Below are 57,671 nucleotides of genomic sequence, written 5' to 3'. Positions count from 1 at the left end.
AAAAGCTGATGCTGAAATAAATTCAGCATGACGAACTGCCCATACCGTCGCACCCTGACCACGAAGTAGCTGCTAAGCAAATTTATTTTAGGGTCAGTTAGCCAAGATTAAGACCCATAACTCACGTTTAATTATAGTAAATTTTACCTATTGGCATTAACGCCAATACTTTACTAAACAACATTGGAATAAATGATTTCAATTATTCTTCCTCAACCGTATTCTTCAGCTTCATGAGTAAAGAATAAGCGCCCTTAACTACTACCTTTTTTCCTTTTAAATCTGTAGCAATTTCGGTTTTGCCTTCCGAAACTTCGCCAGCTTGCACTTCGGTCATGTTGAACTTTCTAGGCGCAATTTCTACGAAAACATAATCCTTGTTTTCGAAACTTACTACGGCCTCTTCTGGCAAGAACTGAACTTTCCTGTTTTTGAATTGCAGTTCGGCATTCATGTACATGCCCGGCACCAAGCTTTTATCGTATTGCTCAAAATGGCAATGCACCTCACTCCTGCCACCATCTACATTGTGACTAACCAAAATTACCTCCGTTTCGTATTTTTTATCTGGTTTTACGTTGGTGTAAGCCATCACTCGCTGACCAACGCCAAGCTTATGCAAATCTTTCTCGAATACATTTAAGTTCAAGTGGATATCTGTTGGATTTACCAACTCAAAAATCACATCAGATGGCGTTACATATTTACCAATATTCACATTTACTTTGCTCACATAACCGTTAATAGGCGAATACACGTTTACCGACTTCGATATCTTCCCTTCGCTAAGCTGATTGGCGTTTATGTTAATCAACTTCAGTTTTTCTGCCAATGCCATTTGCTCAATTTTCAGGCTTTTGTATTCCATTTCTACCTGTTGCAAAGTTTTATCGCTATTGGCTTTACTGGCATTCAGTTCTTGCTGACGGGCAAGTTCTTTGGTAGCAAAGTTTAATCTATTGTGGATATTCAGGTAATCCTGTTGCAATTGAATGTACTGCGGATCTTCCATTACGGCGATAATTTGTCCCTTGCTTACTTGCGTGCCTGGCAACATTTTAGTAGATTTTAAGTAACCACCCAAAGGGATACTTACCGACACCAAGTTTTGTGGTGGCACATCAATTTTGCCCTGCAATTTTAGCGTTTCGTTGATCTCGCCAAAGCCAACTTCGCCTGTTTTTAAATCTATATTTTTAGCTTGTTCGGCTGTTAAACTTACTTCGCTTTCGTTATTGGGTGCTTTGGTTTCTTCTTTTGGCTCACTGCTGTTGCAGGCAAAAGTCATAGTAACTGCCAAAGCTCCGATATATAAATAGTGCTTCATTGTGTTATTGCGTTAAAAGGTAATTCAATTCTGTAATGCTTCTGTTGAGTTGCTTAATGGCTTCGAAATAGCTCGCCTTCATTTCAATGGCTTGGTTGTTAAGCATAGTCCATTCTAGGTAATTGATGGCGCCATTTTGCAACTGTTTGTCTAAGGTCGAGGTAATTTCTTTGGCAGTTTTCAAGCCATCCTTTTCCAAACTTTCTACCAAACTCAATTGCGCTTGGTATTGGGCATAGGCCGATTTTAAACTGCTACTGATTTGCTTGCTGGCATTGGCCGTTTCCGATTTTCGGTAGGCTTCATCGAACTTGGCCGATTTAACCCTGTTGCGTTGCGAACCACCAAACAAAGGAATGCTTAAACCCAACTGAAACGATTGAAAACGATCGCTCTGCTTAAACCTGATATCATCTCTCAGCGTGGTGCTGTTGTACCCCACGTTAAACTCTGGAAGCAATTTTGCCTGTTCCATTTTGGTAGTCGCCTCGGCTGTTTTTTCTTCCTGCTGTTGCAGTTTAATTAAGGGATGATTTGCCCAAGCAAGCGTATCTGCAAATGTTGGTTTAGCTTTTAAACTTTCTGCCTGTGGTTTTAAAACCGCATTGGTATTGAGCAAAAATGCTAACTGCTGTTGCAACACCAAAGCTTCAACCTCTAGGTTGCTCAATTTGGTATTTAGTTGTAGAATTTGGTTATTGGCACTGGCCTTTTCCAACAGACTACTTTCGCCAGTTTTTAACCTCAACTCTGCCAATTGTTTCAGTTTTTGATAAGCACTATCGGCATCTAAATACAATTTCTGTAACTGCTCAACTGCCAACAAATCATAAAAAACCTGCGTGGTCAATTTCGTCAAATCAGCTTTGCTTAATTCTCTTTGCAAAAGCGATGTTTTCCATTCGGCCAAGAATTTATCTTTCTGCCTTGCGTACACATTCGGCAAGCTGAAACTTTGGTTAACGCTCAGTTTGTTATCCATCAAATTGCTATTGTACTTGCCATATTCGCCATTGATATTTAGCGGGGCAATGGTAGTTGCCGTTTTACTCAATTGCTGGCTGTAATCTGCTTTAAGCTGAGCGCTCTTTAAACTGATGTTGTTTTTGTACAAGCTATCTAAGGTTGCACTTAACGTAATTGGTTGTTGGGCATTGGCAGATGAAATACCAAAACCTAACAGCAACAAAATCATCGTCACGATTTTTGGCGTTTTCTTTCTGCGCAACAAGCCTTTCTCAAAACTCACATATAAAATAGGCAGTACAAAAAGCGTTAACAAAGTGGCAATCATTAAACCTCCAATTACCACCGTAGCCAGCGGACGTTGCACCGAAGCTCCTGCACCATTGCTAATCGCCATTGGCAAGAAACCCAAAGATGCTACAAAAGCAGTCATCAATACCGGTCGTAAACGTGTTTTTGTACCTTTCAACACCACTTTTTTCATGTCCTGTTCTCCTGTTTTTTTAATGTTATTAAACTCGGCTACCAATACAATTCCGTTGAGCACGGCAATACCAAATAGGGCAATAAAACCTACACCGGCACTTATACTGAAAGGCAATCCGCGAAGCGCCAATAAGAAAATACCGCCAATAGCTGATAGAGGAATAGCCGTATAAATAAGCAAACCGTACTTAATAGAGCCAAAGGCGAAGTACAACAACAAGAAAATAAGAACTAAGGATACTGGAACGGCCACCATCAACCTCGATTTTGCTTCGTTTAGGTTTTCAAAAGAACCGCCATAAGTGATGGTATAACCCGTTGGCAACTTAATTTCGGCCTTTACTTTTTCCTGCAATTCGGTTACAATGCTTTCTACATCTCTACCGCTTACGTTAAAACCTACTAAAATTCTGCGTTTGGTATCTTCCCTTTGGATCTGGCTTGGACTGTTTACCAAAGCCACATCTGCCACTTGCGAAAGTGGAATTTGGTTACCATCTGACGTAGGGATGAGTAGGTTTTGTACATCTTTAATGTCTTGTCGTTTATCGTTCTGCAAACGAACCACCAAGTCAAAACGTTTCTCGCCTTCAAATACCAAACCTGTACTTTGGCCGGCAAAAGCGGTGTTCACATTTCTATTGATATCGGCAATGTTCAGTCCATATTGCGCAATGGTTGCCCGATTATATTGAATTACAATCTGTGGTGTTCCCGTAATTTGTTCTACGTACATTTCTGTCGCCCCGTTTACCGTACGCACTAAATTGCCCAGTTTTTTAGCGTATAGCGCCAACGTATCAAAATCCTCTCCAAAAATCTTACACACTACATCTTGGCGGGCGCCAGTCATCAACTCGTTAAAGCGCATTTGCACCGGAAATTGGAAACTAGTAGTTACGCCAGGAATTTCGCTCGATGCTTCGCCCATTTTTTCGGCTAGCTCATCAAAACTTTTAGCAGAAGTCCACTCGCTTTTAGGTTTAAGGTTGATGATCATATCGCCCATATCCATTGGTAGCGGTTCTGTTGGCACTTCACTACTTCCAATTTTAGTAACGATATTCTTGACCTCCGGAAATCTTTCTTTAAGGATGCCCGCTACTTTCTGTACGTTTTCTATGGTAGTATTCAGGTTACTGCCCGAAAGTACCCGAGTTTCTACCGCAAAATCGCCCTCTTCTATGGATGGGATAAACTCGCCACCCAAGTTGGCCAAAATTACCACGGCAGTAACAAACAAACCCAACACAATGGCAAGCACAGTTTTTGGGAAACCCAATACTTTTTGCAACAAGCGCTCGTAACGGTTTTCTACTCTGGCCATCGCTTTGTCGGAAATATTAGGCTCCGTTTTAATCTTCTTGCTCAAAAACAAGCTAGACATCATTGGGATGTAGGTAAGCGAAAGAATAAATGCACCCAGCAAAGCGAAAGCAACGGTTTGTGCCATTGGCTTAAACATTTTGCCTTCAATACCCTGTAAACTGAAAATTGGCAAGTAAACAATTAGGATAATGATTTGCCCGAAAACGGCACTGTTCATCATTTTAGAGGAAGCGCTTTTCACTTCCAAATCCATTTGGTCTTGTTTAAGGAAGGAAATACCAGCGAACCTTTTACTGTGCCCGAGTTGGTGCATTACCGCTTCTACAATAATTACGGCACCATCTACAATCAGCCCAAAATCTAAGGCACCTAAGCTCATCAGGTTGCCACTCACGCCGAAAATGTTCATCATGATAATGGCAAACAACATAGAAAGCGGAATAACCGATGCCACAATGAAACCGGCTCTGAGGTTACCCAAGAAAATTACCAACACGAAAACCACAATCAGCGCACCCTCTAGCAAATTGGTTTCTACCGTTTTAATGGCATTGTTTACCATGCTGGTACGGTCTAAGAAAGGCACAATCTCCACGCCTTCTGGCAAGGTTTCAGCAATCTGCGCAATTTTAGCTTTGATGTTATCGATCACCACATTGCTATTGGCACCTTTTAGCATCATCACAATAGCGCCAGAAACTTCGCCTTCGTTGTTAAAAGTTAAAGCACCGTATCTAGTGGCAGCGCCGATTTCTACATTGGCCACATCTCTTATCAATAGTGGTGTTGAGTTTTCGCTGGTTCGTACCACCACATTTTCGATATCTTCTTTGGTACCAATTAAGCCTTCACTTCTAATGTAAAGCACCGAAGCCTGTTTTTCGATATAAGCACCGCCAGTGTTTTGGTTGTTGTTTTCTAAAGCATCAAAAATTTCGGCGATGGTAACTTTGTTCGCCACCAATTTATTTGGGTCGATGGTTACTTGATATTGTTTCAGCTTACCGCCAAAACTGCTCACTTCGGCCACGCCTTTAACACCCAACAACTGTCGCCTTACCACCCAATCTTGTATGGTGCGCAGTTCGGTAATGTCGTAGCGCTTTTCATAACCTTTTTTAGGTTTTACGGCGTATTGGTAAATCTCCCCCAAACCTGTAGAAATTGGACCCATTTCTGGTTTTCCTATTCCTTTCGGGATTTGCTCTTGTACCACCAGCAAGCGCTCTGCAACTTGTTGGCGAGCCCAATATACATCAACATCATCGTTAAAAACCAAGGTAACTAGAGAAAGTCCAAAGCGACTGTAGCTTCTAATTTCTTTGATGCCTGCAATGTTGCTATTGGCCTGTTCTACCGGAAAAGTGACCAACCGTTCAATGTCGGTAGCACCGTAAGAAGGCGCCGTGGTAATAATTTGTACCTGATTGTTCGTAATGTCTGGTACGGCATCAATTGGTAATTTGGTAAGCTCAAAGCTACCATATATAATGAGGGCAATGGTAAATAGCCCTACAATGAGTTTGTTTTTGATGGCAAACTCAATTATTTTATTCAGCATGAAAAATATGGATTTCGTTTCTAAATAGCTCTTACAGGTCGTGTCGTTCCTAAGAATACGGAACAATCAACACTACCAATTAAAGCAGACAAATAGTTTAACTATGTGTAATTAAGAAACGGTTTTTGGCGGTTGCCAAATTTTTCCGGCAAAGGCCGAATTCGGGATATGATCGTTGTTGATCAGGATTTTTTGTTTCTGTAGAATTTGACAAACCTTTTTTGGAATAACCTCAAAAGAAGGTGGCAACGCCGGACTAATTACAGTGCTAGCAAAAAGCTCATGTGTTTTAAAAGGTAACTGATCATCCCTCTCCTTGTCGTTATCCGTATGAGGTACATCGTTGTAATGATGCTCTAGGTAAGCCAAGAAGGTGATGTCTTTATCTAGACTTTTATGTTCAAAATAATGCTGAAAAAGCACAGGAAGCTTTGTGAGTTCGTGTAATTCGGTACACGAAAGCAAGTAAAAACTTAAAAGTAATATGTGTAGTGCTTTTTTCAACACTCCAAAATTAACTAAATCAACTAAAAAATCAATTAATTTAATAGAATGTAACATTAAGCTTGCATAAATACTACATATTTTCATCTATAGCTTTAATATCTTTTTAAACCAATCTAAACTTTCGGCAAACATTTTCTGTAGTGACAGGGTTAATTTAATACAACATTAAAGTATGCAGAAAAAATTACCTCTTCTAATAGCCGCCCGTTTTGATACGCTAAAAAACAATGCTACAGCAAAACTAAAAATACAAAAACATAAAACATTAGGTATTGTATGGTATTTATTAGCGAATTTACTTACCAAAACCAGCATTATTTTTGCTTTTTTGGTAGTCATATTCCTTGTTATCATTACACTATCTTTTTCGCTATCATTATTTTTTGGCAGCCATGTTAAAGGGTTTATGGCAGCTACCTTTTGCCTAACATTACTTTTCTTGATGCTGCTTTGGAAACCAAATGTTTTAAGAAGATATTTTGTAGAAATTGGAATTGCCAGGTATTTTGAAAAACGAAATTATAGGGCTACAAAAAAATAGACCAATCTATCAATTTTGATAAATTGGCCTAAACTACCTAATTACAAATAATTTGAAGTCAAATAGATGTGTGTCAAATTAGCTATTAATGAATAGCTAAATCATCACACACCACGCTTATTTTTATAACAAACCATAAAGTCCATCTTTAGGGTATAAGAAAAATGGTTTTGGCAATTCTGTTGATGATTTACCATTTGTTGAAACAGTAACAGATTGCACTGATGAGTTAGAAAGTTGAGGCAATGCACTTACTGGGGCATCTTGCTGTAATTTAGACACATTTGTATCTGTAGAGTTATTAGGCATAATAAAAAATTAAGTGATTGAGTGGAAACATCAGCGGACTTTCCGGTTTCCCATCTTCCGTCAGTCCGCCTGTTCCGAAACAAAGAACAGTTGTAGGCCATCTTTGTTTTACATTAATTACATTATTTTAATTAAAAACATTTGCGCCACATTTATTGTTATTTCCGGCAATTGGTGGTACAAATAAAAAACACCAAACTTATCCGTTTAAAACAACCCTAATGGAAAACTTTACCATGCTACAGTACTTTGAATGGTACTACCCTGCCGATGGCAGTTTGTGGAATAAATTAGCTGCTGACGCAAAGGATTTGAAGGCCAAAGGATTTGATAGCTTGTGGTTGCCTCCCATGCACAAAGGAATGGCTGGTAAAAACTCTATAGGTTACGATTCTTATGATCTTTACGACCTTGGCGAATTTGACCAAAAAGGAAGCATAAGAACTAAATATGGCACAAAAGATGAGCTTATTACCGCCATTAAAAATGCACAAGAAGCAGGTCTGCAAGTTTATGTAGATATTGTACTTAATCATTTAGGGGGCGGCGACCAAACCGAAGCAGTTACAGTAAGAAAAGTTAACCCTCAAAACAGAAACGAATTTATATCAGAGCCTTTTGAAATTGATACTTTTACTCGTTTTACCTACCCAGGTAGAAACGGTAAGTATCCAAATTTCAGTGGGATTTTCAATGTTTTAGTGGTGTAGATTACGATCATAAAACTGGAGAAACAGCGCTATATAGCATACAAAACCAATATGGCGAAGGTTGGGAAGAAGTTTTAGATCAAGAAAACGGCAATTACGATTATTTGATGCTTTCTGATATCGATTTTAGAAACCCAGCAGTTAGAGAAGAGCTTAAAGCTTGGGGAATATGGCTGCATCAAACCTTAGGTTTTGACGGGTGTAGACTAGATGCCATTAAGCACATACCGGCCAACTTTTACAACGAGTGGTTAGATCATTTAAGAGGAACCCTACAGAAAGAACTATTTACCGTGGGCGAATATTGGGCGCCTAACGACCTGCAATCTTTGTTAACCTATGCAGACCTTACCGAAGCGAGAATGTCGTTGTTTGACACCTGTCTGCAAGCCAATTTCTCTCAGGCTTCTAAAATAGGAAATGATTATAATTTAATGCAAATTTTTGATGGTACACTTGTAGCTACAAGACCAGAGCTAGCTGTGACTTTTGTAGAAAACCACGACACCCAGCCGCTGCAATCTTTAGAACAAATTGTAGAACCTTGGTTTAGAGCACATGCCTACGCCTTAATTTTACTTAGAGAAGCCGGATATCCTTGCGTGTTTTACACCGATCTATACGGATCTACTTACACGGATAAAGGCACTGATGGGCAAGACCACCAAGTTACTATTGGACATTTGCCACAACTAGAAACTTTGTTACAGCTTAGAAAACAAAAGGCTTACGGTTTGCAACGCGATTATCTTGATCACGCCAATTGCATTGGATGGACTAGAGATGGTGGCGAAGAAAAAGAAAATGCCGGACTAGCGGTAGTACTTTCTAATGGCGACGAGGGTTATAAACGCATGGAAATGGGCCAGCAGTACGCTGGGAGAAAAATGGTAGACGCATTAGGCCACGCATCTGAAGAAATTACGGTAGGGCAAGATGGATGGGCAGAATTTACCTGCCAAGCGGGTTCAGTATCGGTTTGGATTTGCACCTAAGACCGCTATTTAAACAAAAGCCTATCAATTTCAAAAAAACACTTTTACTCTCGGCAATTCTCCAGTGCTTACGCTCTCCGCTTTCTGCTCTCTACGCTCTTGTATTTTAGCTCGTTGCGTTGTTACAAGGCAGCGCGTTCGCGTTAGGGATAGTATCGATATCCTTTTTTGTTGTAAAAACATTCATTTGTTTACTACAGCAACACAAAAAAGATTTAGCGTATAGCCCGCCCCTTGGGGAACGCCCAAATGAAATATCTACATAAGGTAATCCAAAAAAAAGCCCGCTAAATGAGGCAGCGGGCACGAGATTAACGTTAACGTACAAATATCTTTAAGGTTTAAACCATTTTTATTACTTCAAAAGGTAGTGTAGGGAGTATTTATTGCCGTTTAAAATATATAATTCTTTACTTTGTAAACTGTTGTTTTAAAATGAGTTTGAACAAATATACACAAAGTCACTAAATAGTGATATTATTAAAAATATTTTTATGCTATTGAAGTAGCATTTTACACCTTATGGAAAAAAATACAGCTGCCAGCACAGCAAGAAGCAAAGAAAAAAGTAAGCAAAGGTTTTTAGATGCAGTAGGAAAAATTTTAAAAACCAAAGGCTATGCGGCACTAAAAGTAAATGATATTGCCGCAACTGCGGGATTAGATAAAAAATTAATTTACAAGTATTTTGGCGGAACAGACCAATTATTGGATCAGTATATTAGCTCTCAAGATTTTTGGAGCAATGTAAAAGGCGAAAAAGTACCACAAACAATTACAGACGGTGGTAAAGATTTTTTAACGGATATGTTTTTAGAACAGTTCGATTATGTTTATACAAACAAAGAATTTCAGAAAGTGCTTTTGTGGCGCTTATCTCAGCAACGCAATTCGTTAAAAAAACTAGCCGAAGACCAAGAGGCAAACGGCGAGCTTATTCTTCAAAATATTACAGACCCTTATTTTAAGGATAAAGCTGAAGACTACAGGGCTATAGCCGCAATTTTGGTTGCTGGAATTTACTATCTTAATTTAAGTACAACTTATAACGGCAATATTTTCTGCGGATTAGATCTTAAAAGCGACCATGGTAGAGAAAAAATTAAGACTGCAATATCTTTTCTAGTTGACCAAACTTACCAAAACCTATAAAGCTTACAGGTTTTAATTGTGCTTAAAGAGCACTTTACAGTTGATGAAGAGAATTAAATAAAAACTGTTATCTTCAAGTATATAATTTTTATCGCATGACCTTAATCGCCATTTTTTTTCCTTTTATTTCGTTTCTACTTCGCGGCAAAATACTTACGGGAATTATTTGCCTGATATTACAAATTACTTTAATTGGATGGATACCAGCGGCCGTTTGGGCCGTTATTTCGTTACAAAATGCTAGAGCCGACAAACGAACTTATAAAATGATTAAGGCAATGAGATCAAAATAATTGATAGTGAGTAAATGGCAAAGCTTTGATGAACTTCCATTTTTTCTAACATCACTATCAATTAATTTCTTACTTAACAAAACATTTGCTACCAAAGCTTAAACGAAAGCAGCTAACTTCAAAACAATTTTACAAGAATTATTGCTTCATATTTGGCAATGAAATAAAGTGTTTACAATACAAACTTGTAATTGGCACCTACCGAAAACCATCTTTTTGGCAAGGGTACCGCAGCAACTTCTATGTATTCTTTATTAAACAAATTGGTTACATCGGCATATAAATTCCATTGTTGTTTTCCGTAAAGCAAACGTATATCTGTAATTAAATAAGGGTTTTTCAATTCTCGTTCTATCCACCTTGTGCCCAAAGTAAGTTGCCAATTGGTGTATTTGTAAATCAATCTACCTAAAGCTTGATGTTTCAAGTTTTCTAACACATATTTAGAGGTTACATTATTCGTGTAACTTATTTGGCCAACATGCAAATAATTATAGCTTAACTGGTAGTTTAACGAACTTTTATTACTTAAACTTAGCGATTGGCCTATACTTACATTAAAGCCTTGTATTTTGTTGTTCCCAAAGTTTTGAGGTTGATAAGGCACCGCAGCCGAATTTCTTACCCAATCAATAAAATCTGATATGTTGCGGTAAAAATATCCACCCTGTATTTGAAAATTATCTAATTTGTATTGTAATGATAGCTCATATTGCCAAGCATTTTCGGAAGTTAGATTTGGGTTGCCAATATTGCCCGGACGTTGGTTCAAATACAAATCGGTAAAAGACGGAATACGCTGACTAGAGCCAACATTGAAAGCCAATTTCCATTTTGGGGCGAATAAATAAGCAGCATCTAAGCCAGGAAATGCCTGCCAACCATACTGCGTATTGTAATTAACATAAGTACCAATGTTTAACAGTAAATTGTTTAGCGCTTCTGTTTTGTACTCGGCATATACGCCGTGGTTGTATCTTTCCCTATCGCCAATATTAGTGCTTTCGATAGCCTCAGAACGGCTTTCTAAACCAAAACCAAAATCTCCAATGCCCGTATGCAAAGTACTGTTCACTTCGGCCGACCAAACTTTGGTTTGATGAAGCGATCTAGCCCTGGTTAAATCGTTACGGAAATAGCGATAATCGTCCCAATTGTAGCGGGCACTTACTCTTGGCCGCAAACTGAAATTATTGCTCAAATGATGTGATGAGCCTACTACAAATAAAGCAGTTTCTACAATTTCAAATGCTTCTTTATCTCCGGGAGCCGCGTAAAAGCCACTTGCACCAAAAGCATTATCTATGTAGCCGCCCATTAAATTCAATTTGTTCTTTGCATCAAAATCAATATTACCTTGATAAAAAAACTTATGATCGTAAGTGCTACTGTTGTAACGCTGCCCATTGTAGTCGGTTAGGCCAAAACCCACCAAATGCTGACTTTTTTTGCCAGCCATGTTAACGGACAATTGTGCCGATGAGCCGCCATAAATACCTTTACCATCGCCTAAAGTCTTATTTTCGAAAGAAGAACCCGCTTGCACATTTATGTCTAATGTATTTTGATTGCTGGTTTTGGTAACGATATTAATTGCTCCAGTTAGGGCGTTAATGCCATAAATTCTAGCAGCAGGTCCTTTTAGTACCTCAATTCTCTCTACAGCGGCTAATGGCACGGGAATATTCATGGAATGATGAGCCGTTTGCACATCAGAAATCTTTACACCGTTCAGCAAAATGAGGGTTTGCTCAAAAGTTCCTCCATCTATGCTGATATCTGCCTGGGTGCCAAAAGGGCCACGCTGCCGAACATCGGCCCCTGCAATAAAACTTAACACCTCGTTGATAGATTTAACAGGCATCTTAGCGATATCTTCTTTGGTAATTAGTTGGATATTTCTTGCCAACTTATTAAAAGGCGTTTGCAATCTATTTTCTGAAATTACAATTTCATTGAGCTTGGTGGTATCTTGCTTTATTTCTTGCGCAAAAGCACTAACCGAAGCAAGCGTTAGCATTGGTAGTAGAATTTTATTCACTTTCTAGACTGTTGTATTGTTAAATTGCTTTATTGTTAAGCCACATCATCGGTCTTTCAGACTAATCACTTTCTGACTTTGGCACAAAACTCGTATCTTTCCGGCACATTCAAATAGTCCAGTTTTAAGAATATGAGTAGTCCGGCTCGAGTTCCTTTTTTAAGCTTTATCCAATTAGACAGAAACTCAAAAACACCCATTTACTTACAACTGGCACAACAACTCGTTAATGCCATACAGCGAGGGTACTTGCTACCGGGAAGTAAAATACCTGGCAGCAGAACATTGAGCGATTTGCTGCAACTGCACCGTAAAACGGTAATTGCCGCCTACCAAGACCTACACCACCAAGGTTGGATTGCGATTGAGGCAAACAAAGGTGCTTATGTAATGGACCATCAGCGAAAAACAACCGAACGACCGTATGATGCTTTGGTTTCTTTAGCAAGTTACCCACTGCAAACTGGCTATCACTTTAAGCAATCTAACGTATTAGACAATCTGTTTGAGTTGAGCGAATGTACTTATCAATTTAATGATGGTTCGGCAGATATCCGTTTAACAGAAATAAAGCAATTATCTAGCCTGTATAGTGCTAATCTAAAACGAAAAAGTACACTCAGAAAACTAAGTAACCCACTATTGGCCAGCCAACAAGCCAAAGATCAATTAAGTAATTACCTTAATAGCTCTCGCGGATTACATATTGGTAAAAACAACCTGCTAGTTACCCGTAGCACAGAAATGAGCCTTTATGTTGTTGCCAAACTAATTATTGCACCTAAAGATGTAGTAATTGTTGGCGAATTGAGTTTATTTACCGCAAACATGATTTTTCATGAAGCGGGCGCTCAGGTGCAAACCATAGCGGTAGATGAGCACGGTATAGATGTAGAGCAATTGGCTACCAAGCTTAAAACCACCAAAATTAGGGCAGTTTACATTACGCCGCACCACCATTACCCTACTACGGTTAGCTTAGGTGCACAACGGAGGGTACAACTTTTACAATTAGCTAAAACGTATGGCTTTATCATTATAGAAGACGATTACGATTATGATTTCCAATACGAGAAAAGCACTATTATGCCCTTAGCTAGTGCAGATGTAGATGGAATGGTAATTTACGTGGGTTCTTTCGGAAAATCACTATCGACTTCTTTTAGTAGCGGTTTTGTAGTTGCTCCCAAAAATTTCATCGAAGAAATGCAGAAATACCTAAGTATTTTAGACGGGCAGGGCAACGTGGTTATGGAACAGGTTTTGGCAGAAATGATTGCCGAGGGCGATATGCACAGGCACCTCAAAAAATCGTTGAAAGTTTACCAAGAACGCCGCGACCATTGCTGTAAGCTAATTGAAACCCTTTTCGGGAACAAAGTATCTTTTACTATACCCAAAGGCGGTTTAGCGGTGTGGTTAAGATGGAACATTCCTATTTCGCTAATGCAACTATCTAAAATTTGCAAGCAACACCAACTGTTTATTCCTAAAAACTTACTTTACCAGAATAGAAAAACCACAGCCATACGTATTGGTTTTGGTAATTTAACAATAGATGAGATGCAAAGCAGCTTAAAAATTATGCACCAAGCCGTGGCCACAATTACTTCAACGTAAAAATAGATCTAGCAATAGGTTATGCTAGACCTAAATTTTTATCTCTACCAAATTCTATTTAATTAGGCTGATAGAAGAACCTAAATGAGTTAAATTCTCGATGATAGGCAATTCGGTTAAACCACTTTCGTCTCTATGCTGTTGGAATTTTACAAAAGAAGGTGTACTTAGCACTTGCTCTTGTATAGCCGCACTTTCATACATGGACACATGTACAAACGTTAATCCATCTTCTTTTACATACACATGGTATAAAAACCTACTGGTCTGCATTTCTTTAAAATCAGCTAAAAAGGTATTGATATTGTTTTTGTTTTCTTCTACAAAATCAGCCTTTACTTTGTAAGTAACTTGTACTGCAATCATTTCTTATTTGTTTTAAATCTTAAAAATACAAAAGCATTTAAATGATTTGGCCTTTATACATAAAAAAAGACCTTGCATTTAAACAAGGTCTTCCAAAAATTACTTTTGAGCGTTTTAACTATTTTGCGCTATTTTTTTCTCTGTAACTTCAGTACGGATTTCTTGTGCTAAACCTTTAAGATCTTGCATTGCTTTACGTACTCTAGTTCCTGCAGCTGAATTACCTGCATTATAAAATTTCTCTACGTCTGCCTCGATAGCAGCTACTACTTCTTTAACTTTTGCAAATTTTTCCATTGTTATAATTTTAATTTATTGGTCAAATATATCATTTAAACGGAATAAACAAGCAATTCTTTCTTTTTTTGAGATTATTTTTTTCGAGATATTTTTTAACAATTCACATTTACAACTTTAGCTACTAATTAATTATAAATACCCTTGCTATGCGCAAGCACTTGAAACAGCAGGCCACAAAAACACACAACAATCTGAAAATCTGAAAGATAAGCCTAATTTTAATTCTATATACAAATACATTTTCTTCAATCAAACATAAATTTATCAGCAAATACAGGTCTTTTATTGTTTACCTAATCTTATTGCCTTTTTTATACTAGCAATGCTCTTGCGGTGTATTCTGAATAGAAAAATGGTATGCTGCGCTAACCTGTTTTGGTTACAAACTGCTTCATTTTGAGGCATAATTTGCGAATGTTAAAAATTTACCCTCAAAGGAACGCTTTAAAATTTCGAACTTTGCCAAACATGTCATTATACATTACCTCATTAAATACCGGCAGCAATGGCAATTGCTTTTACATTGGAAACGATGAAGATGCTGTGTTAATTGATGCTGGCCTAAGCTGTAAAGAAACCGAAACCCGCTTGGCCAGACTAGGTTTAGATATACAGAAAGTGAGGGCTATTTTCATTAGTCACGAGCACTCTGACCATATTAAAGGTTTACCTGTATTGGCAAAAAAACATCAACTACCTATTTACATTACCGAAAAAACACGATTAAGTGGTAAGCAGTTGCTCCCCGAACATTTGGTTTATACATTTTGTGGCACCTTACCAGTTAACATTGGCAGTTTGCAAATCATTGCTTTCCCTAAATTACATGACGCCGCCGAGCCACATAGTTTTACGGTAGCTCATAAAGATATTAAAATTGGTGTATTTACCGATATAGGAGATCATTGCCAAAACCTAGTTCATCATTTTAAACAGTGCCACGCCGTTTTTTTGGAAGCTAACTACTGTGATGAAATGCTTGAAAAAGGTAATTATCCTTACTTCTTAAAGCGAAGAATAAGTGGTGGCAACGGGCACTTATCTAATCAAAAGGCCTTAGATTTATTTGTAAATCATCGCTCTGCCTTTATGAGCCATCTTTTCTTATCTCATTTAAGTAAAGAAAACAATTGCCCAGATTTGGTAAACAGCTTATTTACCCAAGTTGCCAATGGTGTAGAAATTATTGTGGCTTCAAGACTACAAGAAACACCTGTTTATCACATTGGTTTAAATCCAATTTAAGGCAGTTCTTGCAAAATAGTTGCTTGTGTGGTAATGCTTAACCGATGTTTTACCCCACACTTTAAAGCATAATTGGCTTTTTGGTGCCCCACCGGAAAATCAAAGCAAACCGGATAATCGAATTCTTTTACCTTATCCATCACAATTTGTTCTAAAGTTTTGCCGAAACCATCGTTATCATCATCTTTTTTAATTCTGAACCCACCTATAATCAAGCCTTTAAGCTTGCTCAACTTCCCTGCTCTTTTTAGGTTGTAAAACATACGGTCTATGCTATACAGATATTCGCCAACATCTTCTACAAACAAAATCTTGCCATCGGTTTTAATTGCTGAAACGCTGCCCATTAAGTTTTCGATACAGCGCAAATTGCCGCCAATTAATTCTCCTTCGGCATTTCCAACTCTGTTATTTAATTGGTAAGGAGCTTCATATTTCATCAGCTCCTCTCCTTTTAACGCCTTTTCGATAGATTTAATCGTTTCTATTTGTATGGGTTCTGCCTTGCTCCAATCGGTAGGAAAGCTATTACACATTTTAGAATGAATGCTTGCAAAGCGATAATTGCTGTTTAAATGGCAGTGCAAAATGGTAATATCACTAAAACCAATAAGCCACTTGGGCGATGTCTTGAAAACACTAAAATCTAACTGATCTACAATACGAACGGCTCCGTAGCCACCGCGAGCACACATAATGGCTTTAATACTTGGGTCGTTCAACATACTTTGCAAATCTGTTAAACGCTCCTCATCTGTACCGCCGAAGGTAAAATCTCTATCGCCAACCGTTTTTCCTTTAATTACCTTAAAGCCCCAACTTTCCATTTGTTGTATTGCTGGTTCAATTTCTTCATGAGTAATATATCCCGCCGGGCAAGTGATGCCAATAATATCGCCTTGCTTTAAATATGGAGGCTTTTTATGTTTAAACTGCTCGCTAGATGAAGAAACGGATGCTTTGCTTTTAAAGGCATACAACATGGCCGAAGCCGGCAATAAAGAAGACAGGAATAGTTTACGGTTCATGATGGAGCAATTTACCAATAAGCCTGCACTACGCCAAAAGTGTTTTAAAAGTAGAAGCGCAAAAACAGTAAGCCTTTGCGCTCTTCAGTCCCGCTATTCGCTTTACTTCGGGCAAACATATAGGTTTGCCGCTACGTGCTCGCTACTATCGGGGCTATATTACAATGTTGGTAATACTTGGCTACACCTCCAATTTGCCCTCTACCGAATCATCCATGGTTTTTCCCGTAATAATAGAAGCAGCCATTTTGATAAATGCTACAGCTTCGCCATGTTTGGTATCCCAATAGTAAACGTCAGTTGGTTCTACTTTAATCACACTTATTTTTTCATCGTCTTTTCCGTCTTGAAACCACACTTTTAATAACGGGTTCCAAAGTTCTTCTATTTTCTTTCTGTCTTCAATGATTTCGCTAATGCCGTAAACATTTAAAAAGCCAGAATTTTTATGGTGCTGAAAAAAGAGATGCGTAAAAGGATCGGCTTCAATTTCTTTGTTCTTACTGCTATCTACTTGGCTCATGAACCAAAGGTTACCTTTATCGTCTACATCTAGCACCGACATAGGCCTTACCGAAAGTGGCAATCCAGTTTTTATACTGGTGCAGAAGAAACAGTTTTCTGCGCCTTTTGCTAATTCTTGTAATTTTTCAACCGCTTCTTTTCCTTCTAGCGTTTTAATATGATCTGCTGTATTTTGCGTGTTATTTGAACTATCTCTTGAGTTATCCATTGTTTTGTATTTTAAGGTTTTAAAATTGTTTTTAGTGTTATAGCGGTTACCAGTGCCCCAAATAAATAATAACCAACGGTTAAGGCTTGTTTTTGACTGGTTTCTGCTACAGGCGTTGGATCTAGGCCCAAAGGTTTAGGAAGTTTTAAAGCTCCAATACCAGCGCTTAAACCCATAACTATTGCTTTTGGCCAAATGTATTTACCACTGCCGCCAATAGCGCTGTAATATGCGGCGTTGGCTATTAAGTCTAGCTCCAAAGTCACTTTATGCAAATCTTTAGGGTTTTGTATTGGCCTTCCGTATTCACTTAAAGTTTTATTGACTGCTTCGGCACCAAGTAAATTTACCTCTGGCGCATTATTTACATTTTTTCTCACGATTTCGTGAAGTATGTTTAAGGCTACCGAACCTACCAGCCCTGCAGCTATATTTTTAATCCATCTCATTGTGCCTCATCTTTAACATTTAACCAATCTATTGCATCATCTAAAAGCGCCATAGGAAAGCCTTTGAACTCTCCTGGGGCGACATAACTAAAAGCATCTGTAAATTTTTCTACTGCTTTTTCGTCGGTAACTATGGCCGCTTTTTTCCATTTGGTAAAATGCTTTAGGCCCGCAATCATATCTTGAAACCAAGCTCCAGCAGTAAAATTTTCAACGGGTGTTTCTAATACCAATAGGTAATAAATTTCGCCATATTGCTGTGTAAGCACCTCTAGCCCGGGCAACAATACACTTTTAAGATCTTCGGCCGTTACTTGGCCCGTGGCTCTAACGCCAAATACATGTGGTGGTGTTTCTCTTATAATGCTTAACATAATTTCGTTCTTTACTAAGCATAACAAGATTTTTTGACGGAAAGTTTTAATTAAAGGATCAGGGGTTAGGGATTAGGTTTTAGGGATTAGTTTGAATGAATAGCTGCAAGTGCTATAAGAGATTTTATATTGGCTTCAGTTAAATTATGGGTTAGGGATTAGTCTGGTTGAATAGCTGTAAATGCTATAAGAGGTTTTACATTAGCTTCAGTTAAATGAAGGGCTAGGGATTAGGTACAAGGAGCTAGTTAGCTAAAAGTAGATTTGGCTAAAGCCTTTAATGGAATTTTGAGATATACCGTTGGCTAAAGCCAACAGGAATGAACATTGGACGGTAATTTTTACTTCGATGGATTAAGGGAAATGATTTGTGGTCTAATTTATAAAGGAAATACTTTGGTATGCTACCACCCCACTAAAAAACGGAAATAATGTAATACTGAAAATCAAGACTAACTCCTAACCACTAACACCTAGCCACTAATACCTGACCACTGACACCTAGTCCCTAATCCCTAAACTGCAGGTGCTGCCAACTGACTAGATATAGCAGCGCCATCTGTTAATAGCTCTTGTGTAATGCTACGGGTATAATCTATAATTTCGCTTTTAAACTCTTGTACCGAAGTACCTCCAGATCTAATTTCTTCTAAGCGTTTCTCCCAAGCGCCAGTTAACTCAGCTTGTGCAATTCGTTTTTCTTTTACAATATCGTACACCGCCAAACCTTTAGCGGTTGGCACTAGATTTCGCTTTTCGCGGATGATGTATTCTCTTGTTAACAAGGTTTCGATAATAGCCGCACGAGTAGCTGGCGTACCCAAACCGCTATCTTTCATGGCATAACGCAGTTCTTCGTCTTCAATTTCCTTACCACAGGTTTCTAAAGATTTTAACAAGGACGCTTCGTTATACATCGCCTTTGGCTTAGTTTGTTTCTCTAGCAAAGCTTTGTTAACAATAGGCAAGGCCTCTCCTTTTTTTACTTTTGGCAAAGCTGGATTATCCTCGTCTTTCTTATCGTCTTCTACATCATTAAATACCGAGCGCCATCCCGCAGAGCGGATTACCGTACCATTGGCCATAAAAGTAATTTCCGATTGAATGGTAATTTTTGTTACTTCTTTTACGCATTCTTGATGAAAAGCTTCGAGCATACGCCCGGCTACCATATCGTAAATGGCCTGATGATCTTTACTTAACGAACCTGGCTTAATACCCGTAGTGAGCACAGCATGGTGGTCGGTTACTTTTTTGGCATTTACACTCCTCTTATTAAGCGTCATTTCGCCTAAAGCTATTGCCTGTTTTGCAAATTGCGGATGATCTGTTAAGCTGGCAATTAACGTTGGCACGGTAGCAAAAATATCATCGCCAATGTAGCGGCTGCCTGTACGCGGATAGGTTACCAATTTGCTCTCGTACAGGTTTTGCAATAAACCCAAAGTTTGATCGGCAGTAAAGCCATTGCGTTTGTTTGCTTCTTGTTGCAAGCTACTTAAATCGTGCAACAGCGGTGGTGGTTCTTTTCTAGGTTTGGCTTCTACGGCAGTAATGTTTCCGCCATTGCTAAAACCCGAAGCTACGTCTTCTACTTTTGCAAAAATGGCTTCGCTTTCTTCCTTGGTATCAAAATTATCTACAGAAATGGCCTTAAACAATTGTCCGTCTTTATCTAACTGAATGCCAATTTGGAAATAAGTTTTAGGCACAAAATTTTTGATTTCGAGGTAACGAGCACAAATCATAGCCAAGGTTGGGGTTTGTACCCTTCCTAAAGACAACACACTCCTATTTCCAGCAGAAATACTTAACGCTTGCGTAGCGTTCATACCCACCAACCAATCAGAAACCGAACGGCAATGCGCAGAACTAAATAAAGTATCGTATTCTGTGCCAGGCTTTAAGTTTCTAAAACCATCTTTAATAGCTTCGTCGGTTTGCGAAGAAATCCACAAGCGCTTAAAAGGCTTTTTGCATTTTAGATAAGAATAGATGTACCTAAAAATTAGCTCGCCCTCACGCCCAGCATCCGTTGCCACAATAATTTCGGTACATTCGTCGAACAGTTTCTGTATAATATCCAGTTGTTTGCGCACTCCCGGATCTTCTACCATCCCATCCTTTGTTTTAATTTTACGGATAGAAAGTTTGAATTTTTGCGGCAGCATAGGCAAATGCTCTTTACGCCAACCGTAAAAACCATATTCTTGCGGTGGTGCCAATTGCAGCAAATGGCCAAAGGCCCAGGTAAAAGAATAACCCTTTCCTTCTATGTAGCCATCTTTACGAGTAGTTGCACCAAAAACTTTGGCTAATTCACGTCCTACAGATGGCTTTTCGGCAATTACTAACTTCATATTTAAACAAAATGGAAGGTTAAATATCCGAAATTTAAACTAGCTATGCCGTTCTAACTTATCAACACCTTTAGTATTAAACTGTGCAATAAGGAGATAGAGATTATTGCTGTTGCTGCTGCTGTTGCATTTCAATAAATTTCTGGTAAGAATTAACAATGGCAATCGGTTCTTCTACTTCTTTTACATAAGCATCAGTTGCTGTTACCAATTCTTCTTCCATTTTAATTTTTTCGTTGGTAATGATAACCGCTACCGATAAAGTATGCGCAGAAGAACCTTTATAAGTGCCTTTTACAGGTGTGCAATCGTTAAAATTACGTCCAAAAGCAATGCGGATGTGCCTATCGCCTACCAAGCAATTGTTTGTTGGGTCAATGCCTATCCATCCGTAATCTGGTATGTAAGCCTCTACCCAAGCGTGGGTAGCGCCAATGCCTCTTAACTCGTTACCCGCCGGACAAATATAGCCACTCACATACCTAGAGGGTACTTGGTACAACCGCAGCATCTCTATTAGCAAATGTGCAAAATCCTGACAAACCCCAGCTTTTAACTCCCAAATTTGATCGATATCTGTTTCTACATTGGTAACTCCTTTTTGATAAGTAAGTAAACCATAAACATAAGATGAAAGTTCATTTACCAATTGAAAAACTGTCATTTCTTTACTTACCAGTCCATCTATTTCTTGCTTAATTTGTTTTAAAGATTGAGAAGCACCAGGTTTCATAAAATCGAGAAACTCGATATGATTAGCCAGAGACACAATATTTTCCCACTGGTTTTTAGCTGGCCAAAAATCATTTGGAGCTGGAACTTTTTTTGTGACCACTTCGGCCTCTACCACAATGGCCAAATCTGTATGGGGCGGCACTATGGTAAACACGCCCACTTTGTTTCCAAAATAATCGTAAAAACTATCTACCGAAGTGGCTGGGTTAATTTTGATTTCGTGTTGTACAATATCCTGATAAGGTGTTGTTGGCGGACTTAATATGATTTGATTGGCACTATCAGTTACCGCAGATGGATAGCTATATTTTGTGACGTGTTTGATATGATATGTAGGCATTTTTGATTGACGATTTTAGATTTACGAATTACGATTGCGCATAGGTTGGTGTTGAAGCAGAAATGAGTAAATAATTAAATGAGAAAATGAACCAATGAGCAAGTGAACTAATGAACAAGTGAACCAATCAGCAAGTGAACTAATGAACTAATGAACCAAAATAATATTCGTTAAATACTTGAACAACATTGATAATGTTAGTTTCGATAGACTGTAATAAAGCCAATTGAGCTTCGCAATCTGAACCTGGACTATTATATTTCAGTATCGCGGCGGCTTTTCCAATAGCAAACTCAAGTTTATCAAAGCTGTCTTCTAAGCTTTCTGGTTTTAAGCGTTGGGCATATCTATTTAATTGCGCTATGCTGTAAGCTATAGAATGAGGAAAATGCATTTCGTACAATACCTGTTTAAATATGAGTGCAGGATTTACCGTACCCGAATGAGATTTTAAATGTACTCGTAACCCGAAATAGACACTAAGAAATAACGCCAACTCACAATGTCCATGCTATCCTTAATTTCTCCATTGGTTCTTGCAATTTGCATATTTAAGGAACTGATGATTTGCAGCAATCTTTCTACGTACTTACCGGTATTGAGGTAGTTAAAACCTTCGCTCCTAAACATAGAAATATCTACAATACCATAATAGAGCATGCATTGCTTAATTAATTGGTCTAGCACACTAACCGGATCGCCATGGTTAAGCTGTCTTTGTAAAGCTTTATCTCTAATAAAATGATAAAAATCATTTAAGCATTGCCAAAGTTCTTTGGTAATATGGTCTTGTGCACTTCGGGCATTTTCTCTGGCTCTAAAAATGTTATTTACTACAGAACTTTCGTTATCCCTATCAAAAAGGATAAAATTAAGCACTTCGTTAGCACTCATGCCTTTTTCGGCAGGCATCCCCTGGTTATAGTACCTAAAAACTTCGTCCCACTTTACAAAAGGCACCCCATCTTGCGAGGCAATGTAATAAGTTCTAAGTATTCTTAACTGGAAGTTTGTGCGCTCCATATAGCGACTCATCCAAAATATATTTTCTGCAACTCTACTGAGCATGTTTTTCTTTGGTTTGTTGTTTTTTTGGTTGTTTAGCTTGTTAGTTGTTTAGTTGTTTGGCTTGTTGGCTGTTTGGTTGTTTAGTTTGTTGGTTTATAGTTAATAGCCTTAAAACTAACACCTAATACCTGACCACTGATACCTGACCCCTAATCCCTAATCCCTAATCCCTAATCTACTACCCAAGTATCTTTACTGCCGCCACCTTGCGACGAATTTACTACGATAGAGCCTTCTTTTAATGCTACCCTAGTTAAGCCACCTGGTACAATTTCTACCCCATCTGGACCGCTTAATGCAAAAGGCCTCAAATCTACCCTGCGTGGTTGCAATTTACCATCAATGTAACAAGGGGCAGATGATAAACTGATGATAGGCTGGGCAATGAACTGTCGCGGCGATTTCTGTATTTCTTCTGCGAATTCTTTCAGTTCGGTTTCTGTAGCAGTGTTGCCAATTAACATGCCATAGCCACCACTCTCGTTGGTTCTTTTTACCACCATGTTATGAAGATTTTGTAAAGCATGTTCCCTTTCATCTTCATTTTCCATTCTCAAAGTAGGTACATTTTTAAGTATAGGCTCTTCGTTCAAATAGTATTTAATCATATCAGGCACATAAGCATAAACCGCTTTATCATCGGCAACGCCATTACCCATGGCATTAATAATGGCTACATTGCCTTTTCTGTAAGCATGGTAAATGCCCGGAACTCCCAACATACTGTCAGGCCTAAAAATCAGTGGGTCTAAAAACTCATCATCTACCCTACGATAAATTACATCAACACGTTTTAAACCTTTGGTAGTTCGCATGTACACTTTATGGTTATCTACCACCAAATCCCTACCTTCTACCAATTCTATGCCCATTAAACGAGCCAACGTGGTATGCTCAAAATAAGCCGAATTGTAAATACCTGGCGTTAAAAGCACCACCGTTGGTCTACTGGTATGCCTGTTGCCCAAGCCCAGCAGGTTTTTCATCAATAAATCTGGATAGTCGCTTACTGGCCTAACCTTATTTTCTGGAATTTGATTGGGGAACAAACGATAGCTGATACTTCTATTTTCGAGCATATAACTCACTCCAGATGGTGTACGCAGGTTATCTTCTAGCACGTAATAAGAACCATCGTGATCTCTAATTAAATCAATACCGCTGATGTGCGTATAAATATTAAAAGGCACCTCAACGTTCATCATCTCTCTTAAATAATTAGGGCAAGAGTAAATAAGCGAAGCCGGAATGATGCCATCTTTAATAATAAACTGATGACTATACACATCTTTGAGGAAAATATTAAGTGCTTTTAAACGCTGTTTTATGCCTTTTTCTATAAACTCCCATTCGGCGGCCTGGATAATTCGCGGATAAATATCGAAAGGGAAAATTTTCTCTATTCCTTCGCCACTACTATATACCGTAAAAGTAATTCCTTGTGTTAGAAAAAGTTTTTTAGCAAGCTCGTCTTTAAGTGCCATTTCAGAAGAATTTACCTCTTGAAATGCCGACATAAACAAATCATAATGCTTTCTAACCCCATCAACACCTTTCATTTCATCAAAAACACCAGAAATTAACTTGTATTCGTTAAAATAATTTTCAAAAATCATATACAGGTAAATATTTTACACATATATAATAATTTTACATCAAAAAATCAACACAAAAAACTAAAAAAATAACATAAAATTCAAAATAAACATAAAAAAACAATAAAAAATATACAGTTAAAAACTAAATATTTTCAAAAAAAGCAGTTTAAAGCTTAAAAAATCTGGTTTAACTAAAGCAGATTTACATCCTTATTAATTATGAATGGATATAGCTATCAAATCGCTCTCAATTACAAATCGAGCTAAACAACAGATCAAAAAAAAGAGAATTTAGTAGTTTTCGCAATTTACCTTACCTTTATAGGGATTTTAAAAATGAGCAACATAACCCTTCGCGATATTTCTAAAGCTTTAAATATTTCGGTTTCTACGGTTTCGAGAGCGCTTACCGATAGCCACGAAATTGGAGAGGAAACCAAAAAATTGGTATTAGCCTACGCTAAAGCACACAATTACGTGCCCAACCGAATGGCTAGAAGCTTAAAAGTTGGGAAGACACGTTCTATTGGTGTGGTCATCTGCGCCATAGATAATAGTTTTGTAGCACAAATGCTTGATGGGATTGATCAAATTTGTACGGAAAGCGGCTACCAAATTATCATTATGCAGAGCAAGGAATCTTATGAACAGGAAAAAGCCTGCATTAACCTTTTATATGCAAGCGGTGTAGATGGAATTATGATTTCTCCATCTTTTCAAACTACCGATTTTAGCCATCTGAAAGAATTGCAATCGCAAGGCTTCCCTATTGTGCTTTTCGACAGGATAACGGGAGAATTAGATGTACATAAGGTTACTGCCAACAATATTCAAGGCGCCTACCAAGCAACAGCACATCTCATTTTAGCTGGACACACAAAAATAGCCCATTTAAGCAGCAAATCTACTTTAGCGATGACACACGAGCGTTTCGAAGGATACAAGCAAGCGCTGGCAGCACATCAGATACCTTACAAGGAAGAGCTGGTTAAGTTTTGTAATACTTCGGACCCACAAAAGGCAGACGAGCATATTGCCAAAGCCATGGCCGACCTGCTTTTACAACAACCAGAAGCTATTTTTACAGCTACAGATTTATTGAGCACCAAAACGCTTGCCTATTTAAACGATCATCACTACAAAATACCAGAGGATATTGCTTTGATAGGTTTCAGCAACTCTGATCTTGCTCCTATCCTAAACCCACCTTTAAGCACCGTACGTCAACCATCAAAACAAATTGGAGAATTGGCAGCACAAACGTTAATTAATTTGGTAAAGGGAAAAGACATCGGCCCTGCCGAAACCGTTTTGCTAGACACGGAATTGCAGGTAAGAAAATCGAGTAGCAGGTAGCTTATATTTGCCACAGATGCACTGATATCAGTGATCTAGTTTAAATTATGCAATTAAAATCCATCTGTGCATCTGTGGCAACTTACGTCTTTTTACATTGTCACGACCTGAGCTATCAACACTTTTAAACTAATTGCGTAATTTTGCAAATTGATTTACAACAATGAGCAAACACGGTAGAATTTTAGTGGCCATGAGTGGCGGAGTAGATAGTTCGGTAGCAGCTGTAATGTTGCACGAACAAGGGTACGAGGTAATTGGCCTAACCATGAAGACCTGGGATTATGCCACTTCTGGCACCAATAGCAAGGAAACCGGCTGTTGCAGCTTAGATAGCATTAATGATGCTCGTACATTGGCTGTAAATTATGGTTTCCCCCATTACATTCTAGATATTAGAGATGAATTTGGCGATTTTGTAATCGACAACTTTGTGGACGAATACCTAGCTGGAAGAACGCCAAACCCCTGTGTACTTTGCAACACTTACATTAAATGGGAAGCTTTACTAAAACGTGCCGACAAATTAGATTGTGAGTTCATAGCTACTGGACATTATGCCAACATACGTCAGCAAGATAGCGGCCGTTACGTAATTTCGAAGGGTAAAGACGAAAACAAAGACCAATCTTATGTTTTGTGGGGTGTTTCGCAACAAAACTTAGCAAGAACTAAATTCCCATTGGGCAGTTTCGCAAAATCTGAAATTAGGCAAATGGCATTGGATATGGGACAGGAAGAACTGGCCAAGAAAAGCGAAAGCTATGAAATTTGCTTCGTTCCTGATAACGATTATCGTGCTTTCTTGAAACACAAAGTAGAAGATTTAGAAGACCGTGTAGCTGGTGGAAATTTTGTGAATAGCCAAGGAATGGTCATTGGGCAACACAAAGGCTATCCGTTTTATACCATTGGCCAACGGAAAGGTTTAGGCGTGGCTTTTGGCGAGCCGATGTTTGTTACCCAAATTTTGCCAGAAAGCAATACCGTTGTTTTAGGCAGGGCCGATGAACTGGAACGCCGTGAAGCGATGGTTAGAAACGTAAATTTGATTAAGTACGAAAATATTAACGAGCCTTTAGATAACGTAGTTACCAAAATCCGTTATAAAGATGCTGGTACTTTGAGTACCATTGTGCAAGAAAAAGACAATATGCGTGTAGTTTTTGACCATGCGGTTTCTGCAATCGCACCAGGCCAATCGGCTGTATTTTACGAAGGTAATGATTTACTTGGCGGTGGGTTTTTGATCTAATTTGTAGCTCAAGTTAATTCTAAATCAACCTTAACAAATCTTCCTTAGAAAGAGATTTGAACACAGAAACATCAGTTTTAATTAAATCAGTAACTAAATCTTTCTTTTTCTGTTGCATCAGCATGATTTTTTTCTTCAATGGTATCTGGACAAATTAAACGTACAGCCATTACATTTTTGTGTTGCCCAATGCGGTAAGTTCTGTCTATGGCCTGATTTTCTACCGCTGGATTCCACCAAGGATCAATGAGATACACATAATCAGCTTCGGTAAGGTTTAAGCCCACTCCTCCTGCCTTTAAACTGATTAAGAAAACTCGAGTTCCCTGGTCTTGCTGAAAGGAATTGACTACCGCTTCACGATTTTTGGTTTGTCCGCTCAAGTAAGCAAACTTAACCTCACACTCTTCTAAAGCTTCTTTTACCAAGTTCAGCATCCCTACAAATTGCGAAAACACTAAAATTTTGTGATAAGGAGCTTTGCTCTCTATTTGCTCTAACAATACATCCATTTTTGCGGAAGCATTGCCGTAAAATTTTTCTTTGCTGATTAACGAAGGCGAATTGCAAATTTGCCTAAGCTTAGTAATGCCTTGCAATACGTGCATGCTACTTTTGGTAAGCTCATCTTCCGAACGTCCCATCAAATAATCTCTAATTTCGTTACGGGCACTTTCGTAGATTTCTCGCTGTTTTTGTCCCATTTCGCAATAAATAACCATTTCTGTTTTATCTGGCAGTTCTTGGGCTACTTGAGCTTTCGTTCTGCGTAATAAAAATGGCTTAATTCGTCGCTGCAATTCTTCAGCTTTTCTGGTATCGTTAAATTGATCTATCGGCACCGAATATTGCTGTCTGAAATATTCTCTGTTGCCCAACAAGCCCGGGCAGGCAAAAGACAATTGACCATACAAATCGAAGGTATTGTTTTCTATCGGCGTGCCGGTAAGCACAATTCTATTACGCGATTGCAGTAAACGAGCGGCTTTGTAACGTTGCGAGTCTGGATTTTTAATAGATTGCGATTCGTCTAAGAAAATATAGTTAAAACGATATGCTTTGAGCCAAGCTACATCAGCCAATAAAGTACCATAAGAGGTTAATACAATTTGATATTTATCGAAGTCTTTTTGCTGCCTTACACGGTTTGCCCCGTAAATGGTAGTTACCTTAAGCGTTGGCGCAAACTTTTTGATCTCTTGCTGCCAATTAAACACTAAAGACGCCGGAACGACAATCAAATTAGTGTTTTTCGATACTTTTTCTTGCTGAGAGAGAATAAACGCCAACACTTGAATGGTTTTCCCCAACCCCATATCATCTGCCAAACAGCCACCAAAATTGAAATCATCTAAGAAATTGAGCCAATTTAAACCTTCTTTCTGATAAGCCCGCAAGGTAGCATTTAGCGTTGCTGGCACTTTGGTTTCTTCTATCTGATCAAAAGCAGCAAGTTTAGAGCGGTACATTTGCAACCGCTCTTTGGCATCGAGACTTAACAATGCTTCCTCGTAAAATTCTTCTACTGCAGCATAGCTGATATTTGGCGTTCGCAAGGTTTCTTCGGTAATTTCGCCAGCGGCAAAATAGCCTTCAAACTTTTGCAGCCATTCATAGGGCAACAAACCAAGCGTACCATCATCAAGCGGTACAAATTTGTTTTTATTTCTAATGGATTTATGTAGATGTTTTAAGGATACTGTTTGCTTGTTGAACTGCACTTTAACAGCAGTTTCAAACCAATCTATCCCACTAATTACCTTGATATCGATATTGGCCCTGTATGCACTTAGTTTGTTTTCTTTTAAACCATTAAAACCAAGTATGGCAATCCCTTTGCTACGCCACGCCTCAAAAGCCTCTAAAAACCACTCGGGAGATAGAAAATGCTTACGGTGCATGTAAAAACAATCGGCGTGCAGCTGTTCTGCAAACTCTTTCGCTTGTTCTTCAAAATACGGGTGCATTTTGGCAATATCCGTAATAAACTGCAACTCTCGTGGTTCATCACGCTGTAAGGTAAACATTTGCCCACGCTTATCTTTAGCTTTGATTTGCTTTTGCGAGATGATTGGGATTTCTAACCCTCCGTAGCGCATTACCGGTGTAAGCAATACGTAATCTTCGGATTCTGTTAAATAAATCAGTTGTTCGTTTTCTAAATCGAAGCCTTGCTCTACTATTTGTTTGTTTGTAGCGGGCTTTAAATAAGAATAATTGATTTTTACTTTTTCCTCTAAAGCATCGAGTATATCTTTTTGAAAATCTTCATAAACCTCTTGTTCTAGCACCAGCTGATTGCGATGCTGCTTAAAAAAATCAATCAGCGAAAGAAAAAAAGGATCTTTAACCAGATATAGCTTTTGCTTTAACTGAATAAAATACTGGTAACGGGTTTCAATAGTCGTTAAATCAAATGATTTTCCGTCAAGGTGCAACACACCTTCTAGAGCAAATTGGCCAGCTCTTTCATCAATGTTCAGCTCAAATTCTGGCTTTAGCATCGATAAATCAATTTTGATTACCGAATTTGCATTCACGGTTGCCGCAACTTTTTCGTCGTGCAGATAAATGGCTAGATTTAATGGGTTGGCAGTAATGGCTTCTAAGGCTTGCTTATCTGAAGCTACTTGACTTTCTTGATAATGGTTCTTAAACTTACTTACGGCCGCAAAAAATTTCAGTTCCTGCTGATTTTCAGTTTGCCAAAGTAAATCTAACGGATCTACAGCTTGAAGCGGGTTTTTAAGTTTTCCTTGTTTGGTTTGCTCGGCACTAACCAATTCAATTACCAAATGCCTGTAGTGGCGGTGGCGACTAAATATAAGCACCAAATTTGCAGATGGTTGAACTGGCTGAGCTAAACTATGTTTACTTTTATTAATGATAGGCAATAACTTATCATAGTTTAGCTTACTTTTTAGTTCATCTTGTTTTTCCTGCATGCTTATTTCTAAGGAGCGATAAAGATAGGAATTTTGGTTGGGGCTTAGCACACTTTAACGTTAGAACAATAAGGCATGTTGAAAGATTTTATTACTCATTTTACCGTATTGGCAAGCACAAATAGGATTACAAATATTGTGATTGCTTTACAGCATTAGCACTAAGCGCAGCCAAATAGCCCGAAACCTCCACTAACTGCATCGGCTTATCTTCCCATATAGGTAAATCTGTTGCTTCTGTTAGTTCTATTTGCTTAATATTGGCTAAAGATTGTTGCAAATTACGCTCTACTTCAAAAATATCTGCGGCAGAAAAATTGCCGCCACCCTGTTTTTGCAAGCCCGCAAAAGCCGCCGTAAGTACATTAAATTGATAACTGAACAGCTGAATACGCTTGATCAGCGACCAATTCAGCTTTCTTTTCAAAGGTTCTTTTTGTGCCGCATATACTGCTTCACTTAATGCAGATAGCTGCTGATGACTTAATTTTCTAGCTAATCTGGTCTGGTGTATTGTATTTGGATCATTGGGTTTTAATTTTACTACCGCTTGGAAATAAAGCAGGTTGGCTTTAACTACCTCGGTCATTAAATGGCTCAATCGTGGGGCATTCCATATAGGAAATACAAAAGTAGCGCCCAAACATAACAATACTCCCAAAATTGTAAATACAGCTCGGTCTGATACCAATTTCCATAGATTACCATCGTAAACGTTTAAGCATAAAATTACAGCTACAGTAATACAAACCGCACTTAGACTATAAATTATCCTATTGAAAGCAAAAAAACCAAATAAACCAAATACGCTTACCAACAGTTGCACGGGAGTAGCTACGTATTGACTTAAACTCCACCCTATTAATAAACCAAGGGCTGTGCCAACCACCCGTTCTGCGTTGCGTTTAATGGTTTGCCCGTAGCTTGGTCGACTTACAATTACCATAGTAAGCAATAGCCAATAACTATAATGCTCTTTGGTTAGCCAAGTAATTAATAACATGGCTACCAAACTTAAGGCAGATAAACGCAAAGCAAAACGAAAAATGGGCGAACGTAGAGAAAAATGGCTTTTAAAGGATTTTGCCTGTACTGGCGTGAGGGTTAGAAAATCGCGATAGCGCTCTGTACTTTGATCTAAATAAGCTTGAGGCTGATGAATAGATGTGATTAAAGCATAAATTTCATCGATATTCGCTAAAATCTGTCTGAGCAGGTTCTTTTTACTTTCTTCCAGAATTTCTACTTTATAGGCTAAAGCCTTACGCAAATCTTCCCATTGGGTAATGGTTAATTGATGTTGCGGTTTTACCAACGACGTGGCAAGCAACTCTATGCTTTGCTGAATAAAAGGCAATACGCCCGTACTTTCAAATTGTCTTCGCAAATACGGATAGTCATAATGCACCGCACTTACTTGCTCGTATAAATCAATAAGATTGATAGATTTTTCTAAAAATACTGCTGTTTTAAGGTTTAATTGCTGTATCGCTTTACGATCGCTAAGCAGCAGCTGCCTTATTAACTCGTGGCTGTTTGCCAATTTAAGATGCAAACGCATGTTGCGTTGGTTAAAACCCGATAAGCTTATTTTTGGATTGTAACCCTTTGCCCTTAATCTTAGCAGCGCCGCGGTTTGCTCTTCTGTTTGTTTAATTGCTCTGCGCAAAGAACGATACGGAAATACGGAAATTTGCAACAAACTAATGAGGTAATACCAAACACCGCCCCAGAAAATATAATTGCCATAAAGCAGTGGATCTTTTGGTTTTAAACCGATGGTAAAAGTGGCTAGAATAATGCCCATTAACCCAATGCCCGCCATGCGCTGCCCCATTACTGCTCCCATGGTAAGCAAAAATGTAACGAATACCACCACCACAATCATTAACATAGGAGAAATGGTACTCCAAGCGGTTAGCATAGCTATAATGGTAAAGATTAGTACACTTATCCAAGCTGCTCTAAACTTATCACTTCGGTTGCCCGGGAGATCGGTCATGCAAATCATTAAAGCGCCAATACCTACGCCTATACCAGTTGTTGGCCAACCTATTTTGTAAAAAAACACAATTGGCATAATAACGGATAAAGTATTGCGTAAGGCATCTACCGTGTGCTCGCTAGTAAAGACACGAGAAACAGCAGAGAAGATTTTTTTAAGCGAAAACCACATTTTGGCGGCAAAGGTAGTTATTAAGGCGCAGTTTTTAGGTATTAGGTGTTAGTTACGGTAGACGGTTTTGGTTATTGGTTCATTTGTTTATTTTTTTTCTCGCAGATTTTTGCGGATGCTTACCTAGATTGAAGGAGATTTTAACCTAGAACCTCTTCAATAACTGACAACTGATCCCTAACAACTAATCCCTAAACCCTAAATAACCCCGCTGATTTTCGCTGATTTTCGCTGATTTTACCGCAGATCGAAGAAGATTTTTTGGCAATGAACGTAGACTGATACCTGACCACTGATACCTGTTCACTGATACCTAAACTCTAAATAACCCCGCAGATTTTCGCTGATCTTTTCCGCAGATTGAAAAAGATTTTTTGGCAATGAACGTAAACTGACACCTGACCACTGATACCTAACCCCTAAATAAACCCGCTGATTTTCCCGCTGATTTTCCCGCAGATTGAAGAAGATGTTTTGGCAATGAACGTAAACTGTGTACTGACACCTGACCACTAATCCCTAATACCTAACCACTAATCCCTAACCACTGATCTCTAATACCTAACCCCTATTAAAAATTGAATTTCCCTTGGTGCCTGCGCAATGCTTCTATGTAATAGTAATCTGCATAGTTAATTGGTACATCTATTTCAGAATTATTAGGACGATGACCAGTGCTGTGTTCTAAGATGAAACCGTAATTATCTCCTATTTTACTAATGTAGGCAGTGCTTAACGAACGCAAAATTTTATCGGCTGCTGCCTTGTAAGTTTTTGCATTTTTGCTATACTTGGCCAGCTCGTACAATGCCGAAGAGGTAATTGCAGCCGCAGAAGCATCTCTAGAAACATTCGGAATTTGCGGGTCGTTATAATCCCAATAAGGAATACCATCGGCTGGTGTGCTCTTATTATTAAGGATATATTTTGATATGGCATCTGCCTGAGCTAAGTATTTAGGATTTTTGGTATAACGGAACATCAAAGTGTAGCCATACAAACCCCAAGCTTGCCCTCTAGCCCAAGAAGATTCGTTGGCATAACCTTGTGCTGTTGTTTTCTTAATTACACCACCTTTATTTACGTCGTAATCTACCACGTGATAAGAACTAAAATCTGGACGATAATGGTTCTTCATGGTATGATCTGCATGAGAGATTGCAATTTTATAGAAAGATGAGTCGCCAGTAAACTTAGTAGCTTCAAATAACAACTCCAAATTCATCATGTTATCGATAATTACTGGATAATCCCACTTGGTTCCACTATGATCCCAAGAGCGGATCACACCAACTTTTGCATTAAAACGAGTAGACAGCGATTTGGCTGCCTGAATAATTACCGATTTGTAGGCCGTATCTTTAGTAACACGATAACCGTTGCCAAAGGGACAATAAATCATGAAACCCAGATCGTGCGTACCTTTGTTAAATTGCTCTTTTTTGATGTCTTCGGTATATTTTTTGGCCAATTCTAACCATTTTTTATCGTTAGTTTGTTGGTAAAAGTACCACAACTCTCCCGGGAAAAAGCCACTGGTCCAATCTCTAGAAACCACCATTTTTAGCTGTCCGTTTTCTACTGTTCTGGGAGATACCAAGTTTGGTTTAATTTTCCTTGCCGAGTCTACATTTTTCACCAAGATATCCGTTTGTTCGGTAGCTTGTTTAAATGCTTTAGACACTTCTATTTTTTGAGCCTGTGCAGCAATGGCAACCAATAAAAATGCTGCTGTAATTTTTAATTTCATACGTGTTACGCTTAATTATTTGTCTTTTTTCTATCTACCAATTGTTTAATATATAATGATGGCACTCTCAATTCCTTTTTATTGAAGCCCTCCCATATCCCATCTGGACGGTTTTTTAATCTGCCTTCGCTTTTAGTGGCTATAACACCAATAGCGTAATTGTTGCCACTTACGTAAGGATTTTGCAGCGTTACTTTCTTGGCCTTGCAATTCCAAAGCATCTGTGTTACACCCGCCCAACCATGCCCTGTGCCCCAATTTCCTCTGTCTTGCACATTAATATCGCCATCGGTAATGATGTTATCGTACAACGTGCCTACCGCCCAACGGTGGTGCGGACCAATATCAGCCTTCGCATTAGTTGCCTTACAGTTATAAAACACATTGGGCCCAGCCACCTTCGCACCGGTTACGTAATCGTGACGGCCTTCATCGGCGAGGCAATCTCTCACTAAATTTAACTGACCATCGTTATTAAAAGAATACCTTCTACCACCTTCTACTTTAGATTTTGGCGCTAAAGAAGTGCAATTTTGTACCGTTACCTGTCTACTATAAGTCGCTAGATTTACACACGAATAGCCAAAATATTTACTTGTCACGTTGCTTACCCAAGCATTTTCTACGCGGTTCATCCATACGGCATCCCAACCGTGGTTTTCATCCGTATCGCTCTGATAAGCTGATTCCAATAACATATTTTCTATACCCACTTCACTAATTCTACCCTCAAAAGTATATTTATAAATTTCACCACCTCCGTATTGGATCTCCATGGCCATTACTACCGGATTATCAATTGTAATCTGGTTATCTTTTATGGCTACAATTTTTCTCTCGAAGTACAAATCGTATTCACCTGCTTTCCATTGCACCGTTCCATCACGAGCATCAATCTGGTCCATTTTTATATCTTGTATCCACTTTGTGGTACCAGGGCGAAAAATCATGATATCATCTCCCTCCTTAAAGCTCTCGGCTTTGCTAATCGTAAATGATTTTGCTCCTACCGGAACATAAGCATCTGTAATTTGTACTCTGGTATGCGGTACTTCTTTTGGTTTGCCAGTACCATTTACGCTAATGAGTTTACGTTGACCAGTTCCAGTGGCGATTAATTTAGTTGCTGTACCTTCTCCTCGCAATATAATGCCGCTAGTAGTAATATGGATACTTCCAGGGATTTTATAAGTACCTTTCTTCAATAAAATAGCGCCTCTAAAACCATCTTTGTTCATTGGTAGTTTTGCCAATTCGTTGATGGCTTCTTGTATTTGATGTTGATCGTTAGTACCGTTTGGAACTAACTCTTTTAGCACCTTAACCTGAGGTATTTGCTTATTATTTTGATGATAGCCAACTGCACTAAAATCTGGAATGATATCGCCTTTGGCGTTTGGCAAATAGGTTAAGCGACCATCTTTAGATAGCTTTATCAGATTGGATTGCGGTTCTTGCGCAAATCCATTGACAAAAAACGTTAAACATAATAAACTAAGCGATAACAGCTTTTCTCTCATCATAACCAAATTAAGGGATGTCTAATTGGTAAATTTCTGATTACTTCTTCGTTGCTAGGTTTTAAATCTAAGCTTTTCCAAGTGTTAAACCACGTTTGCTGGCCAAAGTAATTCGCTCCGAAGAATAAAAAAGGTTGTGCCACCGGCCAGTTTTCCCAAAACATGACATCGGGTTTTAATGGCCATTTAGATTTATCTGCAATGTAAGGATAAAGGTAATCTAATCCTTTTTTGATTGATTTTCCATCTGCTGTTTGATAAGTCCACAGGTTATCTTTTGGTGTAGATAAAATTTGACAAAGCATTACCATGGCATCTAAATTAAAGATAGCGTAACCATAAGGTTTGGTGCGGGCCAATTCTAAAGGAAAACTTCCATCTGTAGCCATTTGATTAGGTAGAAACACATTTTTATATCGCAGTTTTAATGAGTCTAACATTGGCTGGTCGTTTACCAACTTAGCAAAAGAGGCCACTTGCATTGCCCATGTGGTGCCGTGATTGTTCTTGGCATTTTTCTCGGCAATGCCATTTTTGCTGGTATTTAACCAAAGGATATAATCGGAAAACCACTTTTTAATGGCGGTTAAACTAGCTTTATCAAATGATTTAGACTTTTCGATCACTACAATTCCTTGTGCTACCTCCATTAAATGAATAGAGTCTATAATGCCCCAACTTCTGCCTGCATATAGATTTCTTACGGCTTGGGCATAGGCCAAATTTGGGTTCATCAACGTTTCTTCATTAACAAACCAAGCTTTTAAATGAACAATGGCCTGCTTCACATACTTCTCGTCTCCAGTGATTTTATAGGCCGAAGCCAATGCCCCAATAATTTCGCTAAAGCGGATCATGGCATGGCGATGCGCCACAAAATTATCCGGATTGGTCTCGCCATCTCTGGTAACGTAAGGCCCGTTTGGATTTGCTGGGTTTGGCCACCAGTAATCGCCTTCCGAAAAAAAATCGTGCTTACCACCTGTGCTGTGCGGCGAACTACTTGCGGTAACCGTTATTGGCTTTTGCTGCATGGCCCATTCGGCCTCTTTTAACACCTGCGCTTTTAATATCGCTGTAGCTTGGCTTTTATATGTGTTTTGTGCAAAAGCTGTGTTTATCGTCAGCGTAAAAAGCATGATTATCAACAGCTGTTTTTTCATCGTTGTAGTTAATTTTAAGTTTTGACGATATCATCAAATATTTATTTTAGTAGCTACACATTGGCGAGGACGCCAACGTGAGCACATTAATCTCTAATCACTAGATGTTGGCGGAGATGCCTACCTTAGCTATATCTGTTGTTGGAGTGCTGGCAACATAAATATTAAACCTTTGTGTTCTTTGTGTCTTTGTGGTTAATAAATTTATTTCGTAGCTACTACGCATTCTTCATTATGTCCAGAATGACAAAGTGCCTACTCTTATTTTTCAACCGTTAAAAACTCAGTTGGTAAACCTGCGGCACTTACTGACACCACATTCTTTTTATCATTTGTTTTGAGGCTAATTGCTGCTCTTCCGTTATAAAGCTGAACTTTAGAAGATGCGGTAGAAGTTCCCTGGTCTTTAATCAAGGCTCCATCGCCTAATAATTTGAATTTAACTTCTGTTGCTGCATCTAAACAAAGTACGTTGTTGGCATCATAAGCCTTAACTTCTACCTTAACTAAACCATTGGCTTCACTTATTTTCTGAAGTACCAACTTAGCTGGCTTGCCCCATTTCTCTGTCTGGTATTCTTGTGTAATTTCATCGGTTACCGTTACTTTACTCTTTTTGGCAACAACTTTAATATGATAGGTTCCTTTTTGCATTGGCACCAACCAACGTAAACCCGCAGCCGGAAAATCTTGGCTGTTGCGTTTTTTAACTCCTAAACTTTTACCGTTTACAAACAGCTCGGCTTCATCACAATTAGAATATACCTTTACCATTTTTTCTTCTCCTTCAGCTCCCCAGCGCACAGGCCAAGAGTGTCCATAAATATGCGCCATTGGTTTATCCGTCCAATAAGATTGGAAAATGTAAAACGATTCCTTTTTAGTAAAATCTCGTTCTACTACGCCTTTTTGGTTCACATAAGGCACGGGATTTTCTGGTCTAATAGGTGTACTAAAATCCTTGAAAGGCCAATAAGCTGTACCTGTTAACCAAGGCATAGTTTCTTGTTCTTTTAAGTGCCAGTCAATCAAGTTTGCGATATAGCTTTCGCTCCAGTCGCCATCTTTACTTACCCTTGCGCCACCGCCATAAAGAGAAGCATCGCCAGCTCTTTCATCTCCGCCGCCACCTGTTTTAATTTTTGCTAACGCATTGTCTGGATTTTCCGAATGGCGACGAGCATGGCTATCTCCGCCCCATTCTACGTGTAGAAAACGTTCAGATTTATCAAATTCGCTTTTAGATATCTCTTTATATTCGGTGTAGTTACCGCGGTACCAACCAGCCCAAATAGAAGGAGAATACACATCTACAATATCTCTACAGAAATCGCAGCGTCTAATCGCTGTACTTCTTGATGGATCTAGTTTGTGCGATAAATCATTCAGCTCTTTCATGTAAGTTCTTATTTTTTCTTTATCGAACTCAATGAAATCGCCTGGCCAGTCATTTTCATTACCTAAGCCCCAAATAATAATAGATGGATGGTTATAATGCTGCTCGATCATATTGGTAAGCATCCGCTTGCCCTGTTCTTGGTAAACCGCTCCGCCCAAACCACCACGGCACCACGGAATTTCTTCCCAAACTAAAATACCTAAGCTATCACATAAATCTAAGATGATACGAGATTGTTGATAGTGCCCTAAACGGATGAAATTTACGCCCATTTCTTTCATCATCTTCATCTCTGTTACCATCATTTCTTCGGTCATGGCTGCCGCTACGCCAGCATGATCTTCGTGCCTGTGCGTACCACGTAGCAAAACTCGTTTCCCATTCAACGTAAATGGCCCTTTTTTCACAAACTCGAAATGCCTAAATCCTATTTTCTGTGTAGTGTTGTACGTTTGTCCATTGGCCGTTAAGCTAACCCTTACTTCGTATTGCTGTGGCACTTCTATAGACCACAGTTTTGGTGATTTCACATTGGTTTCTACCAATAATTCATCGCCATTAAAATTGGCTATATTTTTATTTGCCGTAAAAACAGTTTTTCCGTTAGGATCTACCAAGTCAATTTTAACCGCAGCCTCTTTTAAGTTATCTTGATTTAAGAAACGAGCTTTTAATGTAAGTTTACCTTGTGCACCTTTAGCATCAACTGTTGCATGTGCAAATACTTTATCTATCGCTAATTGTGGGTTGTAAACTAGATTTAGGTAGCGATAAATACCACCATATACGTTAAAATCTGACAAGCTCGAAGGCATCATTTCTAGATCACGAGTGTTATCGCAACGGATAATCACTGGAACTTTTCCTTTAAATTGAGACTTGAAAAGTGACGATTTTTTGAATCTTGCTACTGCGTCGGTAATATCTGCTGTCCATTCATCGTAACCACCAACGTGTTCGGCTACTTTTGTAGTGTGGATATAAACCTGTGTTTTTTGTCCTGCACCTTCAAAGTGTAGCAAAGTTCTACCATTTTGGTACGGATTTTCAATATCCAGATTGGTACGATACCAGCCCGCCCCTTGGTAGTAATGCACATCTGGATCAACCGCATCTGTTGCGTTAAAACAATGTGGCAGGTTTACTTTTTGCCAAAACGGAAGTTCTTCGGGATTACCTTTACCCACAGGTCGAACGGCTTCCCAAATACCGCCTAAATCTTGCTTTACAAACTCCCAGTCTGTATTTAAACGCTTGGCTTGTTGAGCCTGCAGCGAGTGATTTGCAATAAAAAGAAATAGAAAAATTATTCTCACTTGTTTGAACATACAGCTTACTATTTGGTTAACCAATTAAAATGATGAAGCTACAAAACCTATTTGAATTAGCCAACCACTTCTTGTTGTATAAAATACACGAAGAGGGTTGATCATCAACAGGCTTTTTCATCGAGTTAATTTATAGCGTCATAAAAATAAATAATTAATTATCAACACTTTAAATAAAAAAAACAGTTAAAAGATAAAATTCGAAGGTGTATATAAAATCGCTTCATTTACCTTATTCTGAGCTACTTATTTCATTAAAAAAAATAACAATTAATTGCGGAAACGTTTGCGTACAGCATATTAATTTATTTAAAACACATCGATGGCTTGTATTCTGGTTGGCAGCCCCATCAATTTATCTTTTTAAATTGCAGTGCATTTAGCACTGGTTTACCTGTTATACTTTTAAAAGCCAGTTTAATGCCTTTATCATCAGCTACTACACACTCAAATTTCTGTTCTAGTTTTGTAGCCACACCATACTTAGCGGCCAAATTAAGTGCTTTAATAACCAACTTACCGTTCAAGTAAACATCGAATATACGTTGTGGCGGCACTTCTTTACCCGTTGCCACCAAACTATCTAAATTGTAAGGTAAAACCGATTGAATGCCATTACCCATTAACTCGGCAAAATGCAAAGTCACTTCATACTTTCCTTTAGGAACTACTAATTCATAGGCATCTAAGCCTACCGACTGCGTTTGGTAAATCGGATCGTTCAGGGTGCCTTTAATGTCTTTATCAGAACCATATTGTTGGCGGCTACTATTTTTAATTTTAAAAGGCTCGCCGCCAATATGCCCCCAACTATTGTCTTGATGCGGTTTACTTGGTAGCCAAATTTGGTTTTTATCATCTATGAACTGTCTTTGTGATCCTAAAAGAATGTTAAGCGAAGCTGATGAATTTAAAAATGCTTGTGGTTGCAGCACAAAATCAATTGTAGATTTATCTTTAAACACTTTTTCGCTTTGGTAAGCAATGGCTTCAATTTCATTTTTACCAGACTTAAAATCGATGTTCCAACTTACGAGACAGTCTACCACTCTCTTTTTACCTTGGGGTTTACCGTTTACAACTAGCTCCGCACTATCCAAATTACTAATTACACTTACTTCTTGCAGTGTAGAAGTTCCTCCTCTTAATTTCCACGAGCCATCCCCAATTTTTACATAAGGATTTTTGTTGAAATGCGCTTTGTAAAGAAAGTAGGTATTTTTCGGTTGTCTATCTAAAGTTAACAAGCCTTTATTATTGATACTTGGCATGGTCTCGTTCCTAGTTTCTGAGCTAAAATCTGATAAATTCCAAACCGCGGCGCCGGCAACAAAAGGTCGCTTTAAGATATCTCTGATATAAATTTGGTGGTACTGCATCCCATAAGCTAAACTTTTATCAAAACGAATTGGATTTTCGGCATGTATTCGTGGATCAACATCTGCCCCATATTCTGTTACAATTAATGGTTTGTTGGGCATTGCTGCATGAATTTCATCTAAGTTTGGTCCAAAATCTTCTGATTTACCACCATACCAACCTTGATACAAATTCCAGCCCACAATCATAGGTATTTTTACTAAACCTGCGTTAGTATAACCAGTTACATCGCCATGGTTACTCATCATGGTATATCTTGTTGGGTCTGTTTTACGAGTAAGCTCTTCTAGCTGTTGTGCTAAATTTTCGATGCTTTTTAAATAGATTTTCTTTCGTTCTGGTTCTTTGCCATAACGCATTTTCAGCAAAACTTCATTCATATACGCCCAAATGATTATGCTGGTATGGTTATAATTTTGCTTGATCATTTCTAACTGCATCTCTTTGCAATTGTTATAAAAAGCTTCTGTTTCGGTAATTTCGTTTACTATCGGAATTTCTACGGACGTCAAAATACCTAGACGATCGCAAGCATCTAGCACTGCTTGGTCTTGAGGATAATGTGCCACACGTAAAAAGTTCCCGCCCATTTCCTTTAACAATGCTACGTCTTTAACCTGCAATGCAGCCGGTACCGCATTTCCCATTTTGGCAAAGTCTTGGTGGCGACTAGCACCAATTAGCTTTACCAGTTTTCCATTAAGGAAAAAACCTTTATCTGCATCAAAACTGAAATAGCGAAATCCTACATTAGTTTTTACTTCATCTAACACCTTGCCGGTTTGATAGTCAATGAGTTTGGTAATGGTTTGATATAAGTATGGGTTTTCTGGCGACCACAGCGTAGGATTTTTAACTTCGATTTTTGGTAGCGATAAATTGATATTTCTAGATGGATTTTTTGAAGATAGCCATTTACTCTCGCCCACTTTATTTGATTTTGCATCAATTAACGTGGTAGTTACCAATATCTCATTTATGAAAGAAGAAGTGTTAACCCAATTCGCATTCACATTTAACGTTGCACTCTCGTTGCTAACTTTATCCGCATGTACATAAACTCCATTTGTGCCGTAAATTTCATCAGCAAAATGAGCTTGGTCTACCACCGTTAAAGAAACATCGCGGTATAAGCCTCCGAAGAAAGTAAAATCGCCGGTTAAAGGCGGAATACTTTCATTATAACTGTTATCTACTTTTACTACCAATTCATCCTTACCATCAAAATTTAGCTGATCTAGCGCAACGGTAAAACCTGTATATCCACCTATGTGGCTACCTATTTTCTTGCCATTAAGATAAACTTCCGTTTCTTGGTTAGCAGCACCGAAGTTGAGATAAATTTTCTTTCCTTTCCATTCTGATTTAAGGTCTAACTTCTTTTTGTAATAACCAATACCACGATAATAGCCAGGCTCGTCGTCTAGTACATCAAGGGCATTCCACGTGTGTGGGATATTTACTGTGGTATATTTTAATTGTTTGTTACCTTTTTTGTGGATGTCTTTGGCGAAATGCCAGTTTTGGTTGATAGAAATTATTTTTCGGCTTTGCTCTTGGGCTTTAGCAGATGTAAAAACTACGACAAATAATAAAAATGATAGGAATTTCTTGAAAGTGATTGGCATCAATGAGGATATTTTAAAAACCATCTCAATAAATTTTATATTGAGATGGTTTCGTGTCTATTTATCTAACTTCTAAAAAACGCTTAAAAGCTTGTGTGAATGTACCCACTTTATATTGGGAGTTTTCGTTTTGCACCAAATTAATCTCTATTCTACGTGTGCCGGGCAAAGTATTATTTAGCACTTTCAAATAAATGGTATCTACTTTTGCTTTGGCTTGCGGAAAGTTTAAACTGTAAATACCATTGGTGGCCTGGATAGCGTTACCACTTTTATCTACCACATTAAAATCTTGCCCTAAAATTGCTGGGTTTGCTATACCTGCTGTTACCAGAGTGAAGTTTGCTGCCGCATCGTAATCTCTTACAAACGACGAATGAAACTGTACCGGAAACTTTATCAAATCTGTTTGTGTTCTAAGCACTGAGGCTGTAGCGGTATTATTCCAAGGTAAAAAACCTGCGTAATAAAAATTATCATAGCCATCAGCTCCTACTGGTCCATCTGGGTCATCTTTCTCGCAAGAAGAGAATGCGATTAGAGAAGATAGAAGTAATATCAATATTTTATGTTTTTTCATTTTTGTTTAAATTAATATACTACAACCAACCTTTGTTTTGCGTTACGTTATTGTCACTCAATGCAATTTCATTTAACGGTACTGGATACAAATAATCTCTAGCTGGGTTCCATTTTCTTTTGGTCGCATCTTCAACCACTAGTACACCATCAGCATTTAACACCAAAGCAGAAGCGTTAGTACCCACCCACTCGCTAGCAATATACTTGCCGCCTAAAATTGGTTTTGCCATTACCACTTCTGCCGTTTTCCATCTAATTAAATCGCCATACCTAAAACCTTCTAAAGCCAACTCTACCGTTCTTTCTCTTCTAATCTCTTCTCTCATATCCAAGTTGTTAGCAACCACAAAAGCATTGGTTAAACGAGGCGCAAAACCAGCTCGGGTACGTAAGGCATTTACCGTTAAATTCAAATCTGCGTCAGAAATACTTTCAGTAAGCTCAAACTTAGCCTCTGCATAAATGAGCAAGTACTTCGGCGTAGCGGATCAGATTTTTCTGTACAGTAGCATTGTTATTGGATGCCCAATCAGCGGCATCAAACCCTTTTTTACCAGCATAGGCAGTTCTAGAACCTAAAGCAGTTTGCGGTACCCACGGCCGTTGGTACGACTGTTCTCCAGCACGATAAAGCAAAGTATTTAAACGAGGGTCCCTATTTTCTAAAATTGTATTGTAACTAGCTTCATTAGCTTCGGGAACAAACAACGGCGATAGTGTAGATGTTGGTGTTTGATCTGAATTCCAAGCAGGCAGCCCATCAGTATATAAATATTGACGGATAAGGTTTCTGGTTGGTGCAATTCTTCCATTTTCTAAATCTCTAGAAGTGTTATGAGTTAGAGTAGCAATTGCGTATTGCTTCATTAAAATATTTTCGGTGTTGTTCATACCATCGCCGGCATGTGTAAACTCTCCCAAATAGCTGTTAAACAAAGTATGGCCTTGCCCCATTACCAATGTTGCCGCTGTTACGGCAATATTTAGATGAGCTTGCCACCCAGTTAGGTTGTTAAACTTTGCGGTAGTTCCTTCCATTAAGCCCACACGAGCTTTCAAAGCCCAAGCCGAACTTTTTGTGATTCGCCCATATTGTGCTGCTGGTAACGCAGCTCTAGTTGGCAACCAGGCCGCAGCAAAATCCAAATCTTCGTAAATTGAATTTGCTACTAGCGCTCTCGCTGTTCTAGGCATTTTTAAATCCGGATCGTTAATGCCAAGCGTTCTCAATACTAAAGGCACATCGCCGTATTTCTCCATCAACATGGCATACGCATAAGCCCTGAAAAAACGAGCTTCTGCAAAATACCTGTTCTTTACAGCATCAGTAACTTTGGCCGTTCCGCCTTTTTCCAAAATGTTATTGGCAGTAAAAATCATCTCGTAAGGACCACTCCAATCGCCAGATGTAGACGGAATATCTCTATTAACGGTACTAATGGCATTTATAGCTTGACCTGTATTGTCATCTGCCCTATTATCTATCGTATGACCCGCCATTTGCTGATATAGTCTATTCGCTGCGTTTTGAAGATCTACTTCAGTATTCCAATAGCCCGTATCTGCAAAATTGGTTTCTGGTACTCTATCTAATTTGGTACAGCTCGCCAAAATAGCTGCTGCAAAAAATATGATTAATAGTTTATTTCTGTTCATGATTGCTCGAATTAAAATGTAACGTTTAAACCAAATGCGTAAGCTCTGTAGAATGGATAAGCTTGCGAGTTCACGCCATTTGGAACCTCTGGATCAAACACACTCATTACTTTGGTACTTTCCCATAAATCTTGTCCTGAGAAATAAACCCTCACATTTTGAACATATTTTTTCTTAAATGGGATGTTGTAACCCAATTGTAGGTTTTTTAGACGGATATAACTTCCGTTTTGCACCCACCTGTCCGATGGCCTATAGTTATGATCGCTGGTTTGATACATCCTTGGAAAAAACGCATCTGGATTTTCAGGTGTCCATCTATCCATGTGGATAGTCCAAGGCATATTTGCCGTACCGTTTAATGGCGATAAGGTTTCGGTAGCAATAAGGAATGATCTTTTTAAAGTACCTTGAAAAGCTACTGAGAAATCAAAACCTTTCCAGTTTAAACCTAGATCGAAACCATAGGAGTACCTGGCACTGGTATTACCTAAATAAACCAAATCTCCAGAGTCATCAGGAGTTCCTTTTCCTGCGTTAATTACACCGTCGCCATTCAAGTCTAGATATTTAATATCTCCAGCTTTAGAGTTAGCAAAAAACGGATAATTTACATTTGCTCTGTAAGCCGTAGCTTCTGCATCAGATTGGAAAATACCGTCTGTTTTGTATCCCCAAACAGAATTTAAAGGATAACCTTCTATGCCTTGCACTACACCGCCAGTACCCACTAGGCGAGCCCCATTAAAATTAATTAACTCGTTTTGGTTGTCAGAAAAATTTAAACCAAAGGTATAACCTAATGCACCTACCTTGTCTCTCCATCTTACATTGGTTTCCCAACCCCAACTTTTTAAAGTTCCACCATTTACCTGTGGTACATCGACCCCTATAATTGAAGGACGATTAATTCTAACGAACATATTGATGTTACGATTTTCGTAAACCTCAAAAGCACCGCTAAGTTTTTCTTTAAAAAAACCAAAATCTAAACCTAGGTTTGCAGATTGAACTGTTTCCCAAGTTTTACCTATAGATGGTACTTGCGACTGATAGAAGTAATTAGCTCTATTTCCATTCAGCACCAAAGCATTGCCAGGAAGTAGAATAGGAATATAGTCGTAATTACCAGTTCCACCACCAACTGCATTACCCATGCGGCCCCAAGATGCTCTAATTTTTAAGTTAGATATGGCTCTGATTTGATTTTTGATGAAGCTTTCCTCACTAATTCTCCAACCGGCAGAAACTGATGGAAAGAAAGTCCAACGAACGGTAGGATCTAACCTAGAACTACCATCGTAACGGAAAGTTGCTTCTAATAAATATCTTTCAAGGTAATTGTAATTAAACCTTCCAAAAGAGAAGCAAAAGCAAATGTTTCTACATTATCACTTGCAGTCTTATTTAAAGGATCAGCAAAATTTAAACTAAAAGTATCGTTACTATATAAACCAGTTGCACCAGCAGTAGCCTCATCTTTACGGTACTGCTCATAAGATGCACCGCCCATCACTTTGAAATTATGTTTGTCAGCTAATTGAAGATTGTAATCTACGGTCGTTTGCAAATTATCGTAATATCCCCTGTTCTTGGTAATGGTAATTCCATTAGGTACATTCGCCTGAAAACGAGGCGACTCGGTGTTACTACGCCCATACCAAGCTAAACTTCTTCGGTTTTGCTCGTAATTATAAGAATCTTGATTTCTCCATGCTATGGTATTGATTTGCAATCCTTTTATAAAATTTTTGAATTTCAAATCAACCTTGCCAGTAAAACTCTCATACATTTCGCGGGTAAAACCGCCGTTTTTCTGAATATCCACGGCATTAATCTGCAAATCGCCATTATACGGTTGCCCAGTAGTATCTTCGGCAGGGGTATATAATGATTGGCGTGTTCTAACACGATATAGCGCATTGACAATTTGCCCTGTAGAAAATGAGTTTGAATTGGTAATTTGACCAATGTAACCTACAATAAAACTAGCGTCAATGTATTTATTGATCTGGCTATTCAAATTCAATTTGATATTATACCTAGAATTATCATCTGGGCCATAGCGCAACACCCCATCACTGTTTTGAAAACCAGTTGAAAGTAGATAGTTGAGGTCTTTTGTACCACCACCAACAGAAATTGAATGATTTTGTGAATGATTTACGGTACTCATACCTGCCTTGATCCAATCTGTATTATCGAAATATTCCCAACGATTTGATGTTAAATTTGGTCGGTAATTAAAATTTGGATTTTTTAACCATTCGATTTGCTCTGGCGTAAATTCTCTAGCTCCAGTTGCATTAAAACGAGCTTCATCTATCAAAGTTTGTTCGTCCCAAGAGTTTAAACGCTCTGGTTGACGTGCAGTAATATTAAAGCTGTAAAATGAATTTAAGTTAACTTTTGTTTTTCCGCTGGTGCTAGATTTGGTGGTCACTAAAACAACCCCACCTGCGGCTCTAGCTCCGTAAATAGCTGCTGCTGCTGCATCTTTTAGAAATGAAATACTTTCAATATCATCTGGATTAATCAAATTCAAATCCATCTGGATTCCATCAACCAATACCAGCGCACCTGTGCCGTTAATTGAATTAGTGCCTCTAATTCTCAAATTGTAACCTTCTTTTCCTGGCTGTCCGCTGCCTCTGGTTATCACAACTCCAGGTACTTGCCCCTGCAAGGCTGCCGTTGCATTTGGCACAGGTCTGTTCCTTAAATCGTCGCCACTAATAGCAGTTACAGCACCGGTTAAATTTACCTTCTTTTGTGTACCATAACCCACCACAACTACTTCACTTAACCCTTTAGAATCTTCTTCAAGCATTACATTAAGTACAGTTTTACCGTCAAAAACTATCTCTTTTTCTTTAAAACCGATGCTAGTAAATACAATTACGGCATTTGCAGGTACATTCTTCAAAACAAATCTACCATCTACATCTGTACTTACAGCTTGTTGAGTTCCTTTAACTCTTACCCCTACGCCAGGTAGTGCAATGCCCTTATCATCTTTTACTACGCCAGAAACATCTGCTCGACTTGCATTTAGTAATTTGCTTGTTTTTAATGATAATTCTTCGCCATTCGTAAAGGCCAAAACATTCAATTGCAGAAAAAAACACCAGAGTAGTGTTATAGAAATTTTCTGCAAAATTCTTTTTAATAGAATTTTACTCATACAGTTAAAATTTGGTTTATTATCAGTTAGCGTCAAATATTTGACAGTGTAAATATAGGGTAGTTATTCCCTCAATCACAAGATAAAAAATACATAATAAACTGTAAATTAGATAATTACAAAATATTCAATACGCTTTAATCGCATACTTAAAATTTTATAAGTAACTGATTTAATGAGCAATCAATTCTTTATTTTTTTTAGAGCCAATACGTTTAAAACGCAATAAAAAAATGTTATAAAAAAAACGAAAACGTTTGCGTAAGAATGATTTCTAGACCCTATTTAGCTCTTTTTATCGAGCACGAGCTTACTCCAACCAGATTTGCCCCCTCCTTTCAAGTCCTTTTTACGCTCGTCCATTACTTTTTTAACCTTGGTTGCATAAGTCCAGCAGGTACTTTGCCTAATGCCAAGCTTGTCAGACAGCTTATGTGAAGATATGGTTCCCTTAGAGCTATACATCAAGTAAACTAAATAAAAGGCTTTATTAATTGGAATACGGTTGTTCTCGAAAATAGTACCGTGTAAAACAGACTCTTCATAAGCGCATTTTGTACAGCGGCGGTTGTAAGGAGCCTTGCCATTGCAGTAGTTGGTATGATTGCACTTTAAGCAGGCGTATCCAGTTTCCCACTTTAATTCTGCCAAAAATTTATAGCACGCTTCCTTATCAGGATATTTCTGGCTAAACTCATCAAAATCTAGCTCAGTTGCGTTAACACGGGCATCTGTTACTTTCTCTATGTTTGTTTTAAGGTTGATATTGTCTTTTTCTAACAAAATGTTCATCCTCGAAATCTCTTCTGCTTGCTGTTCTAAAAGTCCATTCTTAGAGATGAGTTCTTCATTTTGTTTTTCAATGGTTTCATTTTGCTTTAGCAAGGCAACAGCCTGCTTTTTTACCTCAACGGTTCTTTGTTCTACCTTTGCTTCCAGCTCTCTATTCAAATTATCTTTCATTTCTGCATTTAGCTGCATCTGCTTGATAATCTGTTTCTGGGCATTTTCTTTTTTACGCTTAAGAATACGCACTTGATCGCCAATGGCAAACGAAAGGAAAACCATCTCTAACAAAAAACCAAAACTTAAACTATAATAGCCTAAAGCACCTGGAATGTGCCTAGCATATCCTAGAATGTGAATAATTTTTATGACAAAGCCTAAGAAGAGAAAAGAATAACCAACCACAAAAAAGCGAGCTGGCCTATACCTTTTTCGCCATAAAATATAGATACCCGTTACAAAACCCACAGACAAGGGAATAAACTCTATAAATTTATATTTAAACCAATCTGGATTATAGCATAAGCAAACTATAAAAAAGATGAACCTTAAAAGTAGTACTTGCATTAATTAATTTATGATAAAATGGGGCTTTTTGCTTAACGTGCAAAAGCTCTTTAGTAAAAATTAAGGCGAAGGAACTGATACAGAATAAAGCCACGCCATAAGCATATTCGTTCCAAACGGGATGGTTTGGCCACAAGTACTTGAAAGGCAATACCATCTACAGAAACCTCGTATAAACCAACACTAATGATATATAAAATGTAATAGAGATACTGCTTTCTTCGTACTGCCAAATACATCAGCAGGTTATGGAAACTGAAAATAAAAATCATTCCATAGAAAAGGCCATAAGTAAGATACTCGGTTAAACTGTATTGAATAAACCGCTCTACCGTTCTAAAAACAATAATTACATTTACTTTGTCTTTAGATTTTACCTTAAAGTAATAGTATATACTCTCCTTTTTTAAATTTTGAATTAAAAATTCGAAATTTTTGTGTCTAAACAGCCGATCCTGAAATTTTAAATCTGCGCCAGTATTGGCCTTCACGTATTTCCCATTTTCGTCTGGAAAATAAGCATCGATATAATCGGTAACTTGATCAAAAAACTCAATTACACTGGTTTTATCTAAGTCTTCGTTAAACCTAACTTTTACTCGGTACCAGTAGCTATAATTTTGGTTATAGTTTTTAGGATAATAATCTTTGTTAGGGATAAATTTATTTTGATAAGCGGCGCTAGAAATAATTTCAAACGGTAATTTATTTGTAGAATCTTCTAAGGCAACTACGTCGCCAGACTTAAAAATGTACTCGTAGGTATCTTTATTAAATACTACCGTGTTTTGTGCATTTAACCAAGTACAACTAAAAAAGAATATAAATGAGATAAAAAACGTTCGCAGCAGCATGTTAACATTAGAATTTTAAACCAGTAAGTTAATTGAAAACTACTAGCCTTTTATTTGGTAATGTTAAAGATAGCTACAAAAAACAAAATAGCTGATATATAACCAGCTATTTTAAAAATGTGAATTTAAAGTAGAACTAGCTCTCGAAATGATATAAGAATACCACATCGCCAGCAAATGCTGGTTTAGGCTGGTCTTTTATTTCCATCACAATATCAATAACAACTTTGGTGGTTCCTCTTAAATTTAAAATGGATTTCAAGCCCACCTTTAATCTAACTTCGCTGTTTACCGTAACGGCTTGACCGAATTTTAAACTTTCTATACCATAATTAATCTCCATTTTCAAATTACTAATTTTTGCAATTTGCTGCCATAGGTAAGGTACCAAAGATAAGGTAAGGTAACCATGGGCAATGGTTGTTTTAAATGGGCTGTCTGTAGCTGCTTTTTCTGGGTTGGTGTGTATCCACTGATGGTCTAAAGTAGCATCTGCAAATTTATTAATCTGCTCTTGGGTAATTTGATACCAACTAGAAATACCTAACTCTTTACCCAAGTAGGCTGCAAACTCATCGTGACTGCTAATGTTAATCATATATTTGGTTATTGCTGTAGTGTTATAATAAGCCCTTAATATTTGCTGGCGAGTAATTTATAGATTTCAAGGTTTTATCATCGCCCTTGCGATAAACCAGATACAAACCCTCAATTTCTTTAAAATAGGCATCTACGTTATCTTTTTGTTTATAATGCGCTATAGTTTGTTCTGCCTCTTCTACCGTTTTGCAGGCCTTGCTCATGTTAGAACGATGTACCTCATCAAACAAACTTTTAAATTTAGTTCCCAAACCAAATTCTAATACAGCACCGGCCAAAACATATTGCAAATCGCATAAAGCGTCGGCAACTTCTATCAAATCATCATTATCTACTGCTTCCTGAAGCTCTTTCAGTTCTTCGGCAATTAAATCTATTCTAAGTTTACTTCTTACCTTAGAGGGTATAGCAGCCTGCTCAACAATTGGATGCTTAAAAGTTTGATGAAACTCGGCAACTTGGCTTAATGCACTTAAATCTTCCATATCATGATTTTGATTGCGAATTTTTAACAATTTAAGCTAAATAACAAATTTTGTTATCAACAGCAGTTATTTAATAAGCTTGTTGGCTTAATATATCTCGATATTTATTAAAAATATGAGTCTTAGAAACCAAACCAATATAAGTTCCAGAATAATCTACAACGGGCATTACCCAAAGGTTTTCTTGTTCCATCTTTTTCAGCACTTCTTTCACATCGTTAGTTAACGAAGCAATTTCGGCAGGCATATCGGTAATATCGCTTATAGCAATATGTTCGGTATACTTTTGCGAAACATGCTTCAAAATAGTTTCGATATAAACCACACCCTGAAAAATATTTTCTGCATTAACTACAGGAATAACGTTTCTTTTTGAAGCTAAAATATCCGAAATTTTATCGCTCAAAATATCTGTGTCTCTTAAAATCAGCTGGTCTTTTTCTATTATTGATTTTAAGCTCATCATGTTTAACACGGTGGTATCTTTATCTTCGTGATGCGATAGATGACCAGCATCTACCAACGGTTTGGTATAAATAGAATATTTACTAACCCCTCTGCTAATGAAATAAGCTATCGCTGTTGTAATCATTAAAGGCACCATTAACTCGTATCCGCCAGTAATTTCTGCAATTAAAAAAATGCCCGTTAATGGTGCATGCATTACCGAGCCCAAAGCTGCTGCCATACCTGCAATAATAAAGTTGGCTACATTAAGTTCTGCAATGCCCAAAACATTTACGGTATGAGCAATAATAAACCCCAATATACCACCAATAATTAAACTTGGTGCAAACGTACCTCCGTTACCGCCAGCGGCTAAAGTAACTAAGGTAGCCACAGATTTGAGCATTACGGTAACCAGTGCAAATAAAATAACTACAAACGGCAAATCACTAAGTTGCGAAAAAATGCTATTGCTAATTATTGCGTTGTGGTCGCCTTTAAGCAAGCTATTGATAGTGATGTATCCTTCGCCATACAAGCTAGGAAAAAGAAATACCAAAAGGCCTAATATTAGCCCGCCAATAGCTATTTTATAGTATGGATTTTTGATTTTATAGAAAGAACCTTTGATGATTTTATTCATTTTAGTGAAGTAGTAAGCGTATAAACCTACAACCACGGCCAAAATCACATAAAATAATAAAGCATGCATTTCCCAACCTTCGGTTACTAAAAAAAACAGTTGTTCTTTAAAGAACAAACGAGCCACAACAGATGCTGTAGCGGCAGAAAGTAACAATGGAATAAAAGCAGGTATAGAAAACTCTGGCAGTAAAATTTCAATGGCAAACACAATACCCGCAATAGGGCTATTAAAAGCCCCCGCAATACCCGCAGCAGCGCCACAGGCTAATAGCAGGGTAATTTCTCTATAACTTAACCCTAAAAACCTTCCAACATTAGAGCCAATTGCGGCTCCAGAAGTAGCAATTGGGGCCTCTAAACCAGTAGAACCACCAAAGCCCACTGTAATTGCTGCTGTAATAATTTGAGAATAAGTATTATGTGCCTCTACCCTGCTCGATTTTTTTGAAATGGTATATAGCAGCGGCGTTAAACCAGTTTCAAACTTACCTTTTCTGATAAATCTTTTCACGTAAATTACCGAAAGCAGTATACCAATGGCCGGAAATAAAAGGTACAGATAATATTTGTATTGCCAGTGCAAATCTGACTGAAGAAAATGCTGTATTTTATGGGTAATACCTTTTAAGAGTGCCGCCGCCAAGCCTGCAAAAATACCTACAAAAATAGCCGCGAACACCAGAAAGTTTCGGTCAGAAATTTTGCTTTGCCTATACTTATTTAGCTGATCTACAAAACTTACAAACCTAATATACATCTTCTGTTTCTTTAATTATGCGTCAAATTTATCTAACAATTTGAGTAGCGTTGCGTAATCTTTGGGGTATGGAGCTTCTACAAAAATCTCTTGCCCATCTACACCTTTAAAAGTAATTTGCTTAGCATGAAGCGCAAAACGTTTCATAATGGCCTGTTCTTCGTCATCTGTCAAACGGTAACCACGCTTAATTTTCGACAAAAACACTGGCTTTCCGCGGTACATCGTATCTCCGCAAATGGCCGCACGCTGCGTAGCCAAATGAATACGAATTTGGTGCATACGCCCAGTTATTGGCTTACACTCTACCAAAGTATAGTGTTTGTAATATTTTAAAGATGTAAAATAAGTTTCGGCTCTTTTGCCCTCTTGCCTATCAATAGTTACGTTTTTATTACCATCGTTTAAAATAGGTAAATCTACCAATAGGTTATCGAACCGAAACTGACCATCTACCACAGCATGATAAACCTTGCTTACCTTACGCTTTTCGAACTGCATCGATAAGTTACGGTAAGCCTCCGGATTTTTAGCAATCACAATAGCTCCCGAGGTTTCTTTATCTAACCTATGGCAAATCTGTGCATCGTCGGTGTACTGCCTAGCCAAGCGTAAAATATTAATTTCGCCTGCACCGGCCGCACCACGCTCATCTAACGAAGCCACAAAAGGAGGTTTATTGACAACAATATAATCGTCGTTCTCAAAAAGTATGAGGTCTTTAAAATTTGGATACTTCAAAAGGATAATTGATTTAACACTGCAAAAGTACCAATATATTTACGAAAACAGGCGGTTTAATTGACATTTACACGAATTTGAAGAGCAAAAGCAGTGGTTCTTGGGCTAGCCCCGTCCTGCTATCCGCCTTTACACCCTCGCATCCCACCGCTCCATCCACACCCAGGCTCGGGCGGTATCGGCTACTATCAGGTCTATTTAATAAAGTACCATTATAAAACCACCTAAGACACCTTAGCACACCTAAGTAAATCTACACGCCAACAATAATTAACTACAAAAAAAAATAAACTATCCTTAAGTGTCTAAGGTGGTAAAATCTCAAAAAACATGATTTTTCAGAAAGTAATCGCCTCTGGTTTACTTACAAAAACATCCTCAAAAAGCTAAACCACATAGACACATAGATTTTACTGCATATATTTCTACTGTGCCTATGTGGTTCAAAAAACTAATCCCTAACTCCTAATCACTATTCCTCAGAAAGCAACTGTTCCTTACAAGCAGCCATATCTACTTCTTCTTTTGCCAACACTGGATATTCCAATTTTAAACCCTTTAAAGTTTCCGCAATAATTTGACTTACTGCCAACCTCGTATACCACTTTTTATCTGCCGGAATTACATACCAAGGCGCATAATCAGTAGAAGTTTCGTTCAATGCATCTTCGTAAGCCTCCATGTACTTATCCCACAATGCTCTTTCCTTAATATCGCCCGAAGAGAACTTCCAATTCTTGGCAGGATCTGCTATCCTATCCAAAAAACGCTGCTTCTGTTCCTCTTTAGAAACGTGTAAAAAGAATTTCAGTATGGTAACGCCATTATCTGTTAAGTGCTTCTCAAAATTACGGATACTTTCATATCTCGATTTCCAAAAACCTTTATCTATTTTATCTACAGAACTATAATTGGGCAAGTTCTCGCTCATGATATATTCTGGATGCACCTTGCAAACCAGCACATTTTCATAATGCGAGCGGTTGTGAATACCAATCCTTCCTTTTTCTGGCAAAGCCTTGTAATGTCTCCATAAAAAATCATGGTCGTACTCTTCTGCATTAGGAGTTTTAAAACTATAAACCTGGCAGCCTTGCGGGTTTAAACCCGACATTACATACGCTATGGCACCATCTTTACCAGCAGCATCCATCGCCTGAAAAAGAATTAAAACTGCATGGGTATTTGAAGCATACAAAACCTCCTGAAACTCGGCCAAATCTTCTTTAACCTTCGCCAGTTCTTCTTTGCCAGCTTCTTTATCTAAATGTCCGTTATAATTGGTATCAAAGTCTTTAATTTTTACTTTTTTACCAGGCTTAACCAAGTATTTATCAGTATTAGTTTTCATAGTAGCTTATTAAATTATGTATGAGTTTGAATAAATTAACTATAGGCAATTTCATTTTATATTTAATTGGTAATGAAACGGTACACCTTAAATTTCAAATGCTAAATTTATATTTTACGCATTTGTGTCTAAAATTTTAAAGATAGAACTAAATTTAAGTAAATTAAATACGTTAATTTGTATTGTTTGTTTTAACACAATTTAACAGATAATTTTTCACGTTTTTTACATCTTTATAGCATGTTTAAAGAAATTAAAAATAGATATCTCAGGTATTTTATCATCTTTATATATTTCATCATCCTTTTCTTTTGTGCACTGCAAATCAACTTCTTGTGGCTGTTTGGTTATTCTCCATCTTACGCAGACATCAAAAGTCCATCGCAAAGAGTTGGCTCAGAATTGTACACTTCAGATGGTAAATTGATTGGTCGTTACTTTAAAGAAAACCGTACTCCTGTAGAATTTAAAGACATTTCTAAAAACGTAGTAAATGCGCTAATAGCTACCGAAGATGTTCGTTTTTACAAACATTCTGGCATAGATATACAAGCTTTGGGAAGAGCTATTGCAGGTATGGGCAAAGAAGGCGGGGCAAGCACCATTACCCAACAATTAGCGAAAAACCTTTACAGAACCCGCTACAACAAATCTTCTGGGCTGGCCAAACGTATCCCTTTGGTAAGAACCATTGTACCCAAATTAAAAGAATGGATGACGGCAATTAAGCTAGAATCTAATTATAGCAAAGACGATATCTTAACGATGTACCTCAACACGGTTTCGTTCGGCAACAATACTTACGGTATTAAAACAGCAGCCCGGAGCTATTTCAACAAACAGGCAAACCAGTTAAGTGTACCTCAAGCAGCCTTATTGGTAGGTATGTTAAAAGCCACCACTTCTTACAACCCAATTAAAAATCCAGAGAAATCTTTAGCTAGGCGAAATGTGGTTATTTCTCAAATGAATAAGTACAACTACATTACTAAAGAAGCAGCTAACACCTACAAAACAGCACCTATAGGTATTGAGGCAGGCAACGAAGACGAAACCAGCGAAGGCGACTCGTACCTTAGAGCAGCAGTTGACAAATACCTAGAAAAGTGGTGCGAAGAAAACAATTACGATCTTTATGAGGATGGGTTAAAAATATACACCACCATCGATTCTAAACTGCAAGGTTATGCGGAAGATGCTGTAAAAGACCAAATGCGCATTTTACAACGCAGGTTTTACAGTGTTTGGGGCAACGAAGATCCTTGGGAAGACAGCGAACGTAAGAAAGTAGATTATCCAGATAGGGCAAAAAAATCACTGCCTATTTACGCATTACTACAAAAAAAATTCCCCAACCAACCCGATTTGGTTGATGCTTATTTCAACAAGAAAAAGAAGATGAAAATCTTCACTTACAAAGGCGATAGAGATACCTTATTTTCTACCATGGATTCGATCCGTTATTACGGTAAAATTTTAAATACCGGCATGATGACCTTGGAACCCAAAAGTGGAAAAATTAAAGTTTGGGTTGGCGGCATAGATCATAAATACTTTAAATACGACCACGTAAACCAATCGAAACGCCAAGCAGGTTCTACGTTTAAGCCATTTGCATATTTGGCGGCATTAGAAAGCGGCATGAGCCCCTGCGATAAATTTACCGACAAACCGGTTAGCATTTCCTATCAAGATAAAGGAGAAACTAAAGTTTGGGAGCCAAAAAATGCAGATTGGAGCTACAGTTATCAAGACATGTCGTTACGTTGGGCAATGGGCCGCTCGGTAAATACCGTTACCGCACAAGTAACCGAAAAAGTAGGTTGGGACAATGTGGTTAAATGGGCGCATGAATGCGGTATCGATAGTCATTTAGAGTCTGTACCATCGGTAAGTTTAGGCCCTAACGATGTTACCGTTTACGAAATGGTTAAAGCTTATGGCACTTTCTTAAACGAAGGCAACAAAGTTGATCCCATATTAGTAGAAAAAATAACCGACAGAAACGATAACGTAATTGAAGAATTTAAGCCCAAATTTAAGCGTGCCCTAAGCGAAGAAATTGCCTGGTTAATGCTCTATATGTTTAGAGGCGGTATCGAAGAACCCCGTGGTACTTCGCAAGCTTTATGGGAATGGAATACTTTGTTTAAAAAGAACAACCAAATTGGGGGGAAAACTGGCACGTCTTCAGATTATGTAGATGCTTGGTACATGGGCATTACCAAAGATTTGGTAACCGGAGTTTGGGTAGGTTGCGATGAAAGAACGGCACACTTCAAAAACGGCGAGCAAGGCGAAGGTTCTAGAACTGCCCTGCCTATTTTTGCTAAATTTATGGAAAAGGTTTACCTAGATCCTTTAAGTGGCTACACGTATGGGCCTTTCCCTAAAGCAAAAGTAGAAATTACAAGAACCTACAACTGCCCAACCCCTCGTCCACCGGTAGATACAGTAAGCACCGACTCGGTATTGGTAGATTCTTTAGATCTTGAAATGATTGCTCCAGATCCACAAGAACTGATTAGAACCGAGCCAACCACTACCAACACAAAGGTTGACGAGAAAAAACCAGTTATAGAAAGCCAACCTAAGCAGGAAACCACCACTGTTCCGCTTACTAGAAAAGAAGAAAGAGAACTGAAACGCAAACAGAAAAAAGAGCAAAAGGAAAAAGAAAAAA

Annotated in this window: 43 protein-coding genes and 2 pseudogenes (1 of these 45 only partly in view); 10 read left to right on the top strand and 35 right to left on the bottom strand. The window is 38.2% G+C overall.

What is annotated here, in order from left to right; all coding sequences use genetic code 11:
• Positions 1-202: 202 nt before the first annotated feature.
• From OVA16_RS13875 to OVA16_RS13865, 3 genes are all read right to left on the bottom strand, one after another.
• A complete protein-coding gene (locus OVA16_RS13875) occupies positions 203-1,327 on the bottom strand; it encodes an efflux RND transporter periplasmic adaptor subunit (protein WP_267760397.1) in 1,125 nt (374 codons plus the stop codon).
• 4 nt (positions 1,328-1,331) lie between these two features.
• Entirely contained in the window at positions 1,332-5,669 is a 4,338-nt protein-coding gene (locus tag OVA16_RS13870; protein ID WP_267760395.1) for a CusA/CzcA family heavy metal efflux RND transporter, read from the bottom strand.
• 111 nt (positions 5,670-5,780) lie between these two features.
• Entirely contained in the window at positions 5,781-6,230 is a 450-nt protein-coding gene (locus tag OVA16_RS13865; protein WP_267760392.1) for a hypothetical protein, read from the bottom strand.
• A 118-nt stretch (positions 6,231-6,348) separates the two neighbouring features.
• Here OVA16_RS13865 and OVA16_RS13860 point away from each other — a divergent pair, with 118 nt between their 5' ends.
• Complete coding sequence (locus OVA16_RS13860; protein ID WP_267760390.1) at positions 6,349-6,717, top strand: hypothetical protein; 369 nt, start codon at positions 6,349-6,351, stop codon at positions 6,715-6,717.
• A gap of 123 nt (positions 6,718-6,840) precedes the next feature.
• Here the strand turns inward: OVA16_RS13860 and OVA16_RS13855 are convergent, their stop codons facing one another.
• Positions 6,841-7,026: a hypothetical protein gene (locus OVA16_RS13855; RefSeq protein WP_267760387.1), complete on the bottom strand. Its 186-nt coding sequence runs from the start codon at positions 7,024-7,026 to the stop codon at positions 6,841-6,843.
• Positions 7,027-7,247: 221 nt separating this feature from the next.
• On the opposite strand from OVA16_RS13855, the gene OVA16_RS13850 reads away from it, so the two are divergent.
• The 4 genes and pseudogenes from OVA16_RS13850 to OVA16_RS20140 all read left to right on the top strand — a co-directional run bounded on the left by OVA16_RS13850 (position 7,248) and on the right by OVA16_RS20140 (position 10,176).
• Positions 7,248-7,736 carry an alpha-amylase family glycosyl hydrolase gene (locus OVA16_RS13850; RefSeq protein ID WP_267760384.1) on the top strand — a complete coding sequence of 163 codons (489 nt, stop codon included), beginning with the start codon at positions 7,248-7,250 and terminating at the stop codon, positions 7,734-7,736.
• A 20-nt stretch (positions 7,737-7,756) separates the two neighbouring features.
• Positions 7,757-8,731: pseudogene (locus OVA16_RS13845) on the top strand (alpha-amylase); the annotation flags it as partial.
• Between the two features lie 522 nt (positions 8,732-9,253).
• Positions 9,254-9,883, top strand: coding sequence for a TetR/AcrR family transcriptional regulator (locus OVA16_RS13840; protein ID WP_267760382.1), 630 nt, complete (start codon positions 9,254-9,256; stop codon positions 9,881-9,883).
• 95 nt (positions 9,884-9,978) lie between these two features.
• Positions 9,979-10,176, top strand: a complete 198-nt coding sequence (locus OVA16_RS20140) for a YqaE/Pmp3 family membrane protein (protein WP_324288405.1) — start codon at positions 9,979-9,981, stop codon at positions 10,174-10,176.
• Positions 10,177-10,348: 172 nt separating this feature from the next.
• Here OVA16_RS20140 and OVA16_RS13835 read toward each other — a convergent pair whose 3' ends face one another.
• A complete protein-coding gene (locus OVA16_RS13835) occupies positions 10,349-12,217 on the bottom strand; it encodes a TonB-dependent receptor plug domain-containing protein (protein ID WP_267760378.1) in 1,869 nt (622 codons plus the stop codon).
• A gap of 132 nt (positions 12,218-12,349) precedes the next feature.
• Between OVA16_RS13835 and OVA16_RS13830 the strand changes: the two genes are divergently transcribed.
• Positions 12,350-13,837: a PLP-dependent aminotransferase family protein gene (locus OVA16_RS13830; protein WP_267760376.1), complete on the top strand. Its 1,488-nt coding sequence runs from the start codon at positions 12,350-12,352 to the stop codon at positions 13,835-13,837.
• A 54-nt stretch (positions 13,838-13,891) separates the two neighbouring features.
• On the opposite strand, the gene OVA16_RS13825 is transcribed toward OVA16_RS13830, so the two are convergent.
• Together OVA16_RS13825 and OVA16_RS13820 are read right to left on the bottom strand one after the other, a co-directional pair.
• Positions 13,892-14,203: a hypothetical protein gene (locus OVA16_RS13825; protein ID WP_267760374.1), complete on the bottom strand. Its 312-nt coding sequence runs from the start codon at positions 14,201-14,203 to the stop codon at positions 13,892-13,894.
• A gap of 114 nt (positions 14,204-14,317) precedes the next feature.
• On the bottom strand, positions 14,318-14,500 hold the full coding sequence (locus OVA16_RS13820) for a histone H1 (RefSeq protein ID WP_267760372.1): 183 nt from the start codon (positions 14,498-14,500) through the stop codon (positions 14,318-14,320).
• A 471-nt stretch (positions 14,501-14,971) separates the two neighbouring features.
• On the opposite strand from OVA16_RS13820, the gene OVA16_RS13815 reads away from it, so the two are divergent.
• Positions 14,972-15,748, top strand: coding sequence for an MBL fold metallo-hydrolase (locus tag OVA16_RS13815; protein WP_267760369.1), 777 nt, complete (start codon positions 14,972-14,974; stop codon positions 15,746-15,748).
• Here OVA16_RS13815 and OVA16_RS13810 read toward each other — a convergent pair.
• The 8 genes and pseudogenes from OVA16_RS13810 to OVA16_RS13775 all read right to left on the bottom strand — a co-directional run bounded on the left by OVA16_RS13810 (position 15,745) and on the right by OVA16_RS13775 (position 24,451).
• Positions 15,745-16,776, bottom strand: a complete 1,032-nt coding sequence (locus OVA16_RS13810; protein ID WP_267760368.1) for a S66 peptidase family protein — start codon at positions 16,774-16,776, stop codon at positions 15,745-15,747. The two genes, OVA16_RS13815 and OVA16_RS13810, sit on opposite strands and share 4 nt — an antisense overlap.
• Before the next feature lie 181 nt (positions 16,777-16,957).
• A complete protein-coding gene (locus OVA16_RS13805; RefSeq protein WP_267760365.1) occupies positions 16,958-17,509 on the bottom strand; it encodes a pyridoxamine 5'-phosphate oxidase family protein in 552 nt (183 codons plus the stop codon).
• A gap of 11 nt (positions 17,510-17,520) precedes the next feature.
• Positions 17,521-17,958, bottom strand: coding sequence for a hypothetical protein (locus OVA16_RS13800; RefSeq protein ID WP_267760362.1), 438 nt, complete (start codon positions 17,956-17,958; stop codon positions 17,521-17,523).
• Entirely contained in the window at positions 17,955-18,332 is a 378-nt protein-coding gene (locus OVA16_RS13795; RefSeq protein WP_267760359.1) for an STAS/SEC14 domain-containing protein, read from the bottom strand. The genes OVA16_RS13800 and OVA16_RS13795 overlap by 4 nt, the downstream gene beginning before the upstream one ends.
• Positions 18,333-18,847: 515 nt before the next feature.
• Entirely contained in the window at positions 18,848-20,692 is a 1,845-nt protein-coding gene (locus tag OVA16_RS13790; RefSeq protein ID WP_267760357.1) for a DNA topoisomerase 3, read from the bottom strand.
• Positions 20,693-20,795: 103 nt separating this feature from the next.
• Positions 20,796-21,767 (bottom strand): transglutaminase family protein, encoded by a 972-nt coding sequence (locus tag OVA16_RS13785; protein ID WP_267760354.1) that lies wholly within the window; start codon positions 21,765-21,767, stop codon positions 20,796-20,798.
• 139 nt (positions 21,768-21,906) lie between these two features.
• Positions 21,907-22,790: pseudogene (locus tag OVA16_RS13780) on the bottom strand (alpha-E domain-containing protein).
• A gap of 215 nt (positions 22,791-23,005) precedes the next feature.
• Positions 23,006-24,451 carry a circularly permuted type 2 ATP-grasp protein gene (locus tag OVA16_RS13775; protein WP_267760351.1) on the bottom strand — a complete coding sequence of 482 codons (1,446 nt, stop codon included), beginning with the start codon at positions 24,449-24,451 and terminating at the stop codon, positions 23,006-23,008.
• Between the two features lie 318 nt (positions 24,452-24,769).
• Between OVA16_RS13775 and OVA16_RS13770 the strand changes: the two genes are divergently transcribed.
• Both OVA16_RS13770 and mnmA read left to right on the top strand, forming a co-directional pair.
• Entirely contained in the window at positions 24,770-25,789 is a 1,020-nt protein-coding gene (locus OVA16_RS13770) for a LacI family DNA-binding transcriptional regulator (protein ID WP_267760349.1), read from the top strand.
• Positions 25,790-25,952: 163 nt separating this feature from the next.
• The gene (mnmA, locus tag OVA16_RS13765) at positions 25,953-27,044 is read left to right on the top strand and encodes a tRNA 2-thiouridine(34) synthase MnmA (RefSeq protein ID WP_267760347.1); all 1,092 of its coding nucleotides are present in this window, start codon (positions 25,953-25,955) and stop codon (positions 27,042-27,044) included.
• A gap of 86 nt (positions 27,045-27,130) precedes the next feature.
• On the opposite strand, the gene OVA16_RS13760 is transcribed toward mnmA, so the two are convergent.
• The 20 genes from OVA16_RS13760 to OVA16_RS13665 all read right to left on the bottom strand — a co-directional run bounded on the left by OVA16_RS13760 (position 27,131) and on the right by OVA16_RS13665 (position 54,988).
• Complete coding sequence (locus OVA16_RS13760) at positions 27,131-29,989, bottom strand: DEAD/DEAH box helicase (protein ID WP_267760344.1); 2,859 nt, start codon at positions 29,987-29,989, stop codon at positions 27,131-27,133.
• 127 nt (positions 29,990-30,116) lie between these two features.
• Positions 30,117-32,165: an FUSC family membrane protein gene (locus OVA16_RS13755; protein ID WP_267760341.1), complete on the bottom strand. Its 2,049-nt coding sequence runs from the start codon at positions 32,163-32,165 to the stop codon at positions 30,117-30,119.
• Positions 32,166-32,736: 571 nt separating this feature from the next.
• On the bottom strand, positions 32,737-33,915 hold the full coding sequence (locus OVA16_RS13750) for a glycoside hydrolase family 88 protein (RefSeq protein ID WP_267760339.1): 1,179 nt from the start codon (positions 33,913-33,915) through the stop codon (positions 32,737-32,739).
• Positions 33,916-33,926: 11 nt separating this feature from the next.
• Positions 33,927-35,438 (bottom strand): hypothetical protein, encoded by a 1,512-nt coding sequence (locus OVA16_RS13745; protein WP_267760337.1) that lies wholly within the window; start codon positions 35,436-35,438, stop codon positions 33,927-33,929.
• A complete protein-coding gene (locus OVA16_RS13740) occupies positions 35,435-36,598 on the bottom strand; it encodes an alginate lyase family protein (protein ID WP_267760335.1) in 1,164 nt (387 codons plus the stop codon). Before OVA16_RS13740 ends, OVA16_RS13745 begins: the two co-directional genes overlap by 4 nt.
• A gap of 261 nt (positions 36,599-36,859) precedes the next feature.
• Positions 36,860-39,325 (bottom strand): glycoside hydrolase family 2 TIM barrel-domain containing protein, encoded by a 2,466-nt coding sequence (locus tag OVA16_RS13735; protein WP_267760333.1) that lies wholly within the window; start codon positions 39,323-39,325, stop codon positions 36,860-36,862.
• Between the two features lie 350 nt (positions 39,326-39,675).
• Positions 39,676-42,357 (bottom strand): glycoside hydrolase family 2 TIM barrel-domain containing protein, encoded by a 2,682-nt coding sequence (locus OVA16_RS13730; protein WP_267760330.1) that lies wholly within the window; start codon positions 42,355-42,357, stop codon positions 39,676-39,678.
• Between the two features lie 37 nt (positions 42,358-42,394).
• Positions 42,395-42,913 carry a hypothetical protein gene (locus OVA16_RS13725; protein ID WP_267760328.1) on the bottom strand — a complete coding sequence of 173 codons (519 nt, stop codon included), beginning with the start codon at positions 42,911-42,913 and terminating at the stop codon, positions 42,395-42,397.
• A 19-nt stretch (positions 42,914-42,932) separates the two neighbouring features.
• Positions 42,933-43,385 (bottom strand): RagB/SusD family nutrient uptake outer membrane protein, encoded by a 453-nt coding sequence (locus OVA16_RS13720; RefSeq protein ID WP_267760326.1) that lies wholly within the window; start codon positions 43,383-43,385, stop codon positions 42,933-42,935.
• Positions 43,363-44,571, bottom strand: a complete 1,209-nt coding sequence (locus OVA16_RS13715) for a RagB/SusD family nutrient uptake outer membrane protein (protein WP_267760323.1) — start codon at positions 44,569-44,571, stop codon at positions 43,363-43,365. The genes OVA16_RS13720 and OVA16_RS13715 overlap by 23 nt, the downstream gene beginning before the upstream one ends.
• Positions 44,572-44,582: 11 nt before the next feature.
• Positions 44,583-45,950: a SusC/RagA family TonB-linked outer membrane protein gene (locus OVA16_RS13710; protein WP_267765402.1), complete on the bottom strand. Its 1,368-nt coding sequence runs from the start codon at positions 45,948-45,950 to the stop codon at positions 44,583-44,585.
• Positions 45,890-47,755, bottom strand: coding sequence for a SusC/RagA family TonB-linked outer membrane protein (locus tag OVA16_RS13705; protein WP_267760320.1), 1,866 nt, complete (start codon positions 47,753-47,755; stop codon positions 45,890-45,892). Before OVA16_RS13705 ends, OVA16_RS13710 begins: the two co-directional genes overlap by 61 nt.
• A gap of 285 nt (positions 47,756-48,040) precedes the next feature.
• Positions 48,041-49,108 carry a 7TM diverse intracellular signaling domain-containing protein gene (locus tag OVA16_RS13700; protein ID WP_267760318.1) on the bottom strand — a complete coding sequence of 356 codons (1,068 nt, stop codon included), beginning with the start codon at positions 49,106-49,108 and terminating at the stop codon, positions 48,041-48,043.
• Positions 49,056-49,202 (bottom strand): hypothetical protein, encoded by a 147-nt coding sequence (locus OVA16_RS13695; RefSeq protein ID WP_267760315.1) that lies wholly within the window; start codon positions 49,200-49,202, stop codon positions 49,056-49,058. The genes OVA16_RS13700 and OVA16_RS13695 overlap by 53 nt, the downstream gene beginning before the upstream one ends.
• Entirely contained in the window at positions 49,159-49,962 is an 804-nt protein-coding gene (locus OVA16_RS13690) for a 7TM-DISM domain-containing protein (RefSeq protein WP_267760312.1), read from the bottom strand. Before OVA16_RS13690 ends, OVA16_RS13695 begins: the two co-directional genes overlap by 44 nt.
• Before the next feature lie 136 nt (positions 49,963-50,098).
• Entirely contained in the window at positions 50,099-50,560 is a 462-nt protein-coding gene (locus OVA16_RS13685) for a MaoC family dehydratase (protein WP_267760309.1), read from the bottom strand.
• A 22-nt stretch (positions 50,561-50,582) separates the two neighbouring features.
• Complete coding sequence (locus OVA16_RS13680; RefSeq protein ID WP_267760300.1) at positions 50,583-51,047, bottom strand: nucleoside triphosphate pyrophosphohydrolase family protein; 465 nt, start codon at positions 51,045-51,047, stop codon at positions 50,583-50,585.
• A gap of 70 nt (positions 51,048-51,117) precedes the next feature.
• Complete coding sequence (locus OVA16_RS13675; protein ID WP_267760298.1) at positions 51,118-52,896, bottom strand: chloride channel protein; 1,779 nt, start codon at positions 52,894-52,896, stop codon at positions 51,118-51,120.
• 15 nt (positions 52,897-52,911) lie between these two features.
• Positions 52,912-53,637, bottom strand: a complete 726-nt coding sequence (locus OVA16_RS13670) for an RluA family pseudouridine synthase (protein WP_267760295.1) — start codon at positions 53,635-53,637, stop codon at positions 52,912-52,914.
• A 472-nt stretch (positions 53,638-54,109) separates the two neighbouring features.
• Positions 54,110-54,988 (bottom strand): polyphosphate kinase 2 family protein, encoded by an 879-nt coding sequence (locus OVA16_RS13665; RefSeq protein ID WP_267760292.1) that lies wholly within the window; start codon positions 54,986-54,988, stop codon positions 54,110-54,112.
• Positions 54,989-55,228: 240 nt separating this feature from the next.
• On the opposite strand from OVA16_RS13665, the gene OVA16_RS13660 reads away from it, so the two are divergent.
• Positions 55,229-57,671, top strand: the 5' portion of a protein-coding gene (locus OVA16_RS13660) for a penicillin-binding protein 1A (protein WP_267760290.1). 17 nt of this gene lie beyond the right edge of the window; 2,443 of the gene's 2,460 nt are visible here — the first part of the coding sequence; the start codon lies at positions 55,229-55,231; its stop codon lies off the right edge, out of view.

Source organism: Pedobacter sp. SL55, assembly GCF_026625705.1.
Classification (GTDB): Bacteria; Bacteroidota; Bacteroidia; order Sphingobacteriales; family Sphingobacteriaceae; genus Pedobacter.
Note: the sequence above shows the minus strand (reverse complement) of the source record. Positions and strands in the feature narration are given on the sequence as shown.

Bases quoted from the DNA above. Each gene is read 5' to 3' on its own strand.
- OVA16_RS13775 (WP_267760351.1), bottom strand. From the start codon at position 24,451: ATGATTTTTGAAAATTATTTTAACGAATACAAGTTAATTTCTGGTGTT.
- OVA16_RS13790 (WP_267760357.1), bottom strand. From the start codon at position 20,692: ATGAAGTTAGTAATTGCCGAAAAGCCATCTGTAGGACGTGAATTAGCC.
- OVA16_RS13745 (WP_267760337.1), bottom strand. From the start codon at position 35,438: ATGATGAGAGAAAAGCTGTTATCGCTTAGTTTATTATGTTTAACGTTT.
- OVA16_RS13730 (WP_267760330.1), bottom strand. From the start codon at position 42,357: ATGGTTTTTAAAATATCCTCATTGATGCCAATCACTTTCAAGAAATTC.
- OVA16_RS13875 (WP_267760397.1), bottom strand. From the start codon at position 1,327: ATGAAGCACTATTTATATATCGGAGCTTTGGCAGTTACTATGACTTTT.
- OVA16_RS13685 (WP_267760309.1), bottom strand. From the start codon at position 50,560: ATGATTAACATTAGCAGTCACGATGAGTTTGCAGCCTACTTGGGTAAA.
- OVA16_RS13735 (WP_267760333.1), bottom strand. From the start codon at position 39,325: ATGTTCAAACAAGTGAGAATAATTTTTCTATTTCTTTTTATTGCAAAT.
- OVA16_RS13870 (WP_267760395.1), bottom strand. From the start codon at position 5,669: ATGCTGAATAAAATAATTGAGTTTGCCATCAAAAACAAACTCATTGTA.
- OVA16_RS13770 (WP_267760349.1), top strand. From the start codon at position 24,770: ATGAGCAACATAACCCTTCGCGATATTTCTAAAGCTTTAAATATTTCG.
- OVA16_RS13830 (WP_267760376.1), top strand. From the start codon at position 12,350: ATGAGTAGTCCGGCTCGAGTTCCTTTTTTAAGCTTTATCCAATTAGAC.
- OVA16_RS13860 (WP_267760390.1), top strand. From the start codon at position 6,349: ATGCAGAAAAAATTACCTCTTCTAATAGCCGCCCGTTTTGATACGCTA.
- OVA16_RS13690 (WP_267760312.1), bottom strand. From the start codon at position 49,962: ATGCTGCTGCGAACGTTTTTTATCTCATTTATATTCTTTTTTAGTTGT.
- OVA16_RS13840 (WP_267760382.1), top strand. From the start codon at position 9,254: ATGGAAAAAAATACAGCTGCCAGCACAGCAAGAAGCAAAGAAAAAAGT.
- OVA16_RS13800 (WP_267760362.1), bottom strand. From the start codon at position 17,958: ATGAGATGGATTAAAAATATAGCTGCAGGGCTGGTAGGTTCGGTAGCC.
- mnmA (WP_267760347.1), top strand. From the start codon at position 25,953: ATGAGCAAACACGGTAGAATTTTAGTGGCCATGAGTGGCGGAGTAGAT.
- OVA16_RS13705 (WP_267760320.1), bottom strand. From the start codon at position 47,755: ATGAGTAAAATTCTATTAAAAAGAATTTTGCAGAAAATTTCTATAACA.
- OVA16_RS13815 (WP_267760369.1), top strand. From the start codon at position 14,972: ATGTCATTATACATTACCTCATTAAATACCGGCAGCAATGGCAATTGC.
- OVA16_RS13785 (WP_267760354.1), bottom strand. From the start codon at position 21,767: ATGCCTACATATCATATCAAACACGTCACAAAATATAGCTATCCATCT.
- OVA16_RS13675 (WP_267760298.1), bottom strand. From the start codon at position 52,896: ATGTATATTAGGTTTGTAAGTTTTGTAGATCAGCTAAATAAGTATAGG.
- OVA16_RS13795 (WP_267760359.1), bottom strand. From the start codon at position 18,332: ATGTTAAGCATTATAAGAGAAACACCACCACATGTATTTGGCGTTAGA.
- OVA16_RS13810 (WP_267760368.1), bottom strand. From the start codon at position 16,776: ATGAACCGTAAACTATTCCTGTCTTCTTTATTGCCGGCTTCGGCCATG.
- OVA16_RS13715 (WP_267760323.1), bottom strand. From the start codon at position 44,571: ATGAACAGAAATAAACTATTAATCATATTTTTTGCAGCAGCTATTTTG.
- OVA16_RS20140 (WP_324288405.1), top strand. From the start codon at position 9,979: ATGACCTTAATCGCCATTTTTTTTCCTTTTATTTCGTTTCTACTTCGC.
- OVA16_RS13740 (WP_267760335.1), bottom strand. From the start codon at position 36,598: ATGAAAAAACAGCTGTTGATAATCATGCTTTTTACGCTGACGATAAAC.
- OVA16_RS13665 (WP_267760292.1), bottom strand. From the start codon at position 54,988: ATGAAAACTAATACTGATAAATACTTGGTTAAGCCTGGTAAAAAAGTA.
- OVA16_RS13850 (WP_267760384.1), top strand. From the start codon at position 7,248: ATGGAAAACTTTACCATGCTACAGTACTTTGAATGGTACTACCCTGCC.
- OVA16_RS13805 (WP_267760365.1), bottom strand. From the start codon at position 17,509: ATGGATAACTCAAGAGATAGTTCAAATAACACGCAAAATACAGCAGAT.
- OVA16_RS13825 (WP_267760374.1), bottom strand. From the start codon at position 14,203: ATGATTGCAGTACAAGTTACTTACAAAGTAAAGGCTGATTTTGTAGAA.
- OVA16_RS13725 (WP_267760328.1), bottom strand. From the start codon at position 42,913: ATGAAAAAACATAAAATATTGATATTACTTCTATCTTCTCTAATCGCA.
- OVA16_RS13760 (WP_267760344.1), bottom strand. From the start codon at position 29,989: ATGCAGGAAAAACAAGATGAACTAAAAAGTAAGCTAAACTATGATAAG.
- OVA16_RS13755 (WP_267760341.1), bottom strand. From the start codon at position 32,165: ATGTGGTTTTCGCTTAAAAAAATCTTCTCTGCTGTTTCTCGTGTCTTT.
- OVA16_RS13865 (WP_267760392.1), bottom strand. From the start codon at position 6,230: ATGTTACATTCTATTAAATTAATTGATTTTTTAGTTGATTTAGTTAAT.
- OVA16_RS13855 (WP_267760387.1), bottom strand. From the start codon at position 7,026: ATGCCTAATAACTCTACAGATACAAATGTGTCTAAATTACAGCAAGAT.
- OVA16_RS13680 (WP_267760300.1), bottom strand. From the start codon at position 51,047: ATGGAAGATTTAAGTGCATTAAGCCAAGTTGCCGAGTTTCATCAAACT.
- OVA16_RS13700 (WP_267760318.1), bottom strand. From the start codon at position 49,108: ATGCAAGTACTACTTTTAAGGTTCATCTTTTTTATAGTTTGCTTATGC.
- OVA16_RS13750 (WP_267760339.1), bottom strand. From the start codon at position 33,915: ATGAAATTAAAAATTACAGCAGCATTTTTATTGGTTGCCATTGCTGCA.
- OVA16_RS13820 (WP_267760372.1), bottom strand. From the start codon at position 14,500: ATGGAAAAATTTGCAAAAGTTAAAGAAGTAGTAGCTGCTATCGAGGCA.